Genomic DNA, 57369 nt, shown 5'->3' with positions numbered 1-57369 from the left:
CACCGGAGCGACAAGGTCGCCGCGCAGCAGTTCCCAGTTCTGGCCGTTGAGGGCGGCGTTGGTGGCGGCGAAGCGCAGCGCCCGCTCGGAGAGGTCGGTGGCGGTCACCGAACGGGCGTGGGTGGACAGGTGCAGGGCCTGCACGCCGGAGCCGGTGCCCAGGTCGAGCGCGGTGTCGACAGGGCGGCGCACCGTGGCGCCGATCAGGGTCTGTGTGGCCCCGCCGATGCCGAGCACGTGCTCGGCATGCAGTGGCTGTCCCGGTCGGGCGCTGCCCGGCACGTCGGCGAGCACCCACCAGTCCTCGCCGTACGGCTCCAGGTCGACACCGGCGCGCAGGCCGTCACCGTGCCGCTCGACAAGCCCACCGGCGAGCGCCTCGGCCACTGTCAACGGCGCCAGCGCCGCGGCCACCGTCGGCTCCGACTCGGTCTGGTCGCAGATGAACACCCGGATCAGGGTGGCGAGCGGATCGCGGTCCTCGGTGGCGCGCAGGGCGGCCCGGTAGTCGTTGCGCGCGACCGAGCCGGTGGCCTGCGCGCCGAGCCGGCCGGCGATGCCGTCGCTGGTGAACCCGGCGCGGGTCAGCGCGCTGCGCAGCGCGTCGACACCGGCAGGGGAGAGCAGCATGTCGTGTTGGTCCACACCCGCCATCCTGCCCCCTGGCTCCGACCCGGCCTGACAGCACCCGTGCTGCAGGCGGAACTAACGGAGAACGATCCGAGTGTCGCACCTGCTGCGCGCATATCGCCGTGCCGTAACGGCCCGGGCGTAAGCGTGAATCAGCCGTCTGAGCTGCAGATCGGCAGCGTGTCGAGCCGCCGGGTGTAGTGGTCCGCCAAAGCGTCGAATCGTGCCCGAGCCTCTTCTGCCACCGTCGTGGTCCACGCCGTACGCAGCCGGGCCACGGTCTGTGCCACCGTGTCGAAGGTCTGCTCCGGGTCCGCTCCAGCCCGCTCTGCCAGACGCCGGAAGTTATCGCCGGTGATGGCGCTTGGGACCGTCTCCGAGTCCAGGCTGAGTGCCAACGGTGCCCAGCGATAGGTGGAGTAAACAGACAGGGAGTGGAAGTCGTAAACAGGGGCGAGGTGAGGAGTCCGTCCGTCCGCATACCTGATGGCCCAATTCTTGAGATGGCCGTCCGTATTGCCGACCACCAGGAGAGCGACGAGGCGAGCTATGAAATCGTGGTACCCGTCGTCCCCGGTCAGCTGCCGGATCGCTGCGGCGAGGCTGTCGTACGAGGCACCCGACTCGCTGTACTTGAACATGGGCTCGACATCCGCGACCTGGGCGAAGTCCTCCACATGGATGCGTTCCCCGGGGGCGCGGTCGAACCGTTGGATCACGTAGACGAAATCGGCCGGGCGGACCAGGCCATCGGGTAAGCCCTTGACCTCATCCGCTCGTAGGAGATGCACCGCGGGCACCGGGAACCCGGCTGCCGCCAGCCAGCTCATCGTCAGATACTCGTTGGTGGGCAGCTCAAGCAAACCCTGGTCGGGCAGCTTCACGATCCACCAACCGCCCTGCCCGCTCACTGGCACGGCAAGTCGGTCCGTCGAGATCGAGTACTTGAGCTGGACACCGGCCAGCGAGTGTCGTAGTGGGTGGTCGATCTGCTCCGCTGCCGCCGGCAGGAAATCGTCCTTCGGCTCACGGTCGGCGTGGACGGTCACGGCCCCCGGCAGGTTGCTGCCCACTCTGAGTAGCAGGGTGAAGTCGCCTATTCTGCCGCCTCCAAGTTCACGGATGATCTGACGACGCAGTGCCCCCTCGGGCAACAGGTTGGCGAACCAGGGCGGCAGGCCGACCCGCGCGCGCCGGACCGATCGGGGATCATCTTCGAAGATCTGGCCGAGAACTCGGTGGTCGGGGGAGGAGAGGTCGTCGTCGTAGATGAACTCGGACCCACCTTGAAGGAACTGGAGCTCGCCGACCCGGTGACCGTGTAGCCGCACCTCGGCTGTCGTTGCGACCATGTCAGGCGGCCGTTCGCAGTATGTCCGCGAGCGATCGCCCGTCCCGCGCCCCCCACTCGGCCATCCGATTGACGTGACCAGTGATGGTCTGGAGGCACACCTGGGCCCGTAGCTCCAGGAAGCCGGACCAGTCGTCGCGCAGTGCGAGAACCCTAGCGTCTTCGGTGATCAAATGGCTGGCCATGACGGTCGATGAGGCGTCCACGAGGGCCGAGCGGGTGAGGCGCTCCCCGGGGGGGAGCACAAAACGGTTAGCGATCGTGGCCAGGGTGATATCGCCGCTCTCCGGCAGTAGCGGCCGCAACGGACTGCCCTGCTCTAGAAGCCGGGTGATGTCGATGATCTCCCCGCTGCCGAGATCGCGGGGCTCGGCAGCGAGCAATCCCAGGGTGTTGAGTTTGGTCATCGCATGGTTGAAATGCACCTTGTCCAGCTCTGCCGAGAAGTCAGGGAAGGAGTGCACCTGCCGCAACACGTTGGCCGCAGCGGCCAGCGCATCCGGCGCGTCCACCGACTCCACCTGATTGCGGATGTCGGCGACGCTGACCCCACGGGCGCGCGTGCCAGCGACAGCGCTGCGCCAAACCCAGCGCCGCAGCAAGGTCGCTGGTCGTCCCACCGGCGTTCCGTGTAGGCGGATGAACCGCACCAGGATCGGTAGTACATGCGAGTAGGGCAAGAGCTTGATGTGGGGAATGCTGCATTCGCCGCGAAGGAACTCGACTGCCTCTCGCAGTCGTGCGGCCACCTCCCTCAGCGTCTCAGCCGGGTCGTCCTCGGGGCCGAACTCCTGGCGGAAGTCCTCTCGGAAAATGTCGCCGCCCCGATACGCGAGGACGCAGCGCAGGGCGAGCCGATCGTCGAGCGTCCCGAATCCGAGCGTGGCCGGGATCTGACCGAGGCTGTGCAGGGTGCTCAGCTCATCGTTGACGGCACCCGCGTGCAACGCCTGAAAGACTTCGGACTTGGTGAGCCGTTTCCCGGTGGTGTTCATTCGGGTGAAGATCTCGAGCAGAGCGTTCTCATCGGCCGAGTGAACGATGTACGTCGGTATCTGGTACTCACGTATCGCCTTTGCGGCCTGGTCGGCGAGGGCGAGTTGCTCCTCCGAGAGCCAGTCGGAGTTGTCGCGCATCCATCGTAGTAGGACTGCGGTGTCCAACAGAGAGCTGACCGGCACCCAGGAACGCGGCGGTCGTTGACGGTTGCCGATTGTGTGAAACTCGCCGGTGTCCAGGTCCAGATGAACCCGGAAGCGCGGGTCGACAGAGCGGTCCGCCCGGGTCAATGCGCCGACGAGAGACACGATGCGCTGCTGGCCATCGACTACCCAGAGAGCTGCGGCTGTCTCGGGAGCTACGACTTCCAGCGGGCCGACCTGGAGCCGCTGCGCCGGTGCCGGACGTCGCCACAGCAGAAGATTTCCAATTGGAAACCCCCGTAGCAGGCTGTCGAAGAGCCGGACGATGTCAGCCGCTTCCCACTTGAAGGATCGTTGGAATGGTGGGATCCGTACCAGTCCGGCGGTGACGTCTCGGACTAGGTCCTCCGGTGTGCGGTACTCGACGCGTGGCCTCTCCAGGCTCGGCACGGCCACCTCCTTCTGGGGACCCACCGAGAGTATCGGCAACATGTCCCCGGTCCCAGCTACGCGGCCGGCGAGACGCGCCGAGGTTAGCGCGGCGGTCCATCCGCACCCGGCCGACCCGGCAAGATGTCCGCATGACGCTCGTGCTTCCCATCGACCCCGAAGCCAACCGGCTGCTGGAGCGCAGCCCGCTGGCCCTGCTCATCGGTATGACCCTGGACCAGCAGGTGCCGATGGAGAAGGCGTTCTCCTCGCCGTACGTGCTGAGCCAGCGGCTCGGTCACGATCTGGACGCGGCGGAGCTGGCCGGGTACGACGGGGACGCGCTGGTGGCGCTCTTCGCCCAGCCGCCCGCGCTGCACCGGTTCCCGAAGGCGATGGCGGCCCGGGTGCAGGAGGTCTGCCGGGTCCTGGTGGAGCGCTACGACGGGGACGCGGCGCTGCTCTGGTCGGACGTCACCGACGGGCCGGAGCTGCTGCGCCGGGTCGGCGAGCTGCCCGGCTTCGGCAAGCAGAAGGCGCAGATCTTCGTGGCCCTGCTCGGCAAGCGGTTCGGGGTGACGCCGCAGGACTGGCGGAAGGCGGCCGGTGGCTACGGCGACCCTGGCGCGTACCGGTCGGTGGCCGACGTCACCGACGCCGACTCGCTGCGCCGGGTGCGGGAGTACAAGCAGCAGATGAAGGCGGCCGCGAAGGCGAAGGCCGCCGACGGCTGAGCGGTGCGCTCAGGCGGCGGTCGGGTGGGCCAGCGAGGCCAGCGCGCGCCGGACGTCGGCGAGCGAGACGGTGGCCGAGTCGTCCAGGTCGGCCAGGCCGGCCTCGATCCACTGCCGCATCAGCGTGGTGACGCCGATGCCCCGGGCGTCGGCGGCGGCGCGGACCCGCTCGTAGGTGTCCAGCGGCAGCCGGACCGATCGGCTCACCATCGGCACGTCGGTGTCGGGGGTGGGCAGGTCCACCGCCGGACTATGGTCGATCAACTCGGCGATCCGGTCGTCGCCGCTGTGGAACTGCTTGGTCGCGTCGTTACGGTGCATCGTCACGGCCCCCCTCATCGGCGATCTCTCCGCACGGCCTCGTCGTAGCGCTTGGACTCGACGTCGCTCAGCTCGCGGGCGGAGAGGATGTCCCAGTCGTTGTCGCTGCCATCGGCTTCGGCGAGCAGCACCGCCAGTCGGCGACCCCGTCGGGCGGCGGCGTAGACCACCATCACGTCGTCGCCCAGGTGGCGGATGACCCGTCGGGCGCTGTGCAGCGCCTCCCAGACTTCCCCGGGTGTGACGTCGTAGACCCTCAGGTTGGCCAACGCCTCGTCGGTGAAGCTGAACCTGCTGCCCACGGGGCGCAGCGTACCACGCGCGTAACACGACGCGGTATGCGGCAAATTTCGCTGATCACGGCTTCGCGGTGACAGGATGAGGCGTAACCCCCTCGAGGAGGTCCAAGGTGAAGCGTCAGGCGTACCAGCCGATTCTGATCACCGACGCCTCGCGCAGCCAGAACGATCAGCTCACGAGCCGTCAGCGCCGCTATGTCCTGATGATGGGCATCCGGGTGGCCTGCATCGTCGCTGGCGCGATCCTGGTCGGCGTGAAGGCCCCGCTGCTGTGGCTCTGGCTGCCCCTGTGCGCCCTTGGCATGGTGGTCATCCCGTGGCTGGCGGTGCTGCTGGCCAACGACAGGCCGCCCAAGGAGGAGCACCGGCTGGCCAACCGCTTCCGCCCCCGCCGGACGGACGACTCCCCGCCGATGAGCCTCACCACCGAGGAGCACCCGCACAAGATCATCGACGCCGAACCCTGACCCGCGCCGCGCGGGCCAGGGCCCGACAGATCACGGCCGTGGTCGCGCCCCCACTGTCGAGACGGCGAGCGCGCCCAGTTCGGTGGCGCGATCCAGGGCAGCGGTCGGCGTGGCACCTGCCAGCCACGCGGTGAGCAGCCCGGCCGCGAAGGCGTCCCCGGCCCCCGTGACGTCCACCACCGTCACCCGCCGGGCCGTCGCCACGCTGACGGTGGCCCACCGGTCGACCCAGACCGCCCCCGCCGCGCCGCCCTTGACCACCACCCGCCGGGCCGTCGCCGACAACGCCCGCCCCTGCGCCGCCGGGTCCAACCCGCCGGCCAGCACCGTGGCCTCGTCCGCGTTGACAAGCAGCAGGTCGACCTCGCGTACCCAACTCAGGAAGGCCGCCGCGCCCACCCGCCGCAGCGGCGCCGCGGAGGCCGCGTCGACGCTCGTGGTGAGCCCACGCTCGCGGGCGGCGGCCAACGCCCGCAGCCCCGCGCCGCGCGACGCGTCGTCCAACAGGGTGTACGCGGACAGGTGCAGATGCCCGGCGTCGGGCGTCTGGGCGAGGGCGCGGTCGACGTGCTCGGCGCTGAGCCGCAGGTTCGCGCCCCGCTGGCTGACCATGGTCCGCTCGCCGTCGGTGGCCAGCACGATCACAGTGCCGGTCGGGGCGTCCTCGACCCGCTCGAGCGCGCAGTCGACGCCGGCCCGCTCCAACTCGGCCAGCCGGTCACGCCCCGCGTCGTCGTCACCGACCGCCGCGACGAGCGTGACCGGCACCTTCTGCGCGGCGACCCAGGCGGCGGTGTTGGCCGCCTGCCCGCCACCACCGAGGCTGATCTCGGCCCTGGTGTCCGAACCGGCCGCCAGTGGACCGGACAGCACCGCGAGCACGTCGGTGATCACGTCCCCGACGACGACCATCCGGGCCGGTCGGGTCATGCCGGCGTAGCGGTGCGGGCGGCCGAGGCCACCGCGATCCGGGCGGCAAGATCGGCGTTGCGCAGGATGATCCGGACGTTCACCGTCAGGCTCGCCCCCTCGGTGGCCGAGTGGAAGTGCGCCAGCAGGTACGGCGTGACGGCCTTGCCGGTCACCCCGTCGCGCTCCAGCAGGGCCAGGCCGTCGGTGAGGGTCCGGTCGTGCAGTTCCGGGTCCAACTGCTCGTCGACCGGCAGCGGATTGGCGACGATCAGGCCGCCGGTGTGGACGGCCTGCGCGTCACGGGCGGCCAGAGCCGCGGCGATCTGCTCCGGCGAGTCCAGCGACCAGTCCAGGTCGAAGCCGCCGTCGGTGAGGTAGAACCCGGGGAACCGGTGGGTGCGGTAACCGACGACCGCGACGCCGAGGGTCTCCAACCGCTCCAGCGTGGCGCCCACGTCGAGGATCGACTTGACGCCGGCGCAGACCACGGTGATCGGGGTCCGGGCCAGCGTGATGAGGTCGGCGGACTCGTCGAAGGTGTGCGCCGCCTCCCGGTGCACGCCGCCCAGCCCACCGGTGGCGAACACCTCGATGCCGGCCGCCGCAGCGACCGCGCTGGTCGCGGCCACCGTGGTCGCTCCGTCCGCGCCCGTCGCCGCACCCACCGCCAGGTCACGGACCGAGAGCTTGGCCACACCATCGACGGTCGCGAGCCTTGTGAGCTGCGCGTCATCGAGGCCGACCACAAGCTCGCCACGGATCATGCCGATCGTCGCCGGCACCGCCCCGGCGTCCCGGACCGCAAGCTCGATCTCCCGCGCCACCCGGAGGTTTTCCGGGCGGGGCAGGCCGTGCGAGACGATTGTGCTCTCCAGGGCGACAACGGGCCGCCCGTCGTGCAGGGCTTCGGCCACTTCGGTGCCGTAGCTGATGCGAAAGTCAGTCACATCGGGCACGGTACGGGTCGGTTCCGGACAGACCTCAAGTGGACCCATCCGTTTTGACCTGCCAAACTTGACGGCCGGAGGTGCCAACGTGAGCACAGAGGTTCTCGAGCGTCCGGAACTGAAGGACGCCGACACCGGTCCCGAGATGTTCCACTACGTCCGCAAGGAGAAGATCGCCGAGAGTGCCGTCATGGGCACCTTCGTCGTCGCTCTCTGCGGGGAGACCTTCCCGGTCACCAAGGCGGCAAAGCCGGGCTCGCCGGTCTGCCCCAAGTGCAAGGAGATCTACGACTCGTACCGGGAGTGAACTGAGGCAGGTCTTCGGGCCGGCGACGTAGCCTGCGGCGGTGACCACCTCCACCGGCCTGCTCCTTGCCGACCTGACCGGAGTGGCCGTCTTCGCCGCCTCCGGGGCCTCTGCGGCGGTGGCCAAGCGACTCGACCTGTTCGGTGTCGCGTTCGTCGGGTTCGTGGCCGCCCTCGGCGGCGGAATCTTCCGCGACCTGGTCATCGACGAGGTCCCGCCACTGGCCTTCGCCGACTGGCGGTACGCGGCCACCGCCGCGATCACCGCCCTCGCCGTCTTCTGGCTGCATCCCCAACTCGCCCGACTGCGCACCACAGTGCTGGTGCTGGACGCTGCGGGCCTCGGCCTTTTCACAGTCACCGGCACGCTCAAGGCGCTCGACGCCGGCGTGCCGGCGGTCGGCGCCTGCCTGATCGGCATGCTCACCGCAATCGGCGGTGGGCTCTGCCGGGACCTGCTCACCGCCGAGATCCCTGTGGTGCTGCGCCGGGAGATCTACGCGCTGGCCGCCCTCGCCGGATCGGTGACAGTGGTGCTGCTGTACGTCACCGGGCAGACTGGCCCCGCGCCGCTCACCGCCGCCGTCGTGCTGGTCTTCGGGCTGCGCCTCATCGCGCTGCGCCGACGCTGGTCCGCCCCTGTGGCGACACTGCGACCGCCACGCACCGGCGGGGCTGATCCGCGTACCGACCGGGAGTGGTGACACCGCAGGCCGGAGTGACGGATGTGACCAGCGTGGCGTCGCCTGGGCTGTGCGGCCCGCGCTGGTTATGCTGAGTCGGCCTTCGCGGCAGCTTCTGCGCGGAGGCGTTTTCATGGGCGGCGGTACTCGTGGCCCTCGCCCCGGATCCGCCGTCGTGCGGTCGGAGAGGAGCTTCGCGTGGCAGCCCGGACGCCGGTGCTCGAGACGTTCCCGGCACTGCGCGCATGGCAGCGCAAAGCCCTCGTGGAGTACCTGCGCCGCCGCACCGAGGACTTCACAGCGGTCGCCACCCCCGGTGCCGGAAAGACCACATTCGCCCTGCGGATCGCCGCCGAACTCCTCGCCGACGGCACCGTCGAGGCCGTCACAGTTGTCGCGCCCACCGAGCATCTGAAGAACCAGTGGGCGGACGCCGCCGCCCGGGTCGGCATCCAACTCGACGCCGCGTTCCGCAACGCCGACCTGCACTCCGCTGCCGACTTCCACGGCGCGGTGGTCACCTACGCCCAGGTGGGAATGGCCCCGCAGGTGCACAGGCGGCGCACAATGACCCGACGCACCCTCGTCATCCTCGACGAGATCCACCACGCCGGCGACTCCCGGTCCTGGGGCGACGGGGTGAAGAACGCCTTCGAACCTGCCGTACGCCGGCTGATGCTCACCGGGACCCCGTTCCGCTCCGACGACAACCCGATCCCGTTCGTCAGCTACGAGCGGGGCGGGGACGGGCTGCTGCGCTCCCGCGCCGACTCGGTGTACGGCTACTCCGACGCCCTGCGCGACGGCGTCGTACGGCCGGTGCTCTTCCTCGCGTACTCCGGGGAGACCCGTTGGCGCACCAACGCGGGGGAGGAACTGGCGGCCCGGCTCGGTGAGCCCATGACGCAGGACCTGGTGGCGCAGGCATGGCGTACCGCGCTGGACCCGGCCGGGGACTGGATGCCGCAGGTGCTGCGCGCCGCCGACGCCCGGCTCACAGTGCTCCGCAACGCGGGCATGCCCGACGCCGGTGGCCTGATCATCGCCACCGACCAGCAGACCGCCCGTTCGTACGCGAAGCTCATCGAGCAGGTGACCGGCGAGAAGGCCGCCGTGGTGCTCTCCGACGACCAGGGCGCGTCCGCGCGGATCGCGACGTTCGCGGCGTCCGAGCAACGGTGGCTGGTCGCGGTGCGGATGGTGTCCGAGGGCGTCGACATCCCCCGACTCGCGGTCGGCGTGTACGCCACAAGCGCCAGCACCCCGCTCTACTTCGCGCAGGCCATCGGCCGGTTCGTCCGGGCCCGCCGGCCCGGCGAGACCGCCTCGGTCTTCCTGCCCAGCGTGCCGCACCTGCTCGGGCTGGCAAGCGAGATGGAGACCGAGCGGGACCACGTGCTCGGCAAGCCCAAGGAAGCCGACGGCCTCGACGACGACCTGCTGGAACGCGCGCAGCGTGACGACCAGGCAAGCGGTGAGCTGGAGAAGCGGTTCGCCGCCCTCTCGGCCACCGCCGAACTGGACCAGGTGATCTTCGACGGCGCGTCCTTCGGCACCGCGGCGCAGGCGGGAACCCCCGAGGAGGAGGAATACCTCGGCCTGCCCGGTCTGCTCACCGCCGACCAGGTCTCGCTGCTGCTCACCAAGCGGCAGACCGAGCAACTGGCCGCCCAGCGCCGTCGTACCGCCGAGCGGGCCGCTCAGCCGGCCGCTGCGCCCACGGCAGCGCCCCCGGCACCCATGAGCGCCGCCCAGCGTCGCGTGGCCCTGAGGCGGCAACTGAACGCTCTGGTGGCCGCTCGGCACCACCGCACCGGCCAGCCCCACGGCAAGATCCATGCGGAGTTGCGGCGGCTCTGCGGGGGACCGCCGAGCGCACAGGCAACGATCGAGCAGCTAGAGGAACGCATAGCCACAGTCCAGACCCTCTGACGCTCACCTTTCCCGCCCGTAACGGATGGTGTGGCTGGGGCGCCCCGGGCGCAAGTTCACGCTGGATCGTGGATGCAGTGGTGTCGGCGCGGCGTGAGGCCACTACATCCTGGCTCGAGCACGGTCTTCGGCGCGGGGCGCGGGGCGCGAGTGGGGTTGGGTAGCGAAAAGCCGGCCGGAGGCACCCTCGGGGTGCCTCCGGCCGGCTATGTCGTTTGCGGTTAGTTCGCCATCAAATCGGCGCCACGCCAGGTGAAATCGGGCTCCGTCGCGAACCGCTCGGTGATCTTCACGAGATCCTCCGCGTACTTGTTCGCGTGGTGCCCGCAGAACACCAGTTCGCTCCCACCCGCCAGGGTGATCCGGAGTTTCCCGGCAGCGTTGCAGCGGTCGCACCGTTCATCGGCGGCTGGGGGCGCCACCGTCTCGGGCGGCGGCGTGAGGGTCGAGTTCATCGCCTTCCTCCTCTGGTCGTCACCGATGAACAATCTCTTCGGTCGTTGCTCACCTATCGTGCAACACCCATGCCGGGCCTTGCCTTCCCTGTGTGCCCGCGGGGGACCGAGGTCACACCTGGCAGGGACAGTGTGCCGTGCACCAAGGGTGCCACGTCAACGATCACATTCGTGCATCCGGACGATCTCCATCTGGTGTTGCACGCCAGGTGATCAAAGCGACACGTTCGGTTGACGAAACCGGCTCAGTCCAGATAATCCCGGAGGACCTGCGATCGGGACGGGTGGCGCAGCTTCGACATCGTCTTGGACTCGATCTGCCGGATCCGCTCCCGGGTCACCCCGTAGACCTGACCGATCTCGTCGAGAGTCCGTGGCTGACCGTCGGTCAGGCCGAACCGCAGCCGTACCACGCCCGCCTCACGCTCGGAGAGCGTCTGCAGCACCTGCTGGAGCTGATCCTGCAGGAGCGAGAACGACACCGCGTCGACAGCGACGACGGCCTCGGAGTCCTCGATGAAGTCACCGAGCTGGCTGTCGCCCTCGTCGCCGATGGTCTGGTCCAGCGAGATGGGCTCCCGAGCGTACTGCTGGATCTCCAGCACCTTCTCGGGTGTGATGTCCATCTCCTTGGCCAGCTCCTCCGGAGTGGGCTCACGGCCCAGGTCCTGGAGCAGCTCGCGCTGTATGCGGCCGAGCTTGTTGATGACCTCGACCATGTGCACCGGGATGCGGATGGTGCGGGCCTGGTCGGCCATGGCGCGGGTGATCGCCTGGCGGATCCACCAGGTGGCGTACGTGGAGAACTTGTAGCCCTTTGTGTAGTCGAACTTCTCCACCGCGCGGATCAGACCGAGGTTGCCCTCCTGAATCAGATCCAGGAAAGCCATTCCACGTCCCGTGTACCGCTTGGCCAGCGACACCACAAGACGGAGGTTGGCCTCGAGCAGGTGGTTCTTGGCCCGCTCGCCGTCGCGGGAGATCCAGCCCAGGTCGCGGACCATCTCCCGGGGGAGCTTGTTGTCCTCGCTCTCGTCGGCCGCGCGCAGCTGCTCGGCGGCGTAGAGCCCCGCCTCGATGCGCTTGGCCAGCTCGACCTCCTGCTCGGCGTTGAGCAGCGGGACCTTGCCGATCTGCTTCAGGTACGCACGGACCGAGTCGGCGGAGGCGGTCAGCTCGGCGTCACGCCGGGCCTGCTTGAGGGCCTCGGACTCCTCGTCGTCCCACTCGAAGTCGTTGTCGGTGGCCCTCCACCACGACGTCCTCGATGGCGGCCGCGAGTTCCTCGGGGTCGATCTCGCCCTCGCCGCCCTCGCCCTTGGCCTTGGCGCCGGCCTTGACCGGCTTGGCGCCGGCGGCCGCGGCCACCGTCGCCTTGGTGGCCCGGGTCGACTTGGTGGCCTTCGCCGGCGTGGCCGCGGCGGCGGCCACCTCGGCGGTGCTGCCGGTGGCCTTGCGGGCGGCCACCTTCCGCGGGGCGGGCGCGGTCGGCGCCGCCTCGTCGGAGGCGGGCGCCTGCTTCGGGGCCGGCGCGGCAGCCTTCTTGGTGGTCTTGGCGGTGGTGGCGCGGGACGCCGGCGTGGTCGAGCGGGCCGCGGCGACCCGGCGACGGGTGCTCGCCGAGCCGTCCACCACCACGGTCACTCCCGCCTCGGAGAGCGCCCGAAGGATCTTCTTGGCCTGGGCCGGAGTCACCTCGGCGGACTCGACGGTGCGCGCGAGCTGAGCCGACGTGAGCTGACCACCGGCGCTCTGCGCGTGCGCGATCAGCGTGTCGGTGAGCGAGCGTACGTCGGCGCCGGGCTGGCGGGGTTCTGTCACGAATGACCTTCCGGAGGCGAAGAGCGGGCACGGCCGGGTCGTCCGACACAGTGTGGGTCAACCGGGCCGGACGATGTGGTTGAGGGACCCCCGTGTCCCGGGCCGGCCGGTGGTCGGTGGTCCGTGGCGCGTGGGCAGGGGTGAATTGTAACGCCGTCTGCGGCGATCATCCTGCGCCGCACTGCGTAACGGCGGCGGAACCGCCGATTCGGCGCAGATGTGGACTTTGTAAGGATGATACTCGCGCACGGCCCGGAACACCCCGGTCGTACGGGAAGGGGGGCCTTGGGATGCACCGATCGGCACCGCCAGCGCGGGAACTGCTGGCCATCGCGCTCGATGTGGCACGGGACGCCGCGGCCACCGCGCACCGGATGCGGGCCGAGGGCGTTTCGGTCGCGGCGACCAAGAGCACGGTCACCGACGTGGTCACCGCGGCGGACCGGGCGGTCGAGCGGCAGGTGCTCGACGCGCTGCGGCGGTTGCGGCCGGGCGACGCCGTCCTGGGTGAGGAGTACGGCACGCAGGACACCGGGCCGGGCGAGCCGGGCGGCGTGCGGTGGATCATCGATCCGATCGACGGAACCGTCAACTATCTTTACGGGTTGCCGTACAGCGCGGTGTCGCTGGCCGCCGAGGTCGACGGTGTGGTGGTCGCCGGCGTGGTGCGCAACGTGAGCACCGGCGAGGAGTGGACCGCCACGGCCGGGGGCGGCGCCTGGCGCGACGGTGTCCGGCTTCGCTGTTCCGGCGAGACGGATCTGGGGCAGGCGCTGCTCGGCACCGGCTTCGGCTACGACGCCGGTCGGCGGGAGCACCAGGCATCGGTGGTGGCCGGGCTGATCCGGCACGTGCGCGACATCCGCCGCATGGGCGCCGCCGCGCTGGACCTCTGCCTGGTGGCGGAGGGGCGGCTTGACGCGTACTTCGAGAAGGGTCTGTCGCCCTGGGACCTGGCCGCCGGCGGGCTGGTGGCCGCGGAGGCCGGCGTGCGGGTCGCCGGGCTGGCGGGCCGCCCGGCCGGCCCCGACCTGGTGATCGCGGCCCCGCCCGCGCTCTTCACGCCGCTGCACGACCGGCTGGCCGACCTGGACGCCGCAGGCGGCCCCTGACCGGCCCGCCCACCGTGACGGAGCCGGCCGACGGCCCGTCACCGGGTCACGCGACCCGCCGATCGCCCGGCCACGCGACCGGTCGGTCGGGTCATTTGTCGGCGGCGGGGGCCGGGCAGGATCCCGGAGGCGCCACCGGAGCGCCCAGGTCACCGAGGGACTGGTTCACCTCGGTGGTGGTGGCGAGCTGCTGGAAGCCGTTGCCGAGCACGACGTCGACGACGTCGTCGGTGCGCTTCTCGTCGTACTTGGACTCGGCGTTGTCGAGGAAGTACGCGCGCAGCAGGTGCGCCGAGCCGACGCCCTTGGGGCCGTACTGGAGCACTGCCACGTCGTCGATGCCCTTCGGCGCGTTGCCGACCTTCTGGACCTGGAACTTGCGATTGCGGAAGTCGTCGGCCACGGTGCCGGCCCGGCCCGGCTCGTCGGTCGCGTTCAATACATTGATCTTGACGTCCTTGGGCTCGTGCAGCGTGACGTCGGCCAGCGGCCAGCCGTCCGGGCAGCCCTTGGCCGCGCCCACACCACTCTGGCTGTCGCGGACGACCGCGACGACCACGAAGGTCAGGGCCAGGACCGCCAGCAGACCGACGACGACGAGTGCTCGCACTCGCGCAAAGCTCATCTGGGGGCTCCCCGGACCTCAGGTGGGTGACGGCGGCCGTCATCGATCGCACTGACCGCCGGCCGTCGAATACGCCGCTGAGGTTAACGGTTGTCCGGCCGTCGCGTGGAAACAGCCCGACATACCGGCGCGGCGACCGCGAACCGGGTACTACTACCCCTATCTTCGTGTCGCCTGAATCACATTGGGAACAACTTGGCGTGCGGGGGCGTACATCTCAGCCACAAGGGCGGTATACATGCCTCGCCTAAGGGGGGGTAAGGTTCCGCGCTCGCAGGGGTGTTGCCCCGGCAACTCGATCCGTGCGGTCTGCGGGTCGGGAGCCCGACACAAGTGGTGGCTGGCCAGCGGAACCGAAACAGCGTCGTCCGGCGTTACAACCGGAAGCGACAACATCGATATGGGAGAGTGAAACCGATGGCCACCGACTACGACGCCCCGCGTCGCGACGAGGTCGACCTCGGCGAGGACAGCCTGGAAGAGCTCAAGGCCCGGCGCGTCGACTCACAGTCGGGCGCAGTGGACGTCGACGAGGCCGAGGTCGCCGAGAGTTTTGAGCTGCCCGGTGCCGATCTGGCCGACGAGGAGCTCACTGTCAAGGTGCTACCGATGCAGCAGGACGAGTTCAGGTGCGCCCGCTGCTTCCTGGTCCACCACCGCAGCCAGCTGGCGGTCGAGCGGAACGGCGAGCTGATCTGCCGCGAGTGCGTCTGACACGCAGGACACCGGCGGCGGCCTCCTGAACGGGGCCGCCGCTACCGGTGTAGGCATGCGACTCCCGTGGGTACCTGCTTGACTCGTAGCGGATGCCACAGCAGCGGGAGGCCCGAGCGATGAGCGATCAAGCCGACACCACCGGCGGCGCGGACGAACTCGGCGCCACCGTCGCGGCACTGACCGCCGACGACATCGAGCCGGCCCGGCGACGTCAACTTCTCACCCGGATGGTCGGGCAGGCCCGCAGCCGGGGCATCGCCGACCTGTTCAAGCCCCGTGCGGCCATCCGATGGATGGTCGACACGGTTACCGAGATCGCCCCGCACATCCAAGTGCGGGACCTGGCCACCCTGCGCCGGCACTTCCCCGGCCTGGACGACACCGCCCTGGCCGACCGCCTGATCCGCAACGCGGCCCGGACGACCGCCGGGGTCGGCGCGGCCGGTGGGGGAGTCGCCGCCGTCGAGTGGACTGTCGCGCCGACCCTGCTCTCCGCGCCGGTGCTGCTCGCCGCCGAGACGGTCGCCGTGGTGGCGGTGGAGCTGAAGCTGGTCGGCGAGTTGCACGAGGTCTACGGCGTGCCGCTGGCCGAGAGCGGCGGCCAGCGGACTGTCGCCCTGGTGCACTCGTGGTCCACCCAGCGCGGGGTCAACCCGATGGTGCCCGGTGTCGGGGTGGGCGCGGTGCTCGGCACGGCCGCCCGCAAGGAGCTGCGGGACACGCTGCTGCGGCGCTTCGGGCGTAACCTCACCACGCTCGGGCCGTTCCTCACCGGTGCTGCGGTGGCCAGTTTCCTCAACCGGCGGGCAACCCGACAGATGGCCGAGCAGCTCCAGGCTGACCTGCGCCGACGCGGCATCGCCCGGCCAGCGCCACCATCGGCCCTGCCCGGCCCGCCGACGGGCACCTGAAGCCGGCTGTACGCCTCGGGACGACGCGCGCGTCGGCCGGCGGGGTCAGCCCTGCTCGCCGGCCCGACGGTCGGCTGGCACCCGGGCGTCCCGGGCCGCCAACAGCGCCTCGGCAAGCTCCACCGGGCGTCTGCTGCTGACCACCCAGAACGGCGTCGGGTCGGCCGGGTCGTTGAGCACCACCTGCACGGCGCCGCTGATCCACGGCCGCTGCACCACGAAGGCGAGCGGGTCCGCGCCCACACCGAGCACCTCACGGCGGCCCTCGGCGTCAAGCGGAATGACGTCGGCGACGAAGCGCACCGGCAGCCGGGCGTCGTCCACCCGCAGCTCGGAGTCGGTGACCGCGACGCGGATCCGGCCCAGCCACCACAGCCCGGCCGCCGTGACCGGCAGCAGCACCGCGAACGGCATCCAGGCGCGTACGCCGGAGCCACCCATCCAGATCTCGACGGCAAGCAGGGCCGCGGCAAGCAACCCGGCCAGCCACAGCCACCAGGGCAGATCCAGCCGTTCGGCGTACGCCGGACGGGCCGCGGCCGATGGCCGACCGGCACTCGGGGAGGGCGACATGCTCACTCCTGCGAGGGTACGGCGCACGGCGGCCCGGGTAACCGGCAGGATGGCAGGGTCACCCCGACAATCGGACGGAAGAGGGTCTCGTGACCGACGTCGTACCCGTGCCCGTGCGGCTGCTCGATGCGGAGCTGCCGCTGCCCGCGTACGCCCATCCCGGCGACGCCGGTGCCGACCTGGTGGCCGCCGCGGACGTGGAGTTGCCGCCCGGCGGCCGCGCCCTGGTGCCCACCGGCGTGGCCATCGCCCTGCCGCCGGGGTACGTGGGCCTGGTCCACCCCCGGTCCGGCCTGGCGGCCAGGCTCGGCGTGACGGTGCTCAACGCGCCCGGTACGGTCGACGCCGGCTACCGGGGTGAGATCCTGGTCAACCTGATCAACCATGATCGGGAGACGCCGGCGAAGATCTCCCGCGGTGACCGGATCGCGCAGCTCGTGGTCCAGCAGGTCGCCCGGGCGCGGTTCGAGCCGGTGGCCGAGCTGCCCGGATCCCAGCGGGGGACCGGTGGGCACGGCTCGACCGGCGGACACGCCGGGCTCGTACCGGCGCCGACCGGGCAGGATCGGGTCGCGCAGCGGGACGAGCTGGGCCGCGGGCGGACGGAAGAGGTGGCAGGGTGAGTGCGAACAGCGGAGGGTGGGCGCAGTGATCTTCTCCCGAAAGCGGGCCGGTGCCGGGAGGCACACCCGTGACGAGCGGAGCACCGAGGTCCTCGACGAGGGCGCCGGTGGGTCGACGCCGGCGCTTGTGCGCGGGCCGTACGACATCTCCGAGGTCGACGACGAGGTGCAGCGGCTCGACCTGGGCAGCCTGCACATCCCTGCGGTCGCCGAGGTCGAGGTGCGGGTGCAGGCCGACCCGCAGGGTGTGGTCCAGCAGGTGGTGCTGGTCCACGGCGACAACGCGCTGCAACTGGGCGTCTTCGCCGCTCCCCGCTCGGAGGGGATCTGGGACGAGGTGCGCGAGGAGATCCGGCAGTCGCTGCTGCGCGACGGCGCCACCGCCGAGGAGGTCGACGGCGAGTACGGCCCGGAGCTGCACGCCCGGGTTACCACCCCGGACGGCCCCACCCACCTGCGGTTCGTCGGCGTCGACGGGCCGCGCTGGATGGTCCGGGGCGTCTTCCAGGGGCCGGTCGCCATCGACCCGGCCAGCGCCGGGCCGCTCGCCGAGTGCCTGGACGGCCTGGTGGTCGACCGGGGGCAGGAGGCGAAGCCGGTCCGTGAGCCGCTGCCGCTGCGACTGCCCCGGGAGGTCGCCGACCAGGCCGAGGAGGCGTCCGCCGCGTCCGAGTCGCGCCAGGTCTGACCGCCGCGCACCGATCCGCCGGAACCGGCCCCGTCGGCGTACGCTGGCGGCACGGTTCCGGCGTCGCCGGGGCGGTGCCCACTGCGGGCCGGTGAGCGTGGAGAGGGTGACGCGGAGGTCATGATGACCGACGAGAGCCGGGTGTCGCTGCGGCGCATCCTGCAACGGTTCACCGCGAGCGAGGCCGAGATCGACGCGCAGGAGCTGCGTCAGGAGAGCGCCGAGTGTGGCGGTGTCCTGGCCCAGCAGTGCTCCCGTGGCCAGGTGGTGTCGGTGGCCGGGCGGCTGCGCACGGTGGTCTACACGCCGCGCACCAACCTGCCCACCCTGGAGGCCGACCTGTACGACGGCAGCGACGTCGTCACACTGGTCTGGCTGGGCCGGCGGCACATCGCCGGGATCGAGCCGGGGCGACACCTGACGGCGCGTGGCCGGGTGGCGATGCGCGACGACCGCAAGGTCATCTACAACCCCTACTACGAGCTGGACTCGCCGAAGTGACGGCGCTGCGGACGGAAGGCCGGCAATGACGACGGGACAGCACCGGGCGGCGCAGCCGGAGACGGGGCCTGAGGACGACGCGCCGCTGCCAACCGTGGCGGAGCAGATGGCCGACCAGCTCGGCGGCTGGCGGGGGCTCGTCGAGTCCAGCATCCCGGTGGTGGTCTTCGTCGTCGCCAACATCATCGGTGACCTGCGGCCCGCCGTGATCGCGTCGGTGTCCGTAGCGGTGCTGATCGCCGGGCTGCGACTGGCCCAGCGCAGGCCGATCCGACACGCCGTCAACGGCCTGTTCGGCGTCGGCATCGGCGCCGCCATCGCCTGGCGGACCGGCAACGAGCGGGACTTCTACCTCCCCGGCATCCTCTACGGCATCGGCTACGGCGTCGCCCTGCTGATCTCGGCGGCCATCCGGCAGCCGCTTGTCGGCTGGATCTGGTCGGTGCTGGTGGCCAAGGGCCGCTCCGAGTGGCGCGACGATCCGAAACTGGTGCGCACCTTCACCCAGCTGACAGTGCTCTGGGGCGTGGTCTGGCTGGCCAAGGTGGGTGTGCAGGCCGGGCTCTACCTGGCCCACCAGGACACGGCGCTGGGCGTGGCCCGGTTGGCGCTGGGCTACCCGCCGTACGTGCTGCTGCTGCTCATCACGGTCTGGACGGTGCGCCGGGTCACCCGGGTGCCGCAGCCGTCCCCGCTGCCCGGCGCCTGAGCGCGCCGGGCCGTCCGTCCGGGGCGGCTCAGCGCGAACCGCGGGTCCGTTCGACGCTGTCCGGGCCGAGAATCACCGCGCGGACGTCGTCCTCCACCTCGGCAGTGCAGACGAAGATCAGCTCGTCACCGGCCTCGATGGGGTCGTCCGGGCTGGGCACCAGGACCCGCTTGCCCCGCAGGATCGCCACCAGCGCGGTGTCGCGGGGCAGCGGCACGGCGTGGATCGGCTGGCCGACGTACGGAGCGGTGGGCGGCAGGGTGATCTCGACGAGGTTCGCCTCGCCCTGACGGAACGTCATCAGCCGCACCAGGTCGCCGACGGTGACAGCCTCCTCGACAAGCGCGGCCATGACCCGGGGCTTGCTCACCGCGACGTCCACACCCCACTGCTCGGTGAAGAGCCACTCGTTCTCGGCCCGGTTGACCCGGGCGACCACGCGGGGCACCGCGAACTCGGTCTTGGCCAGCAGCGACACCACAAGGTTGGCCTTGTCGTCGCCGGTGGCGGCGACCACCACGTCACAGCCGGCGAGGTTGGCCTCCTCCAGGCTGGCCAGCTCACAGGCGTCGGCCAGCACCCACTCGGCGTCCGCCACCCGCTCCGGGCGCAGCATCCGGGGCTGCCGTTCGATGAGCATCACCTGGTGGCCGTTGTCGATCAGTTCCTGGGCGATCGAGCGGCCCACGTTGCCGGCGCCCGCGATGGCGATCCGCATGGCTCACTGCCCCCCTTCCGGTGGCGCCGCCGCCACCGACGTGACCGGCCCCACAATGTCGTCGCTGACCAGCATGAACGCTTGGTCGCCCTCCTGTATGACGGTGGAGGCGGTGGGCAGCGTGCCGATGCCGAAGCGGATCAGGTAGGCCACCCGCGCTCCGGACGCCTCCTCCAGCTTGCGTACCGGACGGCCGATCCAGTCCTTGTGCACGGGCACCTCGACGATCGACACGGTGCTCGTAGGGTCGCGGAAGATCTCCACGTTGCCCTCCGGCACCAGGTGCCGCAGCATCCGGTCGGCGGTCCAGCGCACTGTCGCCACTGTGGGGATGCCCAGCCGCTCGTAGACCTGCGCCCGGCGCTGGTCGTAGATGCGTGCCGCGACCCGGGACACCCCGAACGTCTCCCTGGCCAGTCGCGCCGAGATGATGTTGGAGTTGTCGCCGCTGGAGACGGCAGCGAAGGCGTCCGCCCGCTCGATGCCGGCCTGCCGCAGGACGTCGCCGTCGAAGCCCGCCCCGGTCACAGTGATGCCGCCGAAGTCGGGGCCGAGCCGACGGAAGGCGTCGGCGTCCTGGTCGATCACCGCCACCGAGTGCCCCCGGGATTCCAGGCTGTGGGCGAGGGTCGAACCGACCCGGCCACATCCCATGATCACGACGTGCACGCTGTCCCTCCCAAGGTGCGTACCGCTGCCGCTGGCCCTTCCGTACGCATGGACGGTGGCCTTCGACTGCGAGCCTGCCACGTACCGGTCGGCAGCGGGGACCGACCGTACCCCGTCGCGCCGGACCGCCGTGATCGCCCACCCCCGCGTGATTGCCTTGGTGGTCGTACCCTTGGCGTTCGTGGCCAGTCCCACCTCGCTGCTGAAGCGGCTGCTCCTCGGTCGACCGTTCCGGTCCGACCGCCTGCAGCACACCCTCCTGCCGAAGCGCATCGCGCTACCCGTGTTCGCCTCCGACGCGCTGTCCAGCGTCGCGTACGCGCCCGACGAGATCCTCCTGACCCTCTCCATCGCGGGAGCCTCCGCGTACGTCTTCTCGCCGTGGATCGCGCTCGCGGTGGTCGTTGTCATGCTGACGGTGGTGGCCAGCTACCGGCAGAACGTGTACGCCTACCCGTCCGGTGGTGGCGACTACGAGGTGGCCACTGTCAACCTGGGCCCGAAGTTCGGCGTCGGCGTGGCGAGCGCCCTGCTGGTCGACTACGTGCTCACTGTGGCGGTGTCGGTCTCGTCCGGCGTGGCGAACCTCGGCTCGGTGGTGCCGTTCGTGGCCACCCACAAGGTGATGATCGCGGTGGTGGCGGTGGTGCTGCTGAGCGCCGTGAACCTGCGCGGTCTGCGCGAGTCGGGCACCGCGTTCGCGATTCCCACCTACGGCTTCGTGATCGTGATGCTCGGGATGCTGCTCACCGGGCTGGTCCGGGTGTTCGTGCTCGGCGACGACCTGCGCGCGCCGAGCGCCGACCTGGTGATCCAGGCCGAGCACAGCGTGACCGGGTTCGCGCTGATCTTTCTGCTGCTGCGGACGTTCAGCTCGGGCGCCGCAGCGCTGACCGGCGTCGAGGCGATCTCCAACGGGGTGCCGGCGTTCAAGGCGCCGAAGAGTCGTAACGCCGCCACCACTCTGCTGCTGCTCGGCACCATCTCGGTGAGCATGCTGGTCGGGATCATCTGGCTGGCCCGGCTGACCCACCTCCAGTTCGTGGAGGATCCGGCCCTGCAGATCGTCTCCGGCCCCGAGGGCTACGTGCAGAAGACCGTCACCACCCAGCTCGGCGAGACGGTCTTCGGTTCCGGGTCGATCCTGCTCTACGTGGTGGCCGGGGTGACCGCCCTGATCCTGTTCCTGGCCGCGAACACCGCGTTCAACGGCTTCCCGGTGCTCGGCTCGATCCTCGCCCAGGACCGCTACCTGCCGCGGCAGTTCCACACGCGGGGCGACCGGTTGGCGTTCTCCAACGGCATCGTCTTCCTCGCCCTGTTCGCGATCGTGCTGATCGTCGGTTTCCAGGCCGAGGTGACCCGGCTCATCCAGCTCTACATCGTCGGCGTCTTCGTCTCGTTCACCGTCTCCCAGGCCGGCATGATCCGGCACTGGAACCGGCACCTGCGCACCGAGCGGGACCCGGAGGCGCGTCGCCGGATCTACCGTTCGCGGGCGATCAACACGTTCGGTATGGGCCTGACCGGCACGGTGCTGGTGATCGTGCTGGTGACCAAGTTCCTGCTCGGCGCCTGGATCGCGATCGCCGCGATGGCGGTGATCTACCTGTTGATGCTGGCCATCCGTCGGCACTACGACCGGGTCGCCGTCGAGCTGACCCCGCCGGACGAGGGTCGGGCCGTCCTGCCCGCCCGCAACCACGCGATCGTGCTGGTCAGCAAGCTGCACCAGCCGACACTGCGGGCGATCGCCTACGCCCGCGCCACCCGGCCGGACACACTGACCGCAGTGACCGTCAACGTGGACGAGAAGGACACCCGCGATCTTCAGGCCGACTGGGAACGGCGGGAGATGGCGATCCCGCTCACGGTTGTCGACTCCCCGTACCGGGAGATCACCCGGCCGATCCTCGACTTCGTGGCCTCCACCCGCCGCAAGTCACCCCGCGACGTGGTCACCGTCTTCATCCCCGAGTACGTCGTGGGGCGCTGGTGGGAGAACCTTCTGCACAACCAGAGCGCGCTGCGCCTCAAGGGCCGGCTGCTCTTCGAACCGGGGGTGATGGTGGTGAGCGTGCCGTGGCAGCTCGCGTCGACGGCGAGCAAGAACCTGGACCGGCTGGACGCCACGCTGTCCCGTACCCCGGCGCGTGGGCCGCGGGGCACCGTGCCGCCGGACGTCATGTCCGCGTCATCTGTCGAGGGCGGCCCGGCGGACAGTGGAACGGTCGGTAACAGCCGTGACTGAGTCGACAGCGGCGACCGTGGAGCCCGAGAGCGGCCTGGCCGAGGCGGAGCGGGTCGAGCTGACCGTCGACGCGGTCGCCCCCGGCGGGCACTGTGTGGCCCGGGTGGACGGGCAGGTGGTCTTCGTCCGGCACGCGCTGCCCGGTGAGCGGGTGATCGCCGAGGTCACCGAGGTGCACAAGGGGTTCGTCCGGGCCGACGCGGTGACAGTGCTGGACGCCTCGCCGGACCGGGTCGAGCCGCCCTGCCCGTACGCGAAGCCGGGCGCCTGCGGTGGCTGCGACCTGCAGCACGTGGCGCCTGCGGCGCAACTGGCGTGGAAGACAGCTGTGGTGCGCGAGCAGTTGACACGCCTCGGCGGCCTCACCGACGCCGAACTCGACGGGCTCGGCGTACGGGTCGAGGCGCTGCCCGGCGGGCTGCTGGGTTGGCGCTCGCGGGTCCGCTACGCGGTGGACGCCGCCGACCGGGCCGGACTGCTCAAGCACCGCTCGCACGAGGTGGTGCCGATCGACAGTTGCCTGATCGCGCACCCGGCGATCCAGGAGCTGCCGGTGCTCGCCCCGACCGGCGCGTCCTGGCCGGCCGCCGACGCTGTGGAGACCGTTGCCAGCACCGGCGGGGACGTGACAGTCGTAGAGGTCCGCGACGGGATCTCCATGCAGGTGAGCGGGCCGGCAGTGGTCCGTGAGGTGGCGGCCGACCGGGCGTGGACGCTGCCCGCGTCCGCCTTCTGGCAGGTGCACCCGGCGGCGGCCGACACGCTGTCCACGGCCGTACTGGAGCTGCTCGACCCGCGTCCGGGCGAGGTGGCCTGGGACCTGTACGGCGGGGCCGGACTGTTCGCCGCCGGACTGGCCGCGAAGGTCGGTGCCAGCGGCCGGGTGACAGTGGTGGAGGCGGCGCCGCAGGGCGTCTCCGCCGCCCGACGTAACCTGGCCGACCTGCCCCGCGTCGAGGTCGTGTCGGCCCGGGTGGAGACCGCGCTGGCCCGCCGGCGGATCACCGGCCCGGTCGACCTGGTGGTGCTCGACCCGCCGCGCGCCGGGGCCGGCGCCCCGGTGGTCCGCGCCCTGGCTGCCGCCGGCCCGCGCGCGATCGCGTACGTGGCCTGCGACCCGGCGGCGTTCGCCAGGGACGTGCGTACCTTCGCCGGGTTGGGCTGGCGGTTGACGGCGCTGCGCGGATTCGACCTGTTCCCGATGACCCAGCACGTCGAGCTGGTCGGGCTGCTGGTCCCCGGGCCGTAGGTCATCACCCCCGACGTTCGGGGTGGGTCGACTCCGCTGCCTACCGGGGTACGCCCGAGTAGTCGGCCTGGCCGGCGATCTGCCCGCCGTCGGCGACCAGGTCGCTGCCGGTGACGAACTGCGCGTCGTCGCTGGCGAGGAAGAGCACCGTACGGGCGACGTCGTCGGGTTCCCCGACACGCCCGAGCGCGACACTGCTGGTCTCGAAGGTGGCTCCCTTCGTCATCGGGGTGTTGATCTGACCCGGGTGAACCGCGTTCACCCGGATCCCGTATGCGCCCAGTTCCAGGGCGGCGTTCTTCGTGAGACCGCGTACGGCCCACTTGGACGCGACGTACCCGGCCATCTGGATGATTCCGATAAAGGCGGCCACGGAGCCCATGTTGACGATCGAGCCGCCGCCGGCCCGCTTCATCGCCGGGGTCACGGCCTGGATGCCGTTGAAGACGCCGATGAGATTCACGTCCAGCACGCGCTGTAGCTGCGCCACGTCCCACTGCTCCAGGGGAGCGGGATCGACGATGCCTGCGTTGTTGACGAGGATGTCGACGCTGCCGAACCGCTCCTCCGTCCGTTGAACGAGGTCGGTCCACTGCTGCGGGGAGCGGACGTCGAGCTTCTCGACCACTGCCGTCGGCCCGAGTTCGGCGGCGAGGGCCTCGGCTTCCGCGACGTTCACGTCGGCGATGACCACGTTGGCGCCCTCGCCGACGAGCCGGCGTACGGCAGCCGCGCCCATTCCCATCGCGCCGCCGGTGACCACTGCCGTCTTACCTGCTACTCGTCCCATGATGAGTTCCTTTCGCTGGGACCGGACCGCTCGATGCGGCCAGCGGCCGTGGGGCCAACGGTAGCCAGCGGAGGATGACCCGTCACCCTTTAGTGGCAGGTGACACATCACCCGGGTTAGATGGCTGCTTCCACTGAAAACCGGACTCCCCGCACTAACCTGGAGTCAAGAAGGCGGAGCAGGCTGGTGATACATCAACAATCGGGGAAGGCGCACCGGGTGACGAGTCACCTCACTGAGGGCAGCCCTCATTCCTCGAAGGGATCGTCCTTGAGGTTGTCCAGCACCGCCTCGGACATCACGGCCAGGGTGTCGAGCTGCCGAGGGCTCAGCACGTCGAGGAAGACCTCCCGCACGTACCGCAGGTGCAGGGGAGTCGCCCGGTCGATCACCGTGCGCCCCTCCCCGGTGAGCGCGATGTAGGTCCCCCGAGCATCATCGTCGGAGCTGCGGCGCTCCAGCAGGCCCCGGCGGATCATGCGGGACACCTGGTGGGTGAGGCGCGTCTTCTCCCACCGCAGGACCTCCCGCAGCTCGAAGACCCGCATCGGTCCTTCCCCGTGAAGCCGCAGACCGCTCAGAACGGCGAAATCCGCGAGGGAGATCCCCGCGTCGCGGAGCAACTGGCGGTTCATGTGCCGCCGGACGTCCTCCTGCATGACCAGGAAGCCGAACCAGGCGCGCTGCTCACGATCGTTCAGCCGTTCAGGCTCAGTCACCCCTCAACGCTACGGCAGGACGGTAGGCCGTCCTCGCTCCGGCGCGGGCGAGGTGTGGGCGAGGGCACGGCACCGCCGCTAGCCTGACGCCGTGAAGATCGTCGGATTGATGTCGGGGACGTCGTACGACGGCGTGGACGTGGTGGCGGCGGAGTTCACCACCGAGGGCGACACCCTCTGGCTGCGGCCGCTGGGACATCGCGGCCTGGACTACGACGAAGCCCTGCGCGCCCAGATCGCCGCGCTGCTGCCGCCCGGGGCCACCACCATCGAGGCCGTGTGCCAGCTCGACAACCGCCTCGGCGAGGTGTTCGCCGACGCGGCGGCGGTCGGCCTCGAACTTGCCGGCGGCACGGCCGACGCGGTGGTCTCGCCCGGCCAGACGGTGTTCCACTGGATCGCCGACGGGGCGGCCAGGGGCACCCTGCAACTGGGCGCGGTGGCGCGGGTGGCGGCCCGGGTCGGCGTACCGGTGCTCAGTGACCTGCGCTCGGCGGATATCGCCGCCGGTGGCCAGGGCGCGCCGCTGGTGCCGGCCTTCGACGCGCTGTTGCTCGACGGCGCCGCCGGGCCGCGCGCGGCAGTGAACCTGGGCGGCATCGCCAACCTCACAGTGGTCGCGCCGGAAGCCCCGGTCCTGGGGTACGACGTCGGCCCGGCGAACGCCCTGCTGGACGCGGCGGCCTGGCGCTTCCTGGACCAGCCGTGCGACATCGACGGCGCGCGGGCGGCGGCCGGCCGGACGCACGAGCGGCTGCTGGCCGACCTGCTGGCCGAGCCCTACTACGCGGCACCACCGCCCAAGTCCACAGGCAAGGAGCTGTTCCACGCCGGCTACCTGGACCGCCACCTGGCCGCGCTCGGCGAACCCGTGCCCGTGGACGACCTGCTGGCCACGCTCACCGAGCTGACCGCGCGGGTGGTGGCCGCCGAGTGCGACAGGCACCGTGTGGTCGAGGTCATCGCCGCGGGAGGCGGTGTGCGCAACCCCACCCTGCTGGGCCGGCTCGCCGCCCTGGGTGCCGGCCGGTGGACGCTGCGCGGTATCGACGAGTGGGGCGTACCCGCGCAGGCCAAGGAGGCGTACGCGTTCGCGCTGCTCGGCTGGCTGTCCTGGCACGGCCTGCCCGGGGCGATCCCGTCCGTTACCGGCGCCACCCGGGGCGCGGTCCTGGGCTCCTGGACACCTGCCGGCCCGGCGTACGGCGGTGCACCGACCGACAGGCCGCGCCTGCTGCGGATCCGCCCCTGACCAGGGGCTCAGCCAGAGGGTGCGGGTGTGCCGGGCTCCGGCCGGGCTGCGAAGTATCGCCCGGCCGATAGACTCTGCGGTCATGAGTGTTGAAGAGGACACGGCCAACCACGGCCGGCTGCTGGGGACGGTCCGCGGTCCGCAGGACGTCAAGCGGATGTCGGGCGAGGAACTGGACGTGCTCGCCGCCGAGATCCGGGACTTTCTGATCGCCAAGGTCTCCCGCACCGGCGGCCACGTCGGCCCCAACCTCGGTGTGGTCGAGCTGACGCTGGCCATGCACCGCGTCTTCGACTCCCCCCGTGACCGGCTGCTGTTCGACACCGGCCACCAGGCGTACGTACACAAGATCCTCACCGGGCGGCAGGCCGGCTTCGACAAGCTCCGCCAGCGCGGTGGCCTCTCCGGCTACCCAAGCCAGGCCGAGAGCGAGCACGACCTGATCGAGAACTCGCACGCCTCCACCGCGCTCTCCTACGCCGACGGCCTGGCCAAGGCGTACGCCCTGCGGGGCGAGGCGCGCAGCGTCGTGGCAGTGGTCGGCGACGGCGCGCTCACCGGCGGCATGTGCTGGGAGGCGCTGAACAACATCGCCACCGCCGGCAACTCCCTGGTCATCGTCGTCAACGACAACGGCCGGTCCTACTCGCCCACGATCGGCGGTCTGGCCGACCACCTCTCCTCGCTGCGGCTCAACCCGGGCTACGAGAAGGTCCTCGACACGGTCAAGGACGCCCTCGGCTCCACCCCGCTCGTCGGCAAGCCGATGTACGAGGTGCTGCACGCGGTCAAGAAGGGCATCAAGGACGCCGTCGCCCCGCAGGCCATGTTCGAGGACCTCGGCATCAAGTACGTCGGCCCGGTGGACGGGCACGACGTGGCGGCGGTCGAGTCGGCGCTGCGCGCGGCGAAGAACTTCGGCGGCCCGGTGATCGTGCACGCGGTCACCCGCAAGGGCTACGGCTACCGCCCCGCCGAGGAGGACGAGGCCGACTGCCTGCACGGCCCCGGCGGCGCCTTCGACGTGGAGACCGGCGCGCTGCTGGCCGCCCCGGCGGTGAAGTGGACGCATGTCTTCGCCGACGAGCTGCTTGCCGTCGCCGACGAGCGGCCGGACGTCGTGGGCATCACCGCCGCGATGGCCGAGCCGACAGGCATCGCCAAGCTGGCCCGCAAATACCCCGAGCGGGTGTACGACGTGGGCATCGCCGAGCAGCACGCCGCCACCTCGGCGGCCGGGCTGGCGCTGGGTGGCCTGCACCCGGTGGTCGCCGTCTACGCCACCTTCCTCAACCGTGCCTTCGACCAGGTCCTGCTGGACGTGGCGATGCACAAGCTGCCGGTGACCTTCGTGCTGGACCGCGCAGGCATCACCGGCCCGGACGGCCCCAGCCACTACGGCATCTGGGACATGTCGGTCTTCGGTGTGGTGCCTGGGCTGCGGATCGCCGCTCCCCGGGACGCCACCACGCTGCGTGAGGAGCTGCGCGAGGCGCTGGCCGTCGACGACGGCCCGACAGTCGTGCGCTTCCCCACCGGCACTGTGGCCGCAGACCTGCCGGCCCTGCGCCGGGTCGGCCCTGTCGACGTGCTGGCCGAGTCGGCGCGTACCGACGTGCTGCTGGTCGCCGTGGGCTCCTTCGGCCAGCTGGGCATGGAGGTCGCCGCCCGGGTCGCCGAGCACGGCTACGGCGTCACAGTGGTCGACCCCCGCTGGGTTCGTCCGGTGCCGGCCGAGCTGGTGCAGCTGGCCGCCGGCCACCGGCTCGTCGTCAGCGTCGAGGACGGCGTCCGGGTCGGTGGCGTCGGCGACGCCCTCGGCCAGGCGATGCGCGACGCCGATGTCCGGGTGCCGCTCAAGGACCTGGGCGTACCGGCCGACTGGCACCCGCACGGCACCCGCGCGCAGATCCTCGCCGACCTCGGCCTGACCGCGCAGGACGTCGCCCGGAACGTCACCGGCTGGATCTCCGGCCTGGACGCGACCCCGGACCGCCTGACCCCCACCAGCACCTCAGCGCAGAACTAGAACCCGTAAAACTGCGGCGGGCGCCCCCTCCGGGGACGCCCGCCGCAGCGCGTCAGCCCCACCCCACCCCACGCCCGCGAATCTTGCACTTTCGGTCGCTCTTATGCGCGCTTTGTCCCCTATGGCCGGGCAGAAAGCGCAAGATCGCGCGGGGGAGGGGGTGAGGCGGGGCGGGAGGGTGGGGAGGGGTGGGGTGCGGGGCTTAGCGGGGGCGGCGGGGGCTTACTGAGCGGTAGTGGGTCTTGTCGGTGTTCGCCAGGCTGTAGGTCTGGGTGCGGGTCGGCTCGGGGATGACCACCAGGCCGGGGCGCTCCACCAGTTGGGGAGTTCCCGGCGGCACGGAGAGGGAGCTGTCCCGGGTGGCCCGCCAACTGAGCACCACGAGCGGCTGGCCGGGCATCGGCAGGTGGTACGTCTGCAACGGGGTGGCCCGGTCGGCGGGCGAGACCACCGGCGCGCTCCCGTCCGCCGGCCGGTAGACGACAGAGGTCATCGTGCCGGCGTCGGTGTCCCAGCTGAGCTGCTGCAACTCGGCCGGCTCGCCGCCACCGAGGGCCACCTCGCCGAGCGAGCGGACAGTGAGCTTCGCCATCGGCCAGGACGTCGGCACCGCACGAGGGGCGTCCCGGTCGCCGATCCGGCGCGGGATGCTGCCGAAGGGACCCCGCTCGCCGGCCAGCACGCAGGTGTCCAGGCCGGTCAGAGCCCGCCGGCCTGCGCCGGACTCGTCGCGTACCAGGGGATAGCGCGGATCGGTCGTGCCGGTGCCCAGGTCGAGCAGCCGGTCGGCGGCCCGCCCGCGCGGCAGCGACTCGGTGGCCCGCAGCGTCGCGGTCACCCCCACGGCCGTGCACGCCGGTACGTCGGCCGGGGCGCTGAGCCCGTCGGTGAGGGGCAGCGCACGGTCCTGCGGCCCGAGGAGTTGCTGCACCCGGGCGGAGACCAGGTAGCGCCGGCCGTCCGCAGTGTGCACCGGCAGCACGTCGGAGTAGACCAGGTAGCCCGGGTCGGTGTATTCGGTGGCGCGGGTCACCGCGTACCGGCCGCCGTCGCCGGCGAGTTGCAGCAGCCAGGACGCGCTCTCGCCGGGCACGTCGGCAGCCACCAGCGCGATCGGCGTGCCGTCGACCCGGCCGGAGAACAGGATGCCGGACGAGGGCAGGTGCGCCCGGTCGTCGATCGGTGAACGCCAGTCGCGGACCGCGTCGGTGATCGCCGACGTCGCCGCGGCGTCAGCGGCCAGGTCGCCCCGCGGCGGCCACACCTTCAGGGTGCCGTCGAGGCTGTCGTAGCCCACCCGCAGGTCGCGCGGTGCCCGGTCGGCCACCGGACCGCAGGCGGTGGCGGCCAACAGTGCTGTCAGCAGGACGGCGAGCGTCGTGCCGTGCTGGCGGCCTGGAGTCACCTGATCCCCGCCCCCGATCGCCTCGCGGTCGTCCACGACAAAGCGCCATAGTACGAGATGTCCGGTGCAGTGCTTTCGCTGGCTGGCGACTGATCCACCACAGTGGACGGATCCCTGGGCCTTTTAGTGCCGTTTCGTCGCTCCGGTAGACTCCGCCGACTGTGACGCCTGCCGAGTCCCGCGCCCTGTCCGCGCCGCACCCGGAGGCGGCAGTGGGTCCCGACGAGTCTGTGAGCCAGCACACCCGCCGCGCCTCCCCGACAACCACGGCCAGCAAGACCGCCACGGCGAGCAAGACCCCCGTGGCCAGCAAGACTCCCGTGGCCAGCTCGACCCCTGTGGCCAGTGCTCCCGCTCCGGCCGCCGCCCCGTCCCGCACCGACACCGTCGAGCCCGCGCCGGTCGGAGCGCCGCCGGCCGACGTACCCGATGAGGCGGCTGCTGCGGATGACGCCGTGGCGGCGCCGGCCGGACCGCGCCGACGGTGGTGGACCCGCTGGACGCGCCGCCGTCAGCACCTGGCGGTGGGTGGGCTGTTCCTGCTCGCCGCGCTCTGGGTGACAAGCCGGATCTGGCTGGACCCGGCCGGACGGGTGGCCTCGCTCTACACCGGCGACCCGGCCCAGGTGCAGTTCTTCCTCGCCCACTCGGTGCGCGTGGTGCTGCACGGTGAGTACCCGTTCTTCACCGAGCAGTTCAACTACCCCGACGGCGTCAACCTGATGGCCAACACGGCGGTGCTGGCGCTGGGCATCCCGATGGTGCCGGTGACAGTGCTGTTCGGGCCGGCGGTGTCCTTCGTGGTGCTCGTGACGCTCGGCCTCGCCGGCACGGCCACTGCCTGGTATCTCGTGCTGTCCCGCCACGTCGTACGGACCCCGCTCGCGGCGGCGGCCGGCGGCTGGTTCTGCGGCTTCTCACCGGCGATGCTCTCGCACGCCAGTTGGCATCCGAACATCATCAGTCAGTTCCTGCTGCCGTTCATCGTGTGGCGGGTGCTGGTGCTCACCCGGTCCCGCCGGCCGGTACGCGACGGGCTGTTGCTCGCGGTGCTCGTCACCGCGCAGGCGTTCATCAACGAGGAGATCCTGCTCTTCACGGCGATGGCCTGCGGGGTCTTCCTGCTCGCGGTGCTCGCCCAGGAGCCGGCCCGCTGGCGGGCGGCGTGGCGGCCCCTGGGCATCGGCGTCGCGGCGTGCACGCTGCTGGCCGGAGGGCTGCTGGCGTACCCCCTGTACGTGCAGTTCGCCGGGCCGATGGCGTACCACGGTCTCAGCGACGCGGTCCAGGACTACGGCAACGACATCGCCGCGTTCTTCGCCCCCGGTTCCCCCACGCTCGGCGGCAACCAGCGGGCAAACGCCAACCTGGCGCCGAACTACTCCGAGGAGAACGCCTTCTTCGGCTGGAGCCTGTCGCTGCTCGCCATCGCCATCGTGGTGTGGCTGCGCCGGGAGATGATCGTCCGGGCGCTCGCCGTGACCGGCGGTCTGTTCGCCGTGCTCTCCCTCGGTGAGCGGATCTCCTGGTGGGACCGGGAGCTGATCACCGGGCCGTGGCAGCTGCTGGTGCACCTGCCCCTGCTGGACGCTGTGGTGCCGACCCGGTTCGGCCTGATCACCACAGTGGTGGTCGGCCTGCTGCTCGCGCTGGCCGTCGAGCGGGCCTGGGCGCTGCGCTCGGTCGAGCGGCGTACGGTGCGCACGCTCACCGCCGCCGGCCTGGCGTTCGCGCTGCTGCCGATCGCACCGATGCCGCTGCGGATGGTCTCCCGACCGCCGGTGCCGGACTTCATCACCGCTGACCGCTGGCGGACGTACGTCGGCCCGGACCAGACGCTCGTGCCCATCCCGGTGCCCAGCATGGGCAACACGCACGGCATGCGCTGGGCGGCGGCCACCAACCTCGACTTCAAGATCCCGGGCGGCTACTTCCTGGCCCCCCGCAACGGCAACACCGGTGACCCGGGCCGGTTCGGCGGCCGGCCCAGCGGGGTGGGTCAACTGCTGGAGGAGGTGGCGACCACCGGTCGGGCTCCTAAGCTCGACGACAGGCAGCGTCGACGCTTCCAGGACGAGCTGCGGCACTGGCAGGCGGCGATCCTGGTGCTCCCGTTGCGCCAGCAGAACGTCGAGCCGCTGCGGCGTACCGTCGAGGAGCTTGTCGGCCCGGGCCGGCAGGAGCTGGACGTCTGGGTGTGGGATGTCCGGGCGCTGACGGACCGCTCGGTCTGATGGCCGCCGGAGCGCCGTCGTCGGTGACGACGGCGACGGCCGGATCGGCGTCCACACGCCGGCCCCGACCGGCGTGGCTGCCGGACGCGCTAGTGGTCGCCGGGTACGTCGGCCTGGCGCTGCTGCTGACCACCGGCCAGTGGGGCCACCCCGGGCGGCTGTTCCACCAGGCCGGCGACCAGGTCCTCTTCGAATGGATGCTGGCCCACGCGGCGCGTGTGGTCAGCGAGGGCGGGAACCCGCTCTACAGCACGGCGTTGAACGCACCGGACGGCGTCAACCTGATGGCGAACACGTCGGTGCTCGGCCTGGGTGTTCCGCTGGCGCCGGTCACGCTGCTGTTCGGCTCGCAGGTGGCGTTCTGCGTGGCTGTCGTCTGTTGCCTCGCCGGGACGGCCACGGCCTGGTACGCGCTGCTGCGCCGCCGCCTGGTCACCGCCCGGTCGGCGGCTGCGGTCGGTGGGCTGGTCTGCGGCTTCGCCCCCGGCATGATCGCCCAGGCGGGGGCACACCTGCACATGGCCGCCCAGTTCCTGGTGCCGGCGATCCTCGCCCTGGTGTTCCGCCCCGCCCCTCGACCCGGCGAGGCGTGGCAGCGCGCCGTGTGGCGACCCGGCGTCGGCCTGGGGCTGCTTGTCGTCTGGCAGGTGTTCATCGGGGAGGAGACGCTTGTCTTCCTGGCCCTCGCCGCCGGGGTGTTCGCGGTGGGCTACGCGCTCGCGGACCGGGCGGCGGCCCGGCGGCACGCCCCGACCCTGCTCGGCAGGCTCGGCGTGGCGGCCGTCGTGGCGGCGGTGCCGCTGGCGTACCCACTGTGGTTCCAGTTCCACGGCCCGCAGCACTACGACGGGATGGCCTTCGCCGCGCACGGCTTCCAGCTCGACGCGGCGTCGTTCACCGCCTCGGCCCGGCAGACAGTGTTCGGTGACAACTGGCTGCCGGGGCTGCTGTCGCCCAACCCGACCGAGGAGAACTCGTTCTTCGGCCCCGGGCTGCTGGTGCTCGCCGTGGTCATCGTGATCTGGCTGTGGCGACGGCCGTTGGTCCGCGCCCTTGCCGGGTGCGGTGTCGTCTTCGCCGTGCTCTCGCTCGGCACCGAGCTGCGGATCGACAGCACCGCCACCGGCATCCCCGGGCCGTACCGCCTGGTCGCCGGGCTGCCGCTGCTCGACCTCGCGGTGCCGGCCCGGTTCGCGCTGGTCTGCGTACCGGTGCTCGGCGTGCTTGTGGCGCTGTCGCTGGACCGGGTCCGAGCGGCGCACTGCCGGACGGACCCCGCGCCGGGCCTGCCGGTACGCCTGCTGTGGGGCGGCGCGGTGGTGGCCGCGTTGCTCCCGCTGGTGCCGACGCCGATCCGGGCGATCCCGGTGGCGCCCGTGCCGGCGTTCGTCGCCGACGGCAGGTGGCGGCCGCTGGTGCCTGCGGGCCGGACCGTGGTGGCGGTGCCCCCGGTCACCGGCGCCGCGCTGAGCCCGGTGATGCTGTGGTCCGCCCGCACCGGGCTGGCGTTCGACGCGCCGGGCGGCTACTTCATCGGCCCGAGTGGTCCGGACGACCCGGCGGCGCGCTGGGGTGCGCCGGACCGGCCCACCTCCGTGCTGCTGCGGCGGGTCGCGCAGACCGGCGCGGTGCCGGCGCTCACCGACGCCGACCGCCGCCAAGCCGTCGAGGACCTGCGGCACTGGCGGGCCGCGCTCGTCGTGCTCGGCCGGCTCCCGCACGACGAGCCGGTGCGCCGGACCGTCGAGGCGCTGCTCGGCCCCGGCCGTCAGGTCGACGGCGGGTGGGTCTGGGACGTCCGGGACCGGGTCGGCTGACCGTCGGGCAGCGCGTCAGCCCACGAGCGCGCGGACGTCCCACACCCAGACGTCGTCGACCCGCTGCGGCGGCCCGATCAGGGCGGTGACCAGCTCACGCAGCACCGCCTCACGCGGATGCGCTCCGAGCACCACCACCGACGCCCGCCAGAACCGCAGGTCCTCGACGGCCTGGCGGCGGTTCTCGTCGGTGATCGCCGGCACCGCACCAGCGTCCATCGTGGAGTAGATGAGAGTGCTGGTAGGCCGGTTCGGAGCGCCGAAGACACCTTCGCCCAGCTCGTTCGGGCCGATGAAGTAGCCGCCCGGGATGGGGAACTCGTGCCCGGTCAGCGCACTCCACCGCAGCGTCGACAGGCCGTGCACGTTGCTCGGGATCGGCACCGGCACGAGGGTCCGGCCCTCCGGCACGTAGGGGCGCCAGCCGCCGGCGGTGATGAAGTTCGGCGGCGGGTCCACCGGCTGTGCCGGCAGCGGCCGGGGAAAGAGCGGCAGCACGGCGAGCGCGACCGCCGCGTACCCCACCGGGCGCAGCCAGCGTCGACGCGACAGCGCGGGCGTGGACGACTCGTCGGACGCCGCCGGTTCGCCGGTGCGCTGGGCCGGCACCCCGGGCCGGTCGGCCACCGGACGCCCCTGCCGGGCCGCCGCGTCCCAGGTCAGCGCCAGCAGTACGCCCAACGCGGCGGCCACCACAAGCGCCAACCGGGTCGGCATCATCATCTCGACAAGCGGCAGGTCGTCCGACACGTACGACCACGGGCCGCGCACCGTGGTCTCGACGCCGTCGAAGCGCACCCACGGCCCGATCGAGGCCACCGTGAAGACCACGACCAGCACCGCGATGATCCGGGCGGCCAACGAGCGGCGCACCAGCAGCACGAGCGCCACCACCGACAGCAGCACCAGTGGCCACCCGAACCAGGTGTTCTGCTCGGTCAGCCCGATCGTCTTCTCCACCTCCGGGTTACCGGCCCAGGTGTCCCGGGCGAAGGTGACGAACGCGACCAGGTCCTCGCCCCAGCTGTGGAAGACGCCGCCCTGCAGGCCGCGGTAGGACTGCGGGCCGTTGAACTGGAACCAGATCGGGTACGCCGTCAGCAGCAGCGCCAGGCCACCGGCGACACCGAGCCCACCCAGGAACGGACCTGCCGCGCGACGTGCCGCCGCCGGCCGCTGCACGGCGTACGCCAGCACGACGACCAGGCAGGCCAGCGCGGTGAGGAGCAGCATCTCCTCGTTGATGAAGATCTGGTACGCCACAAGCGCACCGAGCACCAGCCCGTTGCGCCGCCACCGGCCCGGCTCGCCCAGCCGCAGCACCCGCACCACGATCAGCGGCAACAGGAAGTTGGACACGAAGTTGGGCTGGCCGTTCGCGTGGTGGACGACACCCGGCGCGAAACCGAGGAACGCGCCACCCACGAAGGCAGCAGCCCGGGACTTCACCAGGTGCCGGGAGAGCATCCAGTACGCGGTGCCCGCGGTGGCCGCCAGGGCTCCGCCCAGGTAGAGGGCGTACGTGACCTGCGGGCCGAACAGCATTGTCAGCGGCGACAGCGGCAGTGTCACACCGAGCAGCGAGGTGTTGGCCATCATGTTCACCCCGTCCGGGGCGTTCTGACGGGCCGTGAACAGCGGGTTCTCCAGGTGCCGGACCGAGTAGGCGCCGTGGGCGAACAGCCACTCGAACCAACTGTGGTCGGTCGGCAGGTGCGAGGAGACCCGGCCGGTCACGTCACCCCAGTAGTTGAGGCAGACGAAGACACCCAGCAGCACATAGGCTCCGAGGGCCAACAGGTCGGTTCGGGCCGGGCGGCGTCGAGGCCGCCGTGTCGGCTCGACCTCGGCCGGGTCGGCGTCGGTCACGGGATTCAGCGAGGGGTCTACCACCGGCACAGCCACGACGCGCCATCGTACAGGCGCGGTTGCGTCGCATTTGCCGGGCCGGTACGGCAGCGGCCGGTTTGCCGGGGAACCTGGTAGGCCGCACCCCGCCACGGAGGGACGGTCGTTGTCGATCATCGAGCTGGGCGAGGTCCGGGACGAGCCGGCATCGATACCGCCGCCCCGCCGGCCGCGCGCCGCCGGCCGACCGCTGCGCAGCACCGGCGTACTGCTGCTGACCCTGCTCGTGCTCGCAGGCGGGGCACCGGTGCCCCGCCGGGCGGTGACGTCGGTGCCGACCGTGCCGGACGCTTCGGCGTACCTCACCGATGACGGCGTCGTCGTGGTCGACCCGACCACACCTGACGGCGAGCGGTACCTCACGGCGTACACACTGCCCTCGGCGACCGGCGAGCAGAGCGTGCGGCGCCGGTGGCGGGTGCCGCTGGCACGAAGCGGTGACTACCTGGCCGTGTGGGCGGAGCGCGGGTTGCTGCTGGCCGTCGGGGCCAACACCGCCGAGGTGCTGGAGACCACAGCCTTCGACGTCGCCACGGGGCAGCGGCGCTGGCACCATCCGGGGCTCGTCCAGTGGACTGTCGACGGCGGCCTGCTTCTCGTGGACGACGCGGACGACGCGCCGGGCACGGTGAGCCGGGTGGCGCCCGACACCGGCCGGGTGCTCTGGTCGGTGCCCGTCCCACCCGGCAGCCCCGACTACCACGAGCGCGACGGCCGGGTCGACCAGGTAGTGGTCGTCCAGCCGACCGGCGAACTACAGGTGTACGACGCCGGCACCGGCACCCTGCTGCGGAGCGTCGACACGCTGCCCGGTGACCGGTCGGCGTTCCAGCGGGTGCAGGTCGTAGGCGACCTGGTGTTGCTCGTCCCGCCCGGCAGCACCCGGCTTGTCGCCTACAGCCTTCCCGACATCGCACCGATGTGGACGTCCCCGGTGCCACTGGTGGCCTGGTTGGTGGCCTGCGCGGATCTGCTCTGCGCGGGCCAGCAGACCGGCGGCCTGCAGGCCATCGACGCCACCACCGGCGGCGTCCGATGGGCCTATCCCGGTCCGGACATGCTTGCCGACGTCCGGCAGGACCGGATGTTGATGATGGGGCGCGACCAGCGGTACGCGGTACGCGACGCGACGAGCGGGCAGGAGCGGACGGATCTGGGCCAGTGGGGGCTGGTGAGCCGCCTGCGCAGGGACGACGACCTGATCGGCATACGGTCGACTGTCGACGGTCGGCTCGTGGTCGCCGAACTGGACCTGGCCGCCGGCCGGGCGCGGACCCTGGACATCCTGCCGGGGGTGGCCGGCGGGTGCCAGGCGGCGCTGCCGGTGCTGCTCTGTCGGCGCCTCGACGGCTCGACGGCGCTGTGGCGGTTACACAGGTGACCGGCCCGCTGATCGACCTCGGCGAGCTGCGGCACGGGCCGGACGACGACCGGCTGCCCCGCCCGCCACTGGACAAGGGGCGACCCCTGCGCTGCGCAGTGGTCCTGCTGCTTCTGCTTGTCAGCCTGGCCGGCGCGGGGCCGCACCCCCGGCGTGAGGTGTTGGCGCTGCCGGGCCGCCTCGGCGCCGACGCCCTGGTCACCAGTGACCTCTTCGTGCTCGTCGAGCCGCTCAGCGGGCCGTCGGCGCAGCGGCGGTTGACCGCCATCCGGCTGCCCGGCGGCGAGCCGGCCTGGCAGGCTTCGCTGCCTGCGGAGGGCCGCTACTGGGGCATCGCCCAGCAGGGCGACATGCTGCTGGCCACCGGGCACGAGACCGGCCCGGACCGGCGGGGAACGCTCACCGTGGCGCTGGATCGCCGGACCGGGGCGTACCGCTGGCAGCAGCCCGGCAGCCCCAGCCTGCTCGCCGACGGCAACCTGCTGCTGCACTCCGTCGGCGACGATGGGGGCACCCTACGGGCTCTCGACCCGTGCTGCGGCACCGTGCGCTGGCAGGTGCCCATCGTCGCGGGCGGCGAGTTCAGCTTCCGCGACGGCGAGCACGGCGTGGACCGGGTGGTGCTCAGCCACGCGAACGGACCCATCGAGGTCCTCGACGGGACCACAGGCGCCGTGCTGGCCCGCACCGAGCTGGCGGCGACCGTCAGCGGGGCGCACACGGGTGTGCAGATCGTGGACGACCTGCTGCTCACCTTCGGTGGGTCCCCGACGATGATCACCGCGTACGGGCTGGACGGGCTGGACCAGCGCTGGCGCACACCCGCCGACGAGGCGCTGTACGCGTCGGACTGCGGCACCGCCGTCTGCCTCCAGAACCGCTCCGGTGGGCTGCGGGTCGTCGACGCCGCGACCGGTCGGCGGCTCTGGGGCAGCGACCGCTGGGCGTGGGTCTGGCCGTCGGCCGGCCGGTTGCTGGCCACCACTGTGAGCAGCGCCGGGCCGGGTGCGGAGCAGCTCTCAGTGCTCGACCCGCAGACCGGCCGGATGCTCGCCGATCTGGGCCGCTGGGAGCTGGCCCAGTTCCCGTGGGGCGGCCCGACCATCGGCGTACGCAGGCATCCCGACGGCGGTCTGCTCGTCGCTGACCTGGACGTCCGGGCGGGAACTGTCCGGTTGCTGGACGTACTGCCGGACACGGCCGGCGAGTGCCAGGCGGTGGTCACCGGACAGCTGCTCTGCCGTAGGCAGGATGCCTCCTTCGCGCTGTGGCGGTTGCCCGTCTGACAAGCGGCGAGCCGATCGACGGGGGACGATGGTTGTCGGCCGGCGACAGATTGCCGGCGGTCGGCGGCGAGGAGGGCGGGATGCGGTTACCGGTGAAGGGCCGGCTGCCCGGCGTCGCCGGTAGTTGCCAGGCGTCCCTTCTGGCCCTGCGCTGCCGGCGACCCGACGGCTCGGCCGCGTTCTGGCGGTCTCGGCCGTGACCGGTCCGGTGATCGACCTCGGCGAGTTGCGGCACGGTCCGGACCCGGACCTGTTGCCCCGCCCACCCCGTGCCAACGACCGGCGGCTGCGCTGCGCGCTGGTCCTGTTGCTCGTGTTGGTCACCGTCGCCGCCGGTGCCGCGCTACCGCCTCGCCGGACCGTGGTGACCCTGCCGGCTCGGCTCGGCGCCGACGCGCTTGTCGACGGCGACCTCTTCCTGATCGTCGAGCCGGCAAACACATCGACGCGGCAGGGGCGGCTGGCCGCGTACCGGCTGCCCGGCGGCGCACCGGCCTGGCAGGCGCCGTTGTCGGCCGAGGCCCGGTCCTGGCGTATCACGCCGCTGGCCCGGATGCTGCTGGTCACCGGCTACGAGATCGGGCCGGTGGGCCGGGACACGCTCACCGTGGCGCTGGACCGGGCGACCGGGGCGTTCCGGTGGCAGCAGCCGGGCAGGGCCATCGCGTCGGCTGACGGCAACCTGCTGCTGCATTCCGGCGGCCAGACCGAGGTGAGCAGCCTGCGTGCTGTCGATCCCTGCTGCGGCACCGTGCGCTGGCGGTTGCCGCCCACAAGTGCCCAGATCAGCTTCCGCGACACCGGGCACGGGGTGGACCGGGTGGTGCTCAACCCGGTGAACGCGCCGGTCGAGGTACGCGAGGCGAGCACCGGCGCCGTGCTGGCCAGTGCCAGCCTGCTCCCACCCAACGATGGACCGCTCGGGCTTGAGGTGATGGAAGACCTGCTGCTGGCCGTCGACAGAGGCTCGGCCACTGTCACCGCGTACGGGCTGGACGGGCTGGACCGGCGCTGGACACGTACGACCGGCCCGGTCGAGTTCGCGGCGGACTGTGGCCCCGTTCTGTGTATACGCACAGGTGGGGGTGAACTACTGGCGATCGACCCCGAGACCGGTGGGTTGCGTTGGCGTAGCGACCGCTGGTCGTGGGGCTGGCCGTACGACGGCAGGCTGATGGTGAGCGTCAGCGGTTCCGGTCCGATGGTGCAGTACCTCGTTGTCGATGCGCTGACCGGCGAGGAGCTGGCCGACCTGGGTCGATGGGAGCTGTACCAGGTCGACGACGCCCGCCGGATGGTCGGTTTACGTGGGCATCCCGACGGCGGGCTGCTCGTCGGAGAGTTGGACGCCCGCGCCGGGGAGGTACGGGTCCTGGACGTCCTGCCGCACGCCACAGGGGAATGTCAGGCCATCACGGATCACGTGCTGTGCGCGATCGCGAACAGCTCGTACCAGTTGTGGAACCTGCCCGACTGATCACCGGTTGCCCGGGTGGGCGAGCAGCCCGTACCGCCGCAACGGTGACCGACGCGGGCGTCGAGGGACGATGGTTTGCCGGCCGGCACTAGGTTGTCGGTGGTCAGCAGCGAGGAGGCCGGGTATGCGGGTACTGGTGGTGGAGGACGAGCGCAACCTCGCCGACGCGATCGCGCGCGGGTTGCGCAAGCGGGGCATGGCGGTCGACGTGGCGTACGACGGTGACGCCGGCCAGGAGGCGGCGTTCGTGACCCGGTACGACGTGGTCGTGCTCGACCGCGACCTGCCCGGCGTGCACGGCGACCAGATCTGCGCCGAGCTGGCCGCCTCCGGCGCGCTGACCCGGGTGCTGATGCTGACGGCGAGCGGCACGGTGGCCGACCGGGTGGAGGGGTTGCAGCTCGGCGCGGACGACTACCTGCCGAAACCGTTCGCCTTCGACGAGCTGGTCGCCCGGGTGCAGGCGCTCGGCCGGCGGGCCACCCCCGCCGCGCCGCCGGTGCTCGAACTCGCCGACCTCGTGCTCGACCCGGCCCGCCGGGTCGCCACCCGGGCCGGCGTGCCGATCGACCTGACGAACAAGGAGTTCGGGGTGCTCAGCGAGCTGCTCAAGGCGCGCGGCGCGGTGGTCTCCAGCGAGGAGCTGCTGGAGCGGGTCTGGGACGCCAACACCGACCCGTTCACCACAATCGTCCGGGTCACTGTGATGACGCTGCGCAAGAAGCTCGGCGATCCGCCGCTCATCGAGACGGTCGTGGGCGCGGGTTACCGCACCTCGGAGGTGGGCGTGTGAGCGCGACGGGCGAGCCGGGTCCGCGGTCGCGGACCGAGGTCGTACGGTGAGTCGCCGGTTGCGGCCCACACTTCGGTTGCGGCTGACACTGCTCAACGGCGTGCTGCTTGTCGGCGCGGGCGCGATCCTGGTGCTGCTGGCCTGGCTGCTGGTCCGCGACGCGCTGCGACCCACCGACGAACTGCTGCCCGGCACGACTGTGCTGCTCTCCGACGGTCGGTCGATGGACGCCGCCCAGTGGCAGCGTCAACTTGTCGACGCCGCCTCGGGAGAACTGCTGGCCAAGGGCCTCGTCGCGCTGTTGGCGATCAGCGTCGTCGGGGTGGCCGGTGCGTACGCGGTGGCCGGCCGGGCTCTGCGCCCGCTGCACCAGGTCACCGCTACCGCGCAGCGGCTCGGCGAGGCCACCCTGGACCAGCGGATCGGCTACTCGGGTGCCGACGACGAGGTGGCCGAGCTGGCCAAGACCTTCGACGCCATGCTGGACCGGATCGCGTCGGCGTTCGAGGCGCAGAAGCGATTCGTGGCGAACGCCTCGCACGAGCTGCGTACCCCGCTTGCCGTCATGCGGACCGAGATCGACGTGACGCTCAGCGACGACGACGCGGACACCGCCGAATACCGCCGGATGGCGACAGTGGTGCGCGACGCCTCCGAGCGGGCCAACGGCCTTGTCGACGCGCTGCTGGTGCTGGCGCGCAGCGAGGCACAGGCCGGGCGGCGGCTCGGCCGACGCACCGAATGCGACCTCGCCACGGGCACCGCCAACGCGTTGTCCGCGGTGCGCCGTGAGGTGGAGCGGATCGGCCTGCGCGTGCAGACGTCGCTGGAGCCCGCGCCAGTGGTCGGAGACCCAGGGCTGCTCGACCGGCTCGCCGGCAACCTCATCGAGAACGCCGTCCGCTACAACCATCTGCACGGCCGGCTCTGGGTGCGTACCGGCACCGACGGCCAGCGCTCCTGGCTGGTGGTGGGCAACACCGGGTTCGAGGTGGACCAGGCCGACGTGCCGGGGCTGTTCGAGCCGTTCCGGCGCGGTGGGCGGGAACGCACCGGCGCGCGCGGCTCGGGTCTGGGACTGTCGATCGTGCGGGCGGTCTGCCAGGCGCACGGAGGCACCGTCAAGGTGATCGCCCAGCCCGGCGGCGGCCTGGAGGTGACGGTCACCCTCCCGACGGCGGACGCGCCTTCGGTGCCCTGCCCGGCACCCGGCGCTGGCTGAGCGGGGTTGCGCGGGGCGCGCGGCCGGTGCAAAGATCGCCGGGTCAGCTCGGATGCGAAGGGGGGTGCGTCGATGTCAACGAATGTCTGCTCCGCGCCCCGGGTCCGCGTCGGCTGAGGTCCCGGAGGCGGAGCGTCCCGCACTGGTCGGGCGCTGACCGCCCGTCCACACGGGGAAACCGGTTTCTGCGTGCTGCGCCGCGCCCGGAAACGGTGCCGCGCCACGCTCCACCATGGAGGACCACAGTGAGTTCGACGATCCACAACATCAGCATCGACTGTCGCGACACGTACGCCCTTGCCGGCTTCTGGTCGCAGGTCTTCGACTGCCCCCGGCAGCCGGACGACTTCCCCGGTGACCCGGAGGCGATGCTCCTGCCGCCGGGAGGCCCGGTGGTGCTGTTTCTCGCCGTACCCGAGGGCAAGACGGTGAAGAACCGGCTGCACCTTGACCTGCAACCCGCCGACCGGACCCGCGCCGAGGAGGTCGAGCGGCTGCTCGGCATCGGCGCGACGCTCGTCGACGACCAGACCCGGCCCGACGGCGCTGGGTGGGTGGTGCTCGCCGACCCGGAGGGCAACGAGTTCTGCGTGCTGCGCAGCGCGGCCGAACGGGCTGCGACATCAGCCGCACCGGGTGACACCGACACGGCATAGGCGCCGGCGGTACGGCCGCCTCGAACAGTCAAGATCCGCGCAACTACGCAGATGATGCCGCCTCCGGCTCGCTGGAGGCAGCAGCTTCGGTGAAGGTGCGCGGATCTTGCACTTCCACTCATGATCGGCAGGGGCAGCGGGATGGACTGCGGCGGTGTTAGATGAGCGGCCGTAACAGCCAGAGGAGAGGTGGGCGCCAGATGAACATCACGGGGACCGAGCAGGTGCAGGGGTACCTCACGGCGACCGGTGAACGGCTTCGGGCCGACGGCTGCGAGGTGCGGACCGAAGACTGGGGCGGCGTGGCGGTGCTGATCGGCTACCGGGCCGACTTCAAGCTGCAGTGGATGGCGACCAAACTGCACCTGTTCACGATCGCCGCGCCGGCGACGCTCGTCACTGCGGACGCCCTGCAAACGTTCACCGCCACGGCGACCGACTACGTGCTGGCCCGCAAGGGGCAGCTACGCGGCCTCCAGAACGGCGTGGCGGTGTTCCCCGCGCTGGTCGGTACCCAGATCGAGCCGGCCGCCTCGGAGTGGGCGCAGGAAGGGCAGCGCGTGAAGTTCGCGGCGGTAGCCCGACCGGTGACTGTGGATGTCGGCACCGGTACGGCAAGCGCCTACCGCGGTAATCCGATGCTCGGCTTCGTCTACGCGGCCCACCTGCGGAGCAAGCTGAACGCGTACTTCCCGGCGGTCCGGCACTGAGCCGTGCGTGCCGCACGGCACGGGGCCTCGGCTATCCCCGGGCGGCCGAGGCCCCGGTCATCGTCACGGCTCACGAACGCTGTTCGATCTGACCACGGATGCCGACGAACTCGGCGATCACCTGTTCGGCGGACCTGTAGTACATGAGCACCAGGCCCACGCTGCCCTCGTCCGCCCAGAGGCACACACCGATCGGTACGCCGTTGGTCCGGCCGTTGCCGCAGCGAGCGTCGCCGCCGAGCGGGCCGGGCTCGGTCGCCGTCAAGCCGGTGAGGGCCAGTTGGGGCAGCCAGCTCACCGCGTCGTCCAGTTTCCTCTGCGGGTCGGCCACCACCCCGGAGACAGCGGCGACCTGGATGAAATCCCGCAGGATCGGTTCGCCGTAGAATTCGCCGACCGCGCCTGTCTCGTTCTGCACCGACGGCCTGATCGAGTTGAGCGTCGCGTCGACGACGTTCCGCAGGTCCGGTTCGGTGTACCTCGGTCGTCCGGCGAGGGTGTCGGGCGCGACCACCTTGGTCCTGCTGGCCTCGACGACGTCGCCCGCGCCGTCCTTGACCACGAACCAGGTGACCGCCGCCCCGCCGAGGCAGAGCACCAGCACCGCCGCCAGCGCGATCACCGCGATCGTGCCGACGTTCGACTTCTTCGGCGGCGGGCCGACGGCCAGGTTCGGGTGGCCGTACGGCTGACCGGGCTGTGCAGGCCCGGAGCCCGGCTGCGCGGGCCCGAAGCCCTGCTGCTGCGGCGGTGGCCAGCCAGCGGGCTGCTGCGGCGGCTGGTACTGCGGCCCCGGCTGCTGCGGCGGCCCCGGCTGGTACTGCGGTCCCTGCGGCTGCGGCGGGGGATCGTGCGGCGGGCCGAAGGGGCTGGCCGGCGGCTGGGACATCAGTCAACTCCAGGATCGGACGGCGAGGACTCGAGCACGGCGTCGGTGGTGCCGTGTTTCGGGCAGGTTCGCCCACGCGCTGCCGTGGTGGTCAGGACTGCTGCTCGATCTCCCCCCGGATGGTGACGAACTCCGCCGCCGAGGCGGCCGCGGACGAGAAGAACATCACGATGATCCCGACGCTGCCGTGGTCGGCCCAGGCGCAGACACCCAACGACACCTCCGCGGACTTGCCGTCGCCGCACTTGGCCACCCCACCCAGTGGCCCTGGGGCGATGGTGGTCATCCCCGTCACGGCCATGCCCTTGGACATCGACCGCACCGTGTCGTCGAGCTCTTTCGTGGGGTTGAGCACGAACGTGGAGGCAGCGATCACCATGACCATGTTCCGGTCGCTGGGGCTGCCGTAGAAGGCGCCGACGACATCGTTCTCGCCGCGCACCGAGCCTCTCAGCTCTTGGACCATGTCCTCCGCCAGCTTCTTCAGCGTCGCGTCCGTGCTCTTCGGGCGCCCCGCGAGAGTCTCCGGTGTGACGACCCGGATCTGGGCAGCGGGACTGGACCCCGGCGACGGAGTGGCGGACGAGGAGGCGGTGGCGCTCGGCGTGGTGGCCGGCCCTGTGGTGGGGGCAGCGGTCGGGGTGGGTTTCGGGTCGGCACTCTGATCCCGCTCGTAGGCCACGTAGGCGACTCCGCCCCCGCCGAGGCAGAGCACCAGCAGCCCGACGATGCCCAGGATCAGGATCAGCTGCCGTGACTGCCCCTGTCCGCCGCCGGGATGGGGCGGCGGGTAGCCGGCGTACTGGCCGGCCGGATAGCCGGTCTGCGGCGTGCCGGGATATCCGACGTGCGCTGGGGTGGAGTACGGCGGGGTCGAATGCGGTGAGGTGGAGTACGGCGGGGTCGAGTGCGGCGGCGTGGAGTACGGCGGGGCGGGATAGGGCTGTGTGGGATACGGCTGCTGGGCCGCCGGTGGCGGAGCGGGCTGCGGCGCGCCGTGCCACTGGCCGTCGTACGGCGGCTGCGGCGCCCAACCCTCGGCGGGCGGCTGCTGGTAGCCCTCTGGGCGCGGCGGGTGGAAGTCGTAGCGCGCGTCGGGCTCCGTCTGCCCGGACCAGGGATCGACCGGCGGTGAGGACATTGATCAGCTCCAGGCGAGGGTGCGAACGGGTGATCGTAGCCAGCCACCAGAGGGTCCCACTGTCCCGACCCGACCGGAATCAGGCACAACGACATTCGCGGTGGCTGCCTCCATCCAAGCTGGACGGGGCAACCACCGCGAACGCAGGGTCGGTGTGCGTGGCTCAGGCGGGCAGGCTCGCCGCCCCGCGCGGCAGGAACCGCTGGCCGGTGACCCGCTCGCTGGTGCCGGTCCGGTCAAGGTACGGCGTGACGCCGCCCAGGTGGAACGGCCAGCCGGCACCGAGGATCATGCACAGGTCGATGTCCTGCGCCTCGGCGACGACACCCTCGTCCAGCATGAGCCGGATCTCCTGCGCGAGCGCGTCGAGCGCGTTCTGGCGGACCTGCTCGGCCGTCAGCGGCTGGTCGCCGACCACGAGCAGCTTCGCGACCTCGTCGTTGATCTGGTCGTCGACAACGATCGGCTGGCCGGAGTCGGCGATGCGCTTGAGGTTCTCGCTGACACCGAACCGGTCCGGGTACGCCTCGTGCAGTGTCCCGCCCACGTGGTACGCCACGGCAGGGCCGACCAGTTGGAGCAGGGCGAGCGGGCGCATCGGCAGGCCCAGTGGGTCCAGTGCACTGTTCGCCACGTCCAGCGGAGTGCCCTGGTCGACGGCGGCGAACACGGTGCCCAGGAAGCGGGTGAGCAGCCGGTTGACCACGAACGCCGGAGCGTCCTTGACAAGCACCGAGGACTTCTTCAACTGCTTGCCCACAGCGAACGCGGTGGCCAGGGTGGCGTCGTCGGTGCGCTCGCCCCGGACGATCTCCAGCAGCGGCAGCACCGCCACCGGGTTGAAGAAGTGGAAGCCGACCACCCGCTCCGGGTGCTCCAGCTCCGCGGCCATCTCGGTGATCGACAGCGAACTGGTGTTGGTGGCGAGCACCGCCTCCGGGGAGACGATCTTCTCCAGCTCGGCCCAGACCTGCTTCTTGACGCCCAGGTCCTCGAAGACCGCCTCGATGACGAAGTCGGCGTCGGCGAAGGCGCTCTTGTCGACTGTGCCGCTGACCAGGCCGTACAGCTTGGCGGCGGTGCCCTTGTCCATCCGGCCCTTGCTGACGGCCTTCTCGATCTGGGTGTGCACGTACCCGACGCCCTTGTCCACACGGGACTGGTCCAGGTCGGTCATCACGACCGGCACCTGGAGGCGGCGGGCGAACAGCAGCGCCAACTGGCTGGCCATCAGGCCCGCGCCGACGATGCCGACCTTGGTGACAGTGCGGGCCAGGCCCTTGTCCGGTGCGCCAGCGGGCCGCTTGGCCCGCCGCTGCACAAGGTCGAAGGCGTACAGGCCGCTGCGCAGCTCCTCGGAGAAGACAAGGTCCGCGAGGGCCTCGTCCTCGGCGGCGGTGCCGGCGGCGAAGTCGCCGTCCTTGGCCGTCTCCAGCAGGTCGAGCGCCTTGTACGCGGCCGGGACCGCGCCGTGCAGCCGCTGGTTCAGCGTCTCCCGGGCGAAGTAGAGCACGCCCCCCCACATGTCCTTGTCGACCTCGGGGCGGGTCACAGTGACCTGACCCCGGACGACGCCGGCGGCCCACTCCAGGGACCGCTCCAGGAAGTCGGCCGGCTCCAGCAGTACGTCCGCGATGCCCATCTCGGCGGCCTGCTTCGGCTTGAGCATCTTGTTCTGCATCAGCGGGTTCTGGATGATCACCTGGGTGGCGGCCGGGATGCCGATGAGGTTCGGCAGCAGCTGGGTGCCGCCCCAGCCCGGGACCAGGCCGAGGGAGACCTCGGGCAGGGCCAGCGCAGCCGCGCCACCGGACAGCGTCCGGTAGTGACAGTGCAGCGCCAGCTCCAGCCCGCCGCCCATCGCCGCGCCGTTGACGAACGCGAACGTGGGCACGGGGCTGTCCTTGAGCCGGGCGAAGACCCGGTGGCCGAGCCGGCCGATCTCCAGCGCCTGCGCGCGGTCGGCGAGCTGCGGCAGGCCGACGATGTCCGCGCCCACGCAGAAGATGTACGGCTTGCCGGTGACCGCGATGAACGCCGGATCGGCGGCCAGCGCAGCGGTGATCGCCTCGTCCAGGCTGGTCAGACCGGCCGGGCCGAAGGTGTTCGGCTTGGTGTGGTCGAAGCCGTTGTCGAGCGTGATCAGGGCGGCGGGTCGGTCCAGCCCCGGTACGGTCACCTGACGCAGCAGCGCCTTGGTGACTACCTCGTTGGGTGCCTTCACTTGTTGCCCTCCGTCCAGTGCGGGTTCTCCCAGATGACCGTGCCGCCCATGCCGATGCCGATGCACATGGCGGTCACGCCGTAACGGACCTCGGGGTGCTCGGCGAACTGGCGGGCCAGTTGGGTCATCAGCCGTACGCCGGACGAGGCGAGGGGGTGGCCGATGGCGATCGCGCCGCCCCACGGGTTGACCCGGGGGTCGTCGTCGGCGATGCCGAAGTGGTCGAGGAAGGCGAGCACCTGCACGGCGAACGCCTCGTTCAACTCGAACAGGCCGATGTCGTCGATGCTCAGGCCGGCGATGCGCAGCGCCTTCTCGGTCGAGGGGATCGGGCCGACGCCCATCACCTCCGGCTCCACGCCGACGAAGCCGAACGACACCAGCCGCATGGCGACGGGCAGGCCCAGCTCGCGGGCGGTGGCCTCGTCGGCGATCAGGCTCGCGGTGGCGCCGTCGTTCAGGCCGGCCGCGTTACCCGCGGTGACCTTGCCGTGCGGGCGGAACGGCGTCTTCAGCGTGGCCAGCTTCTCCAGGGAGGTGTCCCGGGGAGCCTCGTCGGCGGTGGCCAGACCCCAGCCACCCTCGGCGTCGCGGATGGCCACCGGCACCAGGTCGTCCTGGAGCTTGCCGTTGGCGTACGCCTTCGCGGTCTTCTGCTGGGAGGCGAGCGCGAACGCGTCGGTGCGGGCCTTGGTGATGTGCGGGACCCGGTCGTGCAGGTTCTCGGCGGTGGCGCCCATGACCAGTGCGGACGGGTCGACAAGCTTCTCCGCGACGATCCGCGGGTTGGGGTCGACGCCCTCACCCATCGGGTGGCGGCCCATGTGCTCGACGCCGCCTGCGATGGCGATGTCGTACGCGCCCATGGCGATGCCACCGGCGACGGTGGTCACCGCGGTCATGGCGCCGGCGCACATCCGGTCGATGGCGAAGCCGGGAACGGTCTTGGGCAGCCCGGACAGCAGCGCGGCGGTGCGGCCGATGGTGAGGCCCTGGTCACCGATCTGGGTGGTGGCCGCGATGGCGACCTCCTCGACCCGCTCCGGCGGCAGCTGCGGGTTACGGCGCAGCAGTTCGCGGATACAGCGGATCACCAGGTCGTCGGCGCGGGTGTTGGCGTACATGCCACCCGCCTTGCCGAACGGGGTACGGACGCCGTCGACGAAGACGACATCTCGGACTTCACGGGGCACTTGAGCCTCCTATTCGACCATGTTCCGGCCTTGGCGCCGGCAGGCAGCACTCGGAACGAAGCAGGGTCGCCGACACGGGCACGTTTCCCCCGAATGCTACTCGTCAGTAACCAACTCGTCCGCACGCCCCGCTGTGGCCCACCCCACACCGCCGGGCGTCGGGAAGCGGCACACCAGGGATGGGGCGGCACGCCAGCGATCAGGTCGAGGGGGACAGGGCCGCGGTCAGCTCAGCGGTCAGCAGGCCGATCTGCCACTCGCGGGCGTTGAAGCCACGCAGCGTGTCCGCCACCGTCTCCTCGGTGAGCTCCTCCGGCGGGGTCCACGCCAGCCGGCGTACCGAATCGGGGGTGATCAGATTCTCCGGGGGCAGGTTGTGCTCGCCCGCGATGCGGACCACCACCTCCCGGCAGCGGGCCAACCGGCCCGCCGCCACCGGGTCCCGTTCGGCCCACCGGTGCGGCGGAGGTGGACCCTCCACAGCAGGGGTGACCGGAAGCGCGTCGTCGGGCAGTTGACGGGCGTCGTCGAGCGCGGCCAGCCACGTGCGGGCCAGCCGGCGAACCGACCGGCCACCGAAGCCCGGCAGCGTCAACAGCGTCTTCTCGTCCTTCGGGTCCAACTCGGCGGCGGCGACGATCGCCGAGTCCGGCAGCACCCGACCGGGCGCGGCATCCCGCCGGGACGCGATCTGGTCCCGGGCGTACCACAACGAGCGCACCCGGGCCTGAGCCCGCGCCCCCCGCACCCGGTGGATGCCGGACGTACGTCGCCAGGGCTCCGCGCGGACCCGGGGCGGTTTGGCGCCGGTCCGCACCAGCGCGGCGAACTCCTCGGCGGCCCAGGCCGACTTTCCCTGCCGGGTCAACTCGGCGTCGAGCGCGTCCCGCAGATCGGTGAGCAGCTCCACGTCGAGGGCCGCGTAGGTCAACCACGACTCGGGCAGCGGACGACTTGACCAATCGGCTGCCGAGTGATGCTTCTCAAGGGTGAATCCGAGTAGCTGCTCGGTCAGCGCGGCCAGGCCGACCCGCTCGAACCCGGCCAGCCGAGCGGCCAGTTCCGTGTCGAAGAGCCGGCGCGGACGCAAACCGACCTCGGCCAGGCACGGCAGATCCTGACTCGCGGCATGCAGCACCCACTCGGCCTCGCCGATCACCGCGTCCAGCGTGCTGAGATCGGGCAGCGGAAGCGGGTCGATAAGCGCCGTGCCGGCACCCGCGCGGCGCAGCTGCACCAGGTAGGCGCGCTGGCTGTAGCGGTAGCCGGAGGCGCGTTCGGCGTCCAGGGCAACCGGGCCGGTGCCCGCCGCGAAGCGGGCCACGACCTCGGCAAGCTCCGCCGGGGCGGCCACCGGGTCGGGGGTGCCGTCACGCGGGGCGATCAGCGGAACTGGCCCACCGTCGGTCGGGTCGGGCCCCTCGCCTGCCTGCTGCGGCTGGGCCGACGGCGGGTGGTGGGGTGCGTGTCCCGGGAGTTCTTCGGTGGGCCGACGGCGCAGGGGTGGTTCGTCGGTCACCTGCCAACCCTAGTGCGCGCGCCGATATTGCGGGTGCAGCCGGTCCGGCGTGTGTCGATCGGCTGGCCACAAGATGTCCATTCGGATGCCGGACATCGGGGGAGACAAAGCCCGTTCACGCAGGTACGGTCCATCGAGCCGCGAGCCCGCGATCGGGTGACAATCAGATCGACGGGCGGCACAGGAAGATCACGGGAGGGCAAGGCGATCATGACGGCTGGCTTCGGCGCGCAGGACGGCCGACCGGAGGGGGCCGCGCCTCACGACATGAGCGGAGCAGGAGCCGGGCGACCGGGACCGCTGCCACCGCGCATCGAGCCGCACCCACCCGCAGGCGCCAGTTGGCCGGCGGCGCAGACCGGCGGCACAGTCCACCCGCAGGCCGTGCCGGCGCCCCGCACCGGCTGGGCACCCCCACCCAACGCCGCCCAGTGGAGTGCGGCGCCCCAGGCCAACCCGCCGGCCGCGCCGCGCGGCCCCGCACCACTTCCGTACGGCACGGCAACGCCCCAGGGCGGCCCGCCACCGGCGCCGTACGGCTCGACGCCGGGCGGCCCGTACGCCCCGCCACCACCGGCCCAGCCCGGCCGTCGTCGCTTGCCGATGGTCCTCGCCACGGCACTTGTCGTGCTTCTGGCGGCCGTGACCGGAGTGCAGGCGTACCAACTCGACAGGCTCGGCGACCGGCTCGCCGCCACCGACAAGCGGCTGGCGCAGGGCCAGGAAGGCGACGCCCTCCGCCTCGACGGCCTGGAGACTCGCGCGGACGAGTTGGAGAAGCAGGCCGGCGCGGCGTTCAACCCGGAGGCGGTGGCCAGCGCCGTGCTGCCCAGCGTGTTCCGGGTGCGTGCAGGTCAGTTCACCGGCTCGGCGTTCGCGGTGGGCAAGCCGACCTCCGACGGCGGGACCAACCTGTTCACCAACTTCCACGTTGTCGAAGCGGTCTGGGAGGGCGGCGGGCGCCAGGTCTTCCTGGAACGCACCGACCAGCGCTTCCCGGCCACCATCGTCAAGGTCGACAAGACCAACGATGTGGCGCACCTGCGGACGACCAACAAGTTCACCGGCCTGGTCACCGCACCCACCGCAGTGAAATCCGGCCAGCAGATCATCGTCGTCGGCGCTCCACTCGGCCTGGAGGACAGCGTCACCACCGGCGTGGTGAGCGCCCTGCGTTCCGCCCAGGGCTCCTCCGGACCGACAATCCAGTTCGATGCCCCGATCAACCCCGGAAACTCCGGCGGGCCGGTGATCAACGGCAGCAAGCAGGTGGTCGGTATCGCCACCGCCAAGGCCCGCGACGCCGAGGGCATCGGCCTGGCCGTACCGATCAAGGTCGCCTGCGACGGCTTCAAGATCTGCTGATCGGACGGCTCCGCCCGCCCGCACCACCCCCGGCCACCGCCAGCCGTTCCCCGATCCCGGCCGGGTCCTCGGACCCGGACAACCTCGCCGTACCCGGTCCGTCGCGCCTACCGGCGGACGACCCGCTCACCTGGAGGAACAACATCATGTCCCAGCCACCGTCCGGACCGGAGGGCTACCCGCCGGCCGCACCGACGCCGCCGGGCTCGCCGGCCGGACTGCCGAACCCACCGCAGCAGTACGCGCCGGGCCACGCCACGCCGCAGCAGCAGTACGCGCACGGCCAGGCCACCCCGCCGCAGCCCGGCCAGCCCACGCCGCAGCAGTACGCGTCGGGTCAGGCCGCCCCCCAGTACGGCACCGGCCAGCCGACGCCGTCGCAGTACGGCACCAGCCAGCCCACGCCGTCGCAGTACGGCACCGGCCAGCCGACGCCGGGCTACCCGGCCAGCGCCCCGCCGTACGGCGGTCAGGTCTCCGCGCCGCCGGTCTCCGGTGGGGCGTACGGGCAGCCGATGTCCGCCCCGCCGATGTCCGCGCCGCCGGTCTCCGGTCCGTCGTACGGGCAGCCGATGTCGGGCCCGCCCGGTGCGCCGCAGTACGGACCGGCCGCCGCGCAGCCGCCCCGCAAGGGTCGCGCGGTGCTGGTGCTGGCTCTGGTGGCCGGTCTGCTCTTCGTTGTCAGCGGGGTGATGACCGGGCTGTTCGTGACGAAGAACAACGAGCTGAACCGTACCGAGAAGCGCCTCACCAGCCAGGTCAGCGAGCGTGACGGCACCATCGCGGCCAACACCACCGAGATCTCCAAGCTCAAGACCGACCTGAAGACCATGCAGGACAAGCTCGACAACACCGAGCAGGACCTGACCGGCACCCGCAACGACCGCGACGAGCAGGCCCGGCAGAAGAAGGTGATCGCCAGCTGCCTGGACAAGCTGACCACCGCGCTCGGCGCGGCGGCGGCCGGCAACAGGAGCGCGTACGACGCGGCGATGAAGGGTCTCGACAAGGTCTGCGACGAGGCGGAGAACTACCTGTAAGCCCGACCGACGTCCGCCCCGACCCGTGTGAACGGGCGGGGCGGCGTCAGGCGGTGCCGGCTGCCCGGCGGTCGGAGAGGGCGGTGACCCCGGGCGGCGGGAGGCCGGCCGTGGAGGCGAGCAGCGTGCACCAGCCCAGCAGGTGCGGGGCGAGGTCGTCGGTCACCGGCGTCCAGGATGCGCGGATCTCGATGTCCCCGGCGGTCGGTGGGCCGGCCAGATCACCGAACCGGGTCGACATGGTCTGGGTGACAGTTCCGCCGATCGCGCGGTGGGCCGCCTCCTGGGTTTCCAGGGCGTCGGTCAGCCAGGTCCAGCCGACGCCGGGCAGCAGCGGGTCGGCGGCGAGGTCTACCTCCAGCTCGGCGGTCACGTAGGTGACAAGCCGCAGGGTGCCCTGCCACGCCTCGTGCCCGGCCGGGTCGTGCAGCAGGATCAGCCGCCCGGTGGCCACCTCGTCGCCGTCGCGCAGCACCGCCGCGGAGAGTGCGAACGTGTAGGGCGCCAGCCGCTGGGGGGCGCCGACCTCCTCCAGCGTGATCTCCGGCCGAGGCGCCGGCGACCGCAGTCCGGCGACCGCGCGGACGAAGGTCTCCGGGAGCGCGATCGGGGGGGCCATGTCGGCAGCCTATGCCGCCGTCGGCCCACCCGCTTCGACGGCGCGCCGAGGCCCCATCCGACGGCGCCCCGACGCCCTATCCGACGGCGGCGGCCGCGCCTGCGGGCGCGGCAGTGCATATCGCCCACCAGAGCCCGCCCGCACCGTGCTCCGATGTTAGGAGGGGGCCCCTGCTCTACCGGAGGCGTTAAGAAGGTGCCCTTCCTTTCACCCCAGGTGGGGTGGGGGTGCAGGGCGTGGAAGGATTGCGGCGATGACCACGGAAACCACGGGCACTGCCGCCCGAGACGGAGACCCGCGCCCAGGCGGCCCCGCCGACTCGCCCTTCATCAGGGCCTGCCGGCGTCGCCCCGGCCCGCACACACCGGTCTGGTTCATGCGCCAGGCCGGCCGCTCGCTCCCGGAGTACCGGGAGATCAGGGCGAGCGTGCCGATGCTGGAGTCCTGCCGCCGCGCCGATCTGGTAACCGAGATCACCCTCCAGCCGGTACGCCGGCACGGTGTCGACGCGGCCATCCTGTTCAGCGACATCGTGGTGCCCGTCGCCGCGGCCGGGATCGACCTGGACATCGTGCCGGGCACCGGCCCGGTGGTCGCCGAACCGATCCGTAGCGCCGCCGACGTGGAGCGCATCCGCCTGATCACCCGCGACGACGTCCCGTACGTCGACGAGGCCGTCCGGCAGTTGGTGGTCGAGCTGGGCGACACCCCGTTGATCGGTTTCGCGGGCGCCCCGTTCACACTTGCCAGCTACCTGGTCGAGGGCGGTCCGTCGCGGACCCACGCGAAGACCAAGGCGCTGATGTACGGCGACCCGGAGCTGTGGCACGCGCTCGCCGGCCGGCTGGCCGAGGTGACGCTCGCCTTCCTGCGGGTGCAGATCGAGGCCGGCGTGTCCGCGGTGCAGCTGTTCGACTCGTGGGCGGGCACCCTCTCCGAGGCCGACTACCGCCGCTACGTGCTGCCGCACTCGACCGCCGTGTTGAGCGGGCTGGCCGACGACTGCTCCGGGTCGGGGCGCGGCGATAGACGCGCCGAGCCGGAGCGGTCGCACGCCGGGGTACCGCGGATCCACTTCGGTGTGGGCACCGCCGAGCTGCTCGGCGCGATGGGCGAGGCCGGCGCGGACGTGGTCGGCGTGGACTGGCGTACCCCGCTGGACGTGGCCACCGGCCGCATCGGCCCGGACAAGGCGGTGCAGGGCAACCTGGACCCGTGCGTGCTGCTCGCGCCGTGGCCGGTGGTGGAGGCCGAGGTGCGCCGCATCCTGGACCAGGGTCGGGCCGCACCCGGACACGTGTTCAACCTCGGTCACGGCGTGCTGCCCGAGACCGACCCGGAGGTGCTGACCCGGGTGGTCGCGCTTGTGCACGAGCTGTCCAGCCGCCGGGCTGACCAGGGCTGACACGCGATGGGGCAGCCCTGGCGGGTGGCGGTGGTCGGCGGCGGGATCGCCGGGTTGGCCGCCGCGGTCCGGTTGCGCGACCGTGCCCCGGCCGGCACCGAGATCACGGTGTACGAGCAGTCCGGTGTGCTGGGTGGCAAGCTGCGCACCGGGGAGCTTGCCGGTCAGCCGGTGGAGTTCGGGGCCGAGTCCTTCCTGCTGCGTGATCCGACCGGGGCCGAGAGCGGGGCTGTGGCGTTGGTCCGCAGGCTCGGGCTTGCCGACCAGATCGTGCACCCCACCGTCGGGCAGGCGGCCCTCGTCGTCGACGGCATGCTGCGCCCCATCCCGGGCGGCACGCTTGTGGGCGTACCCGGGGATCTGGAACGGGTGACCACCGTCGCCCGGCCGACCGCGGACGCCGACACCGACGGCGGCCGGCCGCTTGTCGAGCCCGGCATGGACGTCTCGGTGGGCGCGCTGGTCCGGGCTCGCTTCGGCGACGAGGTGGTCGACAGGCTTGTCGACCCGATGCTGGGCGGCGTGTACGCGGGCCGCGCCGACGACCTCTCCCTGGTCACCACGATGCCGGCGCTGGCGCGCACCGCCCAGGTCGAACACACGCTGGTCGGGGCGGTCCGTGCGGCGCAGGCCGCCGCGCCGCGTGCCCCCGGCGCCCCGGTCTTCGGCACCCTGGCCGGCGGGCTGAGCACTCTCGTGGACGCGGCGGCGACGGCGAGCGGCGCGACGGTACGACGTGACGCCGCCGTCCGTGAGGTGACGCCCACGGCCACGGGCTGGCGGCTCACCGTCGGCCCCACCCGTGAGCCCGAGCTGATCGACGTGGACGCCGTGGTGCTGGCGGTGCCGGCCCGGCCGGCGGCCCGGCTGCTCAGCGGGCCGGCACCGGCAGCCGCCGCAGCCGTCGGAGAGCTGGACTACGCCAGCGTCGCCCTTGTCACAGTGGCGCTGCCGCAACCTGAGTTGCCCGAGCTGTCCGGTTTTCTGGTGCCGAGCACCGAAGGACTGTTGATCAAGGCGTCGACGTTCTTCACCACGAAGTGGGGGCACCTGCGTCGGCCGGACGGGCTGGCGCTGGTCCGCGCGTCGGTGGGCCGGTACGGCGAGGAGGCGCAGCTCCAACGCCCGGACGAGGACCTGGCCGCGACAGTGCACCGGGAGTTGTCGGCGGTGCTCGGCGTGCCGCTTCCCGCACCTGTCGACGGGCACGTGCAGCGGTGGGGCGGTTCGCTGCCGCAGTACACCCCGGGGCACGCCGACCGGGTGGCCGCCGCGCGTACGGCGCTGCGGATCGCCCATCCCACACTGACCCTGGCCGGCGCCGGTTACGACGGTGTCGGCATTCCGGTCTGCGTCCGCTCCGGCGAGACGGCGGCCGACGAGATCATCACAGCACTGGGAGGACCGGCGAGATGACCGAGCAGACAAACGCGGCACGGCTGCGGGAGCTGAACGACAGCATCCGCTACACGATGTGGTCGGTGTTCCGGGCCAGCGCCCCGCTGCCGTCGTTGCGGGACAACGTCACAGGTGAGGTCGAGGCCCTCTTCGAGGAGCTGTCCGGCAAGGACGTGGTGATCCGGGGCGTGTACGACGTCGCCGGCCTGCGTGCCGACGCCGACGTGATGATCTGGTGGCACTCCGCGTCCAGCGACGCCCTCCAGGACGCGTACCTGCGATTCCGGCGCACCACCCTCGGGCGGGCGCTGACCCCGGTCTGGTCGCAGATGGCGCTGCACCGGCCGGCGGAGTTCAACAAGAGCCACATCCCGGCGTTCCTGGCCGGCGAGGAGGCCCGCCCGTACCTGTGCGTCTACCCGTTCGTCCGGTCCTACGAGTGGTATCTGCTGCCCGACGCCGAGCGGCGTGAGCTGCTGGCCGAGCACGGCAAGATGGCCCGTGGCTACCCGGACGTGCGGGCCAACACCGTCGCCTCGTTCGCCCTGGGCGACTACGAGTGGATGTTGGCGTTCGAGGCCGACGAGCTGCACCGCATCGTCGACCTGATGCGTGACCTGCGTGCCTCCGGCGCCCGCCGGCACGTCCGCGAGGAGGTCCCCTTCTACACGGGCCGCCGCCGGTCGGTCGCCGAGATCGTCAACTGCCTGGTCTGAGCCCCGCCGTCCGGCGCCGCACCCCCGCCCGGGTGCGGCGCCGGCCGGGGATCAACTGGTCGTCGTGCAGGAGACCAGCGGAACTGGGTTGCTGCCGTTCCACGAACCGAGGAAACCGAACGTGGCGCTCGCCCCGGCGGCAAGTGTGCCGTTGTGGTTGGCGTTACGTGCCGTTACCTGCGTGCCGCTCGTGCTGACTGTGGCGTTCCACGACGACGTGACCTGCTGGCCGTTGCCGTAGTTCCAACTCACCGACCAGCCTCGGGTCCCTGAACTGCCGGCGGTCACCTTCACCTCGCCCTGGAAGCCACCGGACCACTGGCCGGTGACCTGGTACGTCGCCGTGCAGGCTCCGGCCGGCGGAGGCGTGGTCGGCGGCGGGGTGGTCGGCGGGGGAGTGGTGGGC

At 71.7% G+C, this 57369-nt stretch carries 53 protein-coding genes and 1 pseudogene (1 of these 54 only partly in view); 30 read left to right on the top strand and 24 right to left on the bottom strand.

The window, feature by feature from the left end; genetic code table 11:
• From ADK66_RS19775 to ADK66_RS19765, 3 genes are all read right to left on the bottom strand, one after another.
• Nucleotides 1–645, bottom strand: partial view of a methyltransferase gene (locus ADK66_RS19775; protein WP_197281582.1) — the 5' end (the start) only. Its footprint begins 840 nt before the window's first position; the window shows 645 of its 1485 coding nt (coding positions 1–645); the start codon lies at nt 643–645; the stop codon falls past the left edge of the window.
• A 137-nt stretch (nt 646–782) separates the two neighbouring features.
• Nucleotides 783–1982: a type II toxin-antitoxin system HipA family toxin gene (locus ADK66_RS19770; RefSeq protein ID WP_053657457.1), complete on the bottom strand. Its 1200-nt coding sequence runs from the start codon at nt 1980–1982 to the stop codon at nt 783–785.
• A 1-nt stretch (nt 1983) separates the two neighbouring features.
• Nucleotides 1984–3573 carry a DUF262 domain-containing protein gene (locus tag ADK66_RS19765; protein WP_167945359.1) on the bottom strand — a complete coding sequence of 530 codons (1590 nt, stop codon included), beginning with the start codon at nt 3571–3573 and terminating at the stop codon, nt 1984–1986.
• A 131-nt stretch (nt 3574–3704) separates the two neighbouring features.
• On the opposite strand from ADK66_RS19765, the gene ADK66_RS19755 reads away from it, so the two are divergent.
• Nucleotides 3705–4286, top strand: a complete 582-nt coding sequence (locus ADK66_RS19755; protein WP_053657451.1) for an HhH-GPD-type base excision DNA repair protein — start codon at nt 3705–3707, stop codon at nt 4284–4286.
• Between the two features lie 9 nt (nt 4287–4295).
• Here ADK66_RS19755 and ADK66_RS19750 read toward each other — a convergent pair whose 3' ends face one another.
• Nucleotides 4296–4607 (bottom strand): hypothetical protein, encoded by a 312-nt coding sequence (locus ADK66_RS19750; protein WP_053657524.1) that lies wholly within the window; start codon nt 4605–4607, stop codon nt 4296–4298.
• Nucleotides 4608–4621: 14 nt separating this feature from the next.
• A complete protein-coding gene (locus ADK66_RS19745; RefSeq protein ID WP_197281581.1) occupies nt 4622–4909 on the bottom strand; it encodes a hypothetical protein in 288 nt (95 codons plus the stop codon).
• Between the two features lie 107 nt (nt 4910–5016).
• Between ADK66_RS19745 and ADK66_RS19740 the strand changes: the two genes are divergently transcribed.
• Nucleotides 5017–5373, top strand: a complete 357-nt coding sequence (locus ADK66_RS19740; RefSeq protein ID WP_053657449.1) for a DUF3099 domain-containing protein — start codon at nt 5017–5019, stop codon at nt 5371–5373.
• A gap of 30 nt (nt 5374–5403) precedes the next feature.
• Here the strand turns inward: ADK66_RS19740 and ADK66_RS19735 are convergent, their stop codons facing one another.
• Both ADK66_RS19735 and ADK66_RS19730 read right to left on the bottom strand, forming a co-directional pair.
• Complete coding sequence (locus ADK66_RS19735; RefSeq protein WP_053657447.1) at nt 5404–6303, bottom strand: carbohydrate kinase family protein; 900 nt, start codon at nt 6301–6303, stop codon at nt 5404–5406.
• The gene (locus ADK66_RS19730) at nt 6300–7232 is read right to left on the bottom strand and encodes a pseudouridine-5'-phosphate glycosidase (protein WP_053657519.1); all 933 of its coding nucleotides are present in this window, start codon (nt 7230–7232) and stop codon (nt 6300–6302) included. The genes ADK66_RS19735 and ADK66_RS19730 overlap by 4 nt, the downstream gene beginning before the upstream one ends.
• A gap of 88 nt (nt 7233–7320) precedes the next feature.
• Here ADK66_RS19730 and ADK66_RS19725 point away from each other — a divergent pair, with 88 nt between their 5' ends.
• The 3 genes from ADK66_RS19725 (at nt 7321) to ADK66_RS19715 (ending at nt 10153) form a co-directional block, all read left to right on the top strand.
• Nucleotides 7321–7539: a DUF3039 domain-containing protein gene (locus ADK66_RS19725; protein WP_007456912.1), complete on the top strand. Its 219-nt coding sequence runs from the start codon at nt 7321–7323 to the stop codon at nt 7537–7539.
• A gap of 40 nt (nt 7540–7579) precedes the next feature.
• Complete coding sequence (locus tag ADK66_RS19720) at nt 7580–8242, top strand: trimeric intracellular cation channel family protein (protein ID WP_053657445.1); 663 nt, start codon at nt 7580–7582, stop codon at nt 8240–8242.
• Nucleotides 8243–8419: 177 nt separating this feature from the next.
• Nucleotides 8420–10153: a DEAD/DEAH box helicase gene (locus ADK66_RS19715; protein WP_053657443.1), complete on the top strand. Its 1734-nt coding sequence runs from the start codon at nt 8420–8422 to the stop codon at nt 10151–10153.
• A 221-nt stretch (nt 10154–10374) separates the two neighbouring features.
• Here the strand turns inward: ADK66_RS19715 and ADK66_RS19710 are convergent, their stop codons facing one another.
• Both ADK66_RS19710 and ADK66_RS19705 read right to left on the bottom strand, forming a co-directional pair.
• Nucleotides 10375–10608 carry a hypothetical protein gene (locus tag ADK66_RS19710; RefSeq protein ID WP_053657441.1) on the bottom strand — a complete coding sequence of 78 codons (234 nt, stop codon included), beginning with the start codon at nt 10606–10608 and terminating at the stop codon, nt 10375–10377.
• Between the two features lie 245 nt (nt 10609–10853).
• Nucleotides 10854–12429 (bottom strand): annotated as a pseudogene (locus ADK66_RS19705) (RNA polymerase sigma factor).
• Between the two features lie 290 nt (nt 12430–12719).
• Between ADK66_RS19705 and ADK66_RS19700 the strand changes: the two are divergent.
• Nucleotides 12720–13541 (top strand): inositol monophosphatase family protein, encoded by an 822-nt coding sequence (locus tag ADK66_RS19700; RefSeq protein ID WP_053657439.1) that lies wholly within the window; start codon nt 12720–12722, stop codon nt 13539–13541.
• 91 nt (nt 13542–13632) lie between these two features.
• On the opposite strand, the gene ADK66_RS19695 is transcribed toward ADK66_RS19700, so the two are convergent.
• A complete protein-coding gene (locus ADK66_RS19695; RefSeq protein ID WP_197281584.1) occupies nt 13633–14151 on the bottom strand; it encodes a LytR C-terminal domain-containing protein in 519 nt (172 codons plus the stop codon).
• Nucleotides 14152–14583: 432 nt separating this feature from the next.
• Here ADK66_RS19695 and ADK66_RS19690 point away from each other — a divergent pair, with 432 nt between their 5' ends.
• Together ADK66_RS19690 and ADK66_RS19685 are read left to right on the top strand one after the other, a co-directional pair.
• Nucleotides 14584–14880 carry a DUF4193 domain-containing protein gene (locus ADK66_RS19690; protein ID WP_007075406.1) on the top strand — a complete coding sequence of 99 codons (297 nt, stop codon included), beginning with the start codon at nt 14584–14586 and terminating at the stop codon, nt 14878–14880.
• A 119-nt stretch (nt 14881–14999) separates the two neighbouring features.
• Nucleotides 15000–15794 carry a hypothetical protein gene (locus ADK66_RS19685; protein ID WP_053657435.1) on the top strand — a complete coding sequence of 265 codons (795 nt, stop codon included), beginning with the start codon at nt 15000–15002 and terminating at the stop codon, nt 15792–15794.
• Nucleotides 15795–15839: 45 nt separating this feature from the next.
• Here ADK66_RS19685 and ADK66_RS19680 read toward each other — a convergent pair whose 3' ends face one another.
• A complete protein-coding gene (locus ADK66_RS19680; RefSeq protein ID WP_053657433.1) occupies nt 15840–16367 on the bottom strand; it encodes a DUF3093 domain-containing protein in 528 nt (175 codons plus the stop codon).
• An 89-nt stretch (nt 16368–16456) separates the two neighbouring features.
• Here ADK66_RS19680 and dut point away from each other — a divergent pair, with 89 nt between their 5' ends.
• From dut to ADK66_RS19660, 4 genes are all read left to right on the top strand, one after another.
• Nucleotides 16457–16990: a dUTP diphosphatase gene (dut, locus tag ADK66_RS19675; protein ID WP_053657431.1), complete on the top strand. Its 534-nt coding sequence runs from the start codon at nt 16457–16459 to the stop codon at nt 16988–16990.
• Between the two features lie 25 nt (nt 16991–17015).
• Nucleotides 17016–17678: a DUF3710 domain-containing protein gene (locus ADK66_RS19670; protein ID WP_053657517.1), complete on the top strand. Its 663-nt coding sequence runs from the start codon at nt 17016–17018 to the stop codon at nt 17676–17678.
• A gap of 120 nt (nt 17679–17798) precedes the next feature.
• Nucleotides 17799–18179, top strand: a complete 381-nt coding sequence (locus ADK66_RS19665) for an OB-fold nucleic acid binding domain-containing protein (protein WP_053657429.1) — start codon at nt 17799–17801, stop codon at nt 18177–18179.
• A 25-nt stretch (nt 18180–18204) separates the two neighbouring features.
• A complete protein-coding gene (locus ADK66_RS19660; RefSeq protein ID WP_053657427.1) occupies nt 18205–18888 on the top strand; it encodes a DUF3159 domain-containing protein in 684 nt (227 codons plus the stop codon).
• 28 nt (nt 18889–18916) lie between these two features.
• Here ADK66_RS19660 and ADK66_RS19655 read toward each other — a convergent pair whose 3' ends face one another.
• Both ADK66_RS19655 and ADK66_RS19650 read right to left on the bottom strand, forming a co-directional pair.
• Nucleotides 18917–19606, bottom strand: a complete 690-nt coding sequence (locus tag ADK66_RS19655) for a TrkA family potassium uptake protein (RefSeq protein WP_053657426.1) — start codon at nt 19604–19606, stop codon at nt 18917–18919.
• Between the two features lie 3 nt (nt 19607–19609).
• Nucleotides 19610–20275 carry a TrkA family potassium uptake protein gene (locus ADK66_RS19650; protein ID WP_053657516.1) on the bottom strand — a complete coding sequence of 222 codons (666 nt, stop codon included), beginning with the start codon at nt 20273–20275 and terminating at the stop codon, nt 19610–19612.
• Between the two features lie 181 nt (nt 20276–20456).
• Between ADK66_RS19650 and ADK66_RS19645 the strand changes: the two genes are divergently transcribed.
• Entirely contained in the window at nt 20457–22526 is a 2070-nt protein-coding gene (locus tag ADK66_RS19645) for an APC family permease (RefSeq protein WP_053657424.1), read from the top strand.
• 16 nt (nt 22527–22542) lie between these two features.
• Nucleotides 22543–23775 carry a class I SAM-dependent RNA methyltransferase gene (locus ADK66_RS19640; protein WP_053657422.1) on the top strand — a complete coding sequence of 411 codons (1233 nt, stop codon included), beginning with the start codon at nt 22543–22545 and terminating at the stop codon, nt 23773–23775.
• A 40-nt stretch (nt 23776–23815) separates the two neighbouring features.
• Here the strand turns inward: ADK66_RS19640 and ADK66_RS19635 are convergent, their stop codons facing one another.
• Both ADK66_RS19635 and ADK66_RS19630 read right to left on the bottom strand, forming a co-directional pair.
• A complete protein-coding gene (locus ADK66_RS19635; RefSeq protein WP_053657420.1) occupies nt 23816–24565 on the bottom strand; it encodes a glucose 1-dehydrogenase in 750 nt (249 codons plus the stop codon).
• Between the two features lie 248 nt (nt 24566–24813).
• A complete protein-coding gene (locus ADK66_RS19630; protein ID WP_053657419.1) occupies nt 24814–25284 on the bottom strand; it encodes a MarR family winged helix-turn-helix transcriptional regulator in 471 nt (156 codons plus the stop codon).
• A 91-nt stretch (nt 25285–25375) separates the two neighbouring features.
• Between ADK66_RS19630 and ADK66_RS19625 the strand changes: the two genes are divergently transcribed.
• Complete coding sequence (locus tag ADK66_RS19625) at nt 25376–26536, top strand: anhydro-N-acetylmuramic acid kinase (RefSeq protein ID WP_053657416.1); 1161 nt, start codon at nt 25376–25378, stop codon at nt 26534–26536.
• An 82-nt stretch (nt 26537–26618) separates the two neighbouring features.
• Nucleotides 26619–28565, top strand: a complete 1947-nt coding sequence (dxs, locus tag ADK66_RS19620) for a 1-deoxy-D-xylulose-5-phosphate synthase (protein WP_053657414.1) — start codon at nt 26619–26621, stop codon at nt 28563–28565.
• Nucleotides 28566–28767: 202 nt separating this feature from the next.
• On the opposite strand, the gene ADK66_RS19615 is transcribed toward dxs, so the two are convergent.
• The gene (locus tag ADK66_RS19615; RefSeq protein ID WP_053657514.1) at nt 28768–29970 is read right to left on the bottom strand and encodes a hypothetical protein; all 1203 of its coding nucleotides are present in this window, start codon (nt 29968–29970) and stop codon (nt 28768–28770) included.
• 338 nt (nt 29971–30308) lie between these two features.
• On the opposite strand from ADK66_RS19615, the gene ADK66_RS19610 reads away from it, so the two are divergent.
• Both ADK66_RS19610 and ADK66_RS19605 read left to right on the top strand, forming a co-directional pair.
• The gene (locus ADK66_RS19610; RefSeq protein WP_369814810.1) at nt 30309–32204 is read left to right on the top strand and encodes a hypothetical protein; all 1896 of its coding nucleotides are present in this window, start codon (nt 30309–30311) and stop codon (nt 32202–32204) included.
• A gap of 23 nt (nt 32205–32227) precedes the next feature.
• Nucleotides 32228–34021: a hypothetical protein gene (locus ADK66_RS19605; RefSeq protein WP_231640102.1), complete on the top strand. Its 1794-nt coding sequence runs from the start codon at nt 32228–32230 to the stop codon at nt 34019–34021.
• Nucleotides 34022–34036: 15 nt separating this feature from the next.
• On the opposite strand, the gene ADK66_RS19600 is transcribed toward ADK66_RS19605, so the two are convergent.
• A complete protein-coding gene (locus tag ADK66_RS19600) occupies nt 34037–35926 on the bottom strand; it encodes a hypothetical protein (protein ID WP_053657408.1) in 1890 nt (629 codons plus the stop codon).
• Between the two features lie 109 nt (nt 35927–36035).
• On the opposite strand from ADK66_RS19600, the gene ADK66_RS19595 reads away from it, so the two are divergent.
• The 7 genes from ADK66_RS19595 (at nt 36036) to ADK66_RS19565 (ending at nt 43454) form a co-directional block, all read left to right on the top strand.
• A complete protein-coding gene (locus ADK66_RS19595; protein ID WP_053657406.1) occupies nt 36036–37310 on the top strand; it encodes a PQQ-binding-like beta-propeller repeat protein in 1275 nt (424 codons plus the stop codon).
• A complete protein-coding gene (locus ADK66_RS19590) occupies nt 37307–38596 on the top strand; it encodes a PQQ-binding-like beta-propeller repeat protein (RefSeq protein WP_053657404.1) in 1290 nt (429 codons plus the stop codon). Before ADK66_RS19595 ends, ADK66_RS19590 begins: the two co-directional genes overlap by 4 nt.
• Nucleotides 38597–38792: 196 nt before the next feature.
• Nucleotides 38793–40073: a PQQ-binding-like beta-propeller repeat protein gene (locus ADK66_RS19585; RefSeq protein ID WP_053657402.1), complete on the top strand. Its 1281-nt coding sequence runs from the start codon at nt 38793–38795 to the stop codon at nt 40071–40073.
• A gap of 124 nt (nt 40074–40197) precedes the next feature.
• On the top strand, nt 40198–40866 hold the full coding sequence (locus ADK66_RS19580) for a response regulator transcription factor (protein ID WP_053657400.1): 669 nt from the start codon (nt 40198–40200) through the stop codon (nt 40864–40866).
• A 46-nt stretch (nt 40867–40912) separates the two neighbouring features.
• The gene (locus tag ADK66_RS19575; protein WP_053657398.1) at nt 40913–42088 is read left to right on the top strand and encodes a cell wall metabolism sensor histidine kinase WalK; all 1176 of its coding nucleotides are present in this window, start codon (nt 40913–40915) and stop codon (nt 42086–42088) included.
• 245 nt (nt 42089–42333) lie between these two features.
• On the top strand, nt 42334–42744 hold the full coding sequence (locus tag ADK66_RS19570) for a VOC family protein (protein WP_053657396.1): 411 nt from the start codon (nt 42334–42336) through the stop codon (nt 42742–42744).
• 200 nt (nt 42745–42944) lie between these two features.
• A complete protein-coding gene (locus ADK66_RS19565; RefSeq protein WP_053657395.1) occupies nt 42945–43454 on the top strand; it encodes a hypothetical protein in 510 nt (169 codons plus the stop codon).
• 70 nt (nt 43455–43524) lie between these two features.
• On the opposite strand, the gene ADK66_RS19560 is transcribed toward ADK66_RS19565, so the two are convergent.
• The 5 genes from ADK66_RS19560 to ADK66_RS19540 all read right to left on the bottom strand — a co-directional run bounded on the left by ADK66_RS19560 (nt 43525) and on the right by ADK66_RS19540 (nt 50420).
• Nucleotides 43525–44343, bottom strand: coding sequence for a hypothetical protein (locus ADK66_RS19560; RefSeq protein ID WP_053657392.1), 819 nt, complete (start codon nt 44341–44343; stop codon nt 43525–43527).
• A 91-nt stretch (nt 44344–44434) separates the two neighbouring features.
• Nucleotides 44435–45484, bottom strand: coding sequence for a hypothetical protein (locus ADK66_RS19555; protein WP_053657390.1), 1050 nt, complete (start codon nt 45482–45484; stop codon nt 44435–44437).
• Between the two features lie 163 nt (nt 45485–45647).
• Nucleotides 45648–47708 (bottom strand): 3-hydroxyacyl-CoA dehydrogenase NAD-binding domain-containing protein, encoded by a 2061-nt coding sequence (locus ADK66_RS19550; RefSeq protein ID WP_053657389.1) that lies wholly within the window; start codon nt 47706–47708, stop codon nt 45648–45650.
• Complete coding sequence (locus ADK66_RS19545) at nt 47705–48901, bottom strand: thiolase family protein (protein ID WP_053657386.1); 1197 nt, start codon at nt 48899–48901, stop codon at nt 47705–47707. The genes ADK66_RS19550 and ADK66_RS19545 overlap by 4 nt, the downstream gene beginning before the upstream one ends.
• A gap of 199 nt (nt 48902–49100) precedes the next feature.
• Entirely contained in the window at nt 49101–50420 is a 1320-nt protein-coding gene (locus ADK66_RS19540; RefSeq protein WP_053657384.1) for a ribonuclease D, read from the bottom strand.
• Nucleotides 50421–50630: 210 nt separating this feature from the next.
• On the opposite strand from ADK66_RS19540, the gene ADK66_RS19535 reads away from it, so the two are divergent.
• Nucleotides 50631–51785 (top strand): trypsin-like peptidase domain-containing protein, encoded by a 1155-nt coding sequence (locus tag ADK66_RS19535; protein ID WP_082377555.1) that lies wholly within the window; start codon nt 50631–50633, stop codon nt 51783–51785.
• Between the two features lie 146 nt (nt 51786–51931).
• On the top strand, nt 51932–52825 hold the full coding sequence (locus ADK66_RS19530; RefSeq protein WP_053657380.1) for a hypothetical protein: 894 nt from the start codon (nt 51932–51934) through the stop codon (nt 52823–52825).
• A gap of 46 nt (nt 52826–52871) precedes the next feature.
• Here ADK66_RS19530 and ADK66_RS19525 read toward each other — a convergent pair whose 3' ends face one another.
• On the bottom strand, nt 52872–53444 hold the full coding sequence (locus tag ADK66_RS19525) for a DUF3000 domain-containing protein (protein ID WP_053657378.1): 573 nt from the start codon (nt 53442–53444) through the stop codon (nt 52872–52874).
• Between the two features lie 253 nt (nt 53445–53697).
• Here ADK66_RS19525 and hemE point away from each other — a divergent pair, with 253 nt between their 5' ends.
• Genes hemE through hemQ form a run of 3 tightly spaced genes read left to right on the top strand, consistent with a single transcriptional unit; the run spans nt 53698 to nt 56963 of the window.
• Nucleotides 53698–54849 carry a uroporphyrinogen decarboxylase gene (gene hemE / locus ADK66_RS19520; RefSeq protein ID WP_053657375.1) on the top strand — a complete coding sequence of 384 codons (1152 nt, stop codon included), beginning with the start codon at nt 53698–53700 and terminating at the stop codon, nt 54847–54849.
• Between the two features lie 6 nt (nt 54850–54855).
• Nucleotides 54856–56265 carry a protoporphyrinogen oxidase gene (gene hemG / locus ADK66_RS19515; protein WP_053657374.1) on the top strand — a complete coding sequence of 470 codons (1410 nt, stop codon included), beginning with the start codon at nt 54856–54858 and terminating at the stop codon, nt 56263–56265.
• Nucleotides 56262–56963, top strand: a complete 702-nt coding sequence (hemQ, locus tag ADK66_RS19510) for a hydrogen peroxide-dependent heme synthase (protein ID WP_053657371.1) — start codon at nt 56262–56264, stop codon at nt 56961–56963. The genes hemG and hemQ overlap by 4 nt, the downstream gene beginning before the upstream one ends.
• A 51-nt stretch (nt 56964–57014) precedes the next feature.
• Here hemQ and ADK66_RS19505 read toward each other — a convergent pair.
• The coding region (locus ADK66_RS19505) for a cellulose binding domain-containing protein (protein WP_197281580.1) at nt 57015–57369 on the bottom strand (355 nt) is incomplete at its 5' end.

The organism is Micromonospora sp. NRRL B-16802, from assembly GCF_001279555.1.
Taxonomy (GTDB): domain Bacteria; phylum Actinomycetota; class Actinomycetes; order Mycobacteriales; family Micromonosporaceae; genus Micromonospora; species Micromonospora profundi.
The sequence above is the reverse complement of the archived record's forward strand: the minus strand, read 5'-3'. Positions and strand labels throughout refer to the sequence as shown.

Coding starts and splice junctions, on each gene's coding strand:
- ADK66_RS19770 (WP_053657457.1), bottom strand. CDS start 1,982: ATGGTCGCAACGACAGCCGAGGTGCGGCTACACGGTCACCGGGTCGGC.
- ADK66_RS19755 (WP_053657451.1), top strand. CDS start 3,705: ATGACGCTCGTGCTTCCCATCGACCCCGAAGCCAACCGGCTGCTGGAG.
- ADK66_RS19750 (WP_053657524.1), bottom strand. CDS start 4,607: ATGCACCGTAACGACGCGACCAAGCAGTTCCACAGCGGCGACGACCGG.
- ADK66_RS19735 (WP_053657447.1), bottom strand. CDS start 6,303: ATGACCCGACCGGCCCGGATGGTCGTCGTCGGGGACGTGATCACCGAC.
- ADK66_RS19710 (WP_053657441.1), bottom strand. CDS start 10,608: ATGAACTCGACCCTCACGCCGCCGCCCGAGACGGTGGCGCCCCCAGCC.
- ADK66_RS19700 (WP_053657439.1), top strand. CDS start 12,720: ATGCACCGATCGGCACCGCCAGCGCGGGAACTGCTGGCCATCGCGCTC.
- ADK66_RS19690 (WP_007075406.1), top strand. CDS start 14,584: ATGGCCACCGACTACGACGCCCCGCGTCGCGACGAGGTCGACCTCGGC.
- ADK66_RS19685 (WP_053657435.1), top strand. CDS start 15,000: ATGAGCGATCAAGCCGACACCACCGGCGGCGCGGACGAACTCGGCGCC.
- ADK66_RS19680 (WP_053657433.1), bottom strand. CDS start 16,367: ATGTCGCCCTCCCCGAGTGCCGGTCGGCCATCGGCCGCGGCCCGTCCG.
- ADK66_RS19665 (WP_053657429.1), top strand. CDS start 17,799: ATGATGACCGACGAGAGCCGGGTGTCGCTGCGGCGCATCCTGCAACGG.
- ADK66_RS19660 (WP_053657427.1), top strand. CDS start 18,205: ATGACGACGGGACAGCACCGGGCGGCGCAGCCGGAGACGGGGCCTGAG.
- ADK66_RS19655 (WP_053657426.1), bottom strand. CDS start 19,606: ATGCGGATCGCCATCGCGGGCGCCGGCAACGTGGGCCGCTCGATCGCC.
- ADK66_RS19635 (WP_053657420.1), bottom strand. CDS start 24,565: ATGGGACGAGTAGCAGGTAAGACGGCAGTGGTCACCGGCGGCGCGATG.
- dxs (WP_053657414.1), top strand. CDS start 26,619: ATGAGTGTTGAAGAGGACACGGCCAACCACGGCCGGCTGCTGGGGACG.
- ADK66_RS19580 (WP_053657400.1), top strand. CDS start 40,198: ATGCGGGTACTGGTGGTGGAGGACGAGCGCAACCTCGCCGACGCGATC.
- ADK66_RS19565 (WP_053657395.1), top strand. CDS start 42,945: ATGAACATCACGGGGACCGAGCAGGTGCAGGGGTACCTCACGGCGACC.
- ADK66_RS19560 (WP_053657392.1), bottom strand. CDS start 44,343: ATGTCCCAGCCGCCGGCCAGCCCCTTCGGCCCGCCGCACGATCCCCCG.
- ADK66_RS19555 (WP_053657390.1), bottom strand. CDS start 45,484: ATGTCCTCACCGCCGGTCGATCCCTGGTCCGGGCAGACGGAGCCCGAC.
- ADK66_RS19535 (WP_082377555.1), top strand. CDS start 50,631: ATGACGGCTGGCTTCGGCGCGCAGGACGGCCGACCGGAGGGGGCCGCG.
- ADK66_RS19530 (WP_053657380.1), top strand. CDS start 51,932: ATGTCCCAGCCACCGTCCGGACCGGAGGGCTACCCGCCGGCCGCACCG.
- ADK66_RS19525 (WP_053657378.1), bottom strand. CDS start 53,444: ATGGCCCCCCCGATCGCGCTCCCGGAGACCTTCGTCCGCGCGGTCGCC.
- hemE (WP_053657375.1), top strand. CDS start 53,698: ATGACCACGGAAACCACGGGCACTGCCGCCCGAGACGGAGACCCGCGC.
- hemG (WP_053657374.1), top strand. CDS start 54,856: ATGGGGCAGCCCTGGCGGGTGGCGGTGGTCGGCGGCGGGATCGCCGGG.
- hemQ (WP_053657371.1), top strand. CDS start 56,262: ATGACCGAGCAGACAAACGCGGCACGGCTGCGGGAGCTGAACGACAGC.